This window comes from Streptomyces sp. NPDC041713, from assembly GCF_055591085.1.
Map to the genome: position 1 here is coordinate 57,672 of NZ_JBVIZY010000008.1, position 57,671 is coordinate 115,342.

The following is a 57,671-nucleotide window of genomic DNA, read 5'->3' on the forward strand; positions in this document are numbered from 1 at the left end:
GGGCAAGCGTCGCCACGCGCGCCCAAATGGCGGAGCACCAAGCCGAGTTGGCGGTTGCGCGGGGCAGGTACGAGGAGGCCCGCCGCCATCTGGAGGAGTCAGAGACCTGGACCACCGTCACCTACCCGGAGCCGCAGCACACCCTGCTCGCGGCCCGCCTGGCGATCGTCCTCACGGCAGCGGAGGGCCGCATACTCGACGTCCGCTCGCTGCTGCGGACGGCGATCGGCGAGGCCATCCCGTTCGGCCACCAGCGCTACGGCTGGCCGCTGTTGTACGAGGCCGCGGCGGCGGAGGCGCGGGCGCGCGGCCTCGCGGTGGCCGGGCCGGAACGCGACGAAGCGGTGGAGCGCATCCGTCGGGCGATGGAGGGCCAGCCCGACTTCGCCCCCGTGTGGGCGGCGCAGTCCTTGATGGTCCGGGCCGAACTGCTCACGGCGGAAGGCCTGGACGCCACCGACCTCTGGACGGAGTCGGTCACCGCGGCCGAGCAACTCGAAACTCCGGTGCTGCTGGCCACGGCCCGCCTGCGCCTCGCGGAAACCCTGCTCGGCCAGGGCGCCGCGGGCGCTCGCGAGAAGGCGGGCGAACTGCTGCGCCAGGCCGGGGAGGTGGCCCGCGAGGTGGGCGCGGCACCACTGGAGGCGGAGATCACCGCGCTGGCCGACCGAGCCCGCATCCCGTTGCGCCAGGCCGCCAGGGAGACACCCCCGCCCCCGGCGGAGGCGCTGGGCCTGACGAGTCGGGAGCGCGAGGTCCTGCGCCTGGTCGCGGCCGGCCGGAGCAACCGGCAGATCGCGCAGGAGCTGTTCATCTCACCGAAGACGGCGAGCGTGCACGTCTCCCACATCCTGCCGAAGCTGGGCGCGACGGGCCGGGGCGAGGCGGCGGCCATCGCGCACCGGTTGGGGATGCTGGACGAGTGAGCGGGGGTGGCGGGCGTGGGTGCGGGTGTGGCTGTGGGTGCGGGGGCAGCGAGGCGCGCCGCGCGGACCCGCCGTGACGTCGGTTCGACGGGCTGAGATCATCGCCCGCATGGACTCGCGGACGATCGGAATACCCGAGGTGGACGGCGCCGAGCAGGTGGCCGTGGTGATCGACGTGATGCGGGCGTTCACCACCGCCGCATGGGTTTTCCACCGCGGCGCGGAAAAGATCGTCCTCGCTGCGGACGTGGACGAGGCGCTGGCGATCAAGGCGAGTCACCCCGGCTGGCTCGCGCTCAAGGATGGTGCGCGGGTCAGTGGGTTCGATCTGGTCAATTCCCCCGGCCTGATCCGGGAGGCCGACCTCACCGGCCGCACCGTGATTCAGAAGACCACCGCCGGAACGGTCGGTGCTCTGGCGGTCGTCGAGGCGGAACTGGCGCTGTGTGCGAGCTTCGCCGTGGCCGACGCCACCGCCCGGGCCGTGAGGGAGGCCGGCGCCGAATCGGTGACGTTCGTGGCCACCGGCGAGGACGGCCACGCCGTCGAAGACCTGGCCTGCGCCGAGTACGTGGACAGGCTCAACGCGGGGGAGCGGCCGGACCCCGGACCGTACCTGCACCGGGCCCGCACCTCCTCGGCCGCGGACGACCTGCGCGGCGAACGCCGCGGGGGCGCTCACCGCGATGACGTGGAACTGTGCTTGGAGGTGGACCGGTTCGACTTCGCCATGAGGGTCGGACTGGAGGAGGGACTGGCGGTGCTGCGGCCGTTCCGGCCTTCCGCGTCACCGCGGGCTTCTTCCGGGTCGGTGTGGTGATTCCGGGACAGCACGCCGGGGTGCGGGTGGGCGCCGGGGCGCCGGGTGCCGGTCGTCCTCGTATCCGTGAAACCGTTCCGTGAAACCGTTCAAGGGAGCGGGTGCGCGGGCGCCGCGTTCTCCAGGTCGTCGATGCTGCCGGACATGATCGTGCGGACGTGTTCGGTGATGTGGTCGGCGGGCCAGTCCCACCAGGCCACGGCAAGGAGGCGGGCGATGTCCCGGTCCTCGTACCGCTTGCGGATGAGGCGGGCCGGGTTGCCGCCCACGATGCCGTAGTCGGGCACGTCCCCGGTGACGACGGCGCCGGAGGCGATGATCGCGCCGTGCCCGATGCGTACGCCCGGCATCACGGTCGTGCCGTGGCCGAACCAGACGTCGTTGCCCACCACCGTGTCCCCCCGGCTCGGCAGCCCGGCCAGCAGGTCGAAGTGGTCGGCCCACGAACCGCCCATGGTGGGGAAGGGGAACGTGGAGGGGCCGTCCATACGGTGGTTGGCGCCGTTCATGATGAACCGCGTGCCGGTCGCCAGCGCGCAGAACTTGCCGATGACCAGCTTCTCCGGACCGTAGTGGTAGAGGACGTTGCGGGTCTCGAACGCGGTGGGGTCGTCCGGGTCGTCGTAGTACGAGTACTCCCCGACCTCGATCAGCGGGGACTTCACCAGGGGTTTGAGCAGGACCACCCGCGGCTGCTCGGGCATGGGGTGGAGATTCGCGGGGTCAGCGGTGACGGACACGGGGCGCTCTCCTGGGAGTTGAGGGACGACGACGTCACGTCCATGATCGGCCAAGGGCTGGGCCGGTGCCTCACCGGGACGGCGGTTGCCGAGCGTGAACGCCCCCGCTCGAACCGGCGGTTCGGCGAGGCGGATCGTCGGCCGTCAAGGAGCGGATGCGCGGTATCGGCGACGGCAGAAGCCAGAGCAGGGACAGCGCTCCGCCCACGGCCCCGATGAGGAGGGTTGCGCGGAGGCCGATCACGGTGGCGAGGAGGCCGCCGACGACGGCGCCCACAGGTCGTAGACCGTAATTGATCGTGCTGTACGCACCGGCGACCCGACTGCGCATGCCGTCGGGGATCACGGCCGCCTGGAGGGAGTTGAGGTTGACGTCGAACAGCATGACGCCGACTCCGGAGAGGAACTCGGCCACGGCCAAGGCGCCGACGCGAGCCCAGAGGGGGCCGCCCGCGGCGGCGACGAGAGCGATCGGTGCGGGGAACAGCACGGCGCCCACGACGATGCTGCGGCCGACGCCGAATCTTCGCGACACCTTCGGAGCGAGCACCGCACCGAGGAGCGAGCCGGTGGCGCCGACCCCGAACGCCATCCCGATGACCCCCGCGGTGAGTCCGAGGCTCCGGCTGGCGAACAGCACGATCAATCCGCTGCCCGCGACGAAGGTGAAGAAGTTGACGGTTGCGGCGCACCCGAGGCTCGCCCGCAGCACCGGGTGACGGACGACGAACACCAGGCCCTCCCTGGCCCGCCTCAGCAGTGAGGATGCTGCCGCCCGGTCGTGGGCGGCCGACGACTCGTCGACCGAGATCCGCCCGACGAGAACCGCGGACGCCAGGAACGTCAGGGCGTCGACGACGACGGCGACGGGAGCGGTCAACGCTTGGACCAGAGCACCCCCGACGGCGGGCCCGGCGACGTACGACGCGGAACGGCTGGTGCTGAGCTTGCTGTTCGCGTCGACGTAGGACGACCGGGGCACGAGGCGGACGAAGAAGGGCGGATAGGCGGTGTTGAACAACACCCCGGCGGCGCCCGTCAGCAGAGCCACGACGTACAACTGACCGAGCGTCACCGCGCCCAGGAGATAGGCGGCCGGTACGGAGAGCAGCACCGCCGCCCGCACCAAGTCGGCGAGAACCATCAGGCGCCGCTTGTGGACGCGGTGGTCGACCCAGGCGCCGAGGACGATCGCCAGCAGGTTCGGGGTCCAGATGAGCGCTGTCAGCCACGCGACCTGAGAGGCCGAAGCGTGCAGCGCGCCCACGGCGATCAGCGGCAGGGCCAGTTCGGTGATGCGGTCGCCGAACTGCGAGACGGATTGGCCGGCCCAGAAACGGCGGAACCGCCGATCACGCCAGAGCGAGACGGATAAGGAGGGGTCTGCGGCGGCGCTCATGACGTCCTACCGGTCTGCTCCTCAGCTGACGTCCCGTCGGTCTGCTCCTCGGCCCCCTCGGGCAGGACGTAACGCAGCAGCCGGACGCCGCGGGCGTCGGCCGGACGTGCGGCCTCGTCGCGCGTCACGTAGGGGGCCAGAACACGCTCGATCCCGTCCTCGATGGCGGCGAGTTCGTCGGCGGTGACGACGACGCGAGTGTCGGCCAGACCGGCGAGCCGCCGCCACTCCGGTTCGAGCGTGGGCTCGACCTCGGCGGCCCACCGGTCCGGCAGGTCTCCGGAGCGCAGGAACATCTCCCGGGCCAGGACCCGCGCAGCCGACGTGACCTCCTCGTCGCCCGGATCCTCCGGGTCCGGATCCGCCGGCGTCTCGAACCGGAAACCCCGCGCCACCGCCTCCCACCGCCGCTGGCGACGGTCCGGCCCGGGCTCGGCATCGCGGACCAGCCCGAAGCTCGCCAGATGCCGCAGATGCCAACTGGTCACCGAGGGCGTCGCTCCCACGTGGGGCGCGAGGTGCGTCGCCGTCGCCGGACCGTGCCGCTGCAGCCGTTCGAGGATCGCCAGCCGCACGGGATGTGCGAGCGCCCGCATCGCCTTCGGATCGGTGATCTCGACATCGCCCAGATGGTTACCGGTCTCCATGACGTGAGAGGTTCCTCTCACATATTGTGAGAGTCAAGTCTCATACCGGCGACACCCCTCCGATACGGGTCCCGCCGGAAGAGGCGCCGGGGACGGAGGACTGCCGACGGCCTTGGAGCGCACCGGGGCCTACCGCCCCGACAACGCCTCAGCCGGCGGCGTGAAGCAGGCGGTGACCGTCTTCCCGTCCGACTGCTCGTGCGTGTGCCAGTCGGTGGCGAGGGCATCGACGAGCGCGAGCCCGCGTCCGCCGGGCGAGGTGGTGTCCAGGGCACGAGGCGTGGGCAGATCGGGATCCGAGTCGTGAACACTCACGTGCAGACACCGGCTGTCCCAGGTCAGGATCAGCTGCGCGTCGCTGTGCGCGTGCACGTGAGCGTTGGTGATCAGCTCCGACACGGTCAGCAGCACGTCGTCCACGGTCTCCGGGGCGTGCGCGGTCCACTCCAGGGAGCCCAGATGCTCGCGCACCCAGCGCCGCCCCTCCCGCGCCCCACTGGACACGGGAAACGACCGGGCCCAGCCCACGGCCCTCATCGACATGTCGGCCATACGCCTCCTTTCAACGCGTGGCCCTCCGAGTACCCCCATGCCCGCGAAACAAGGCACCGGGGTGACGTGCCCCCGCTGGGCAGACCGAGCCAGGTCGGTGCAACCGGGAGGGAACTTTCTTCGTCTGTATGGGCATGGTGGCGAGAACCCGGCAGCATCGGCATGCCGACTTCGCGGCTTCGACCGCCTTGGGTCTGCTTGACCTGCTACTCGTCGGCGCCGTCCTCTCGCTCGGGATGGACGGCATCTGGACCGCTGACTGGATGGGCTACCCGGGTCCGATGGATCCGCAGGGAGGTTCCTACCAGGGTGACGTCGTGTCGTTCTTGGCGTGGTCGTGTGCGATCACCGTGCTCCTCGCGGCCGCTTTGCGGGCGTGGGTATCCATGACGGTTCAGCTCCTATTGCTCGGTGGCGGTGCTCTGTTCGTCGCCTCGCTGCCGACCTATTGGAGCAGCTGACAGGCTCCGGACGTGCCTGGACGCCTCCCCGGTGCGGACGGTGTCCGCATGCGCGTATCCGTCGTCCTGCCGCGGACGACACCGGTCCAGAGGTCTCACCACCGGGCTCGGCCCCAGATCTGGCCCGGCCCCTACCGCCCCACCCCCCGCCCCGCAATCCTCCCGCCCCGGCGGCGGCGTCGTGTCGCCCGAGTCCGCCTCCGGGCCCGTCAGCACCCGTGCGTTCAGCCCGCACTCGATCTGTTTGACCGAGTGGAACACCACCAGGTCCTCGGGGCCTCCCTCGAAGCGGGGGCCGCCGCCGACCAGCATGCCGACGAGCATCGCGCCGTACACCTTGTGGCCGTCGATCACCGTGTCGATCGGCACGAAGACGGGTGCGCCCGAGTCGCCGGAGTGCACGATGTTCACGCCCTCCTTGCCCGCGAGGACGAGGCCCCTCGTGCACAGGTGGCCCGGCTCCTCGTCGCAGGACACGCCGCTGGTCAGGTTGTACACCTCGATGTCGCAGACCAGCTTGGTCACCTTGCCGCTGACACAGACCTTCTGGCCGACCACCGGGCCGTCCGCCTTTCCGAGGACGCGCCGCGCGACCGGCGTGCTCGGTGTGCCGCCGTCCGTCCAGAAGGTCGGAGCGTACTCCTGCAGCCTGTCGGAATCCCTTGCGTGGCGCCGAGCCTCGGAGGGACCGAGCCGTGGAGAGCCGGCCTCAGGGTGACGTAACGGGCCCGGGCGGAACGGGCCGGAAGGATGCGATGGTGCGCGACGAAGCTGTGGTCCTCAGCGCTGCCGTACGGAACGCGGGACGAGACGCCCGAGGCGAGCGCACGCTATGGAGCGGGGTATGTCTCGTACGACGCTGGAGGCATCGCGTACCAACAAACTCGGAGTCCCGTCGCTCACGGCGACCACTCGCACCATGTCTCGGCCCCCCCGGCCCCTGTACGCACAGCGGATCCCGTCCAGTGTCCCGGATTCCGCCGACGCCACGCACGCAAGAGCCCATCATCATCCAAATGAGTGAAGGGGGCTCTGGTGGGGCACGCCGTCGCGCAGGTCAGTCGTACGGCAGCAGCGAGCCGAGCGGTCCCAGGTCGAGGTTCAGGTCTTCGCGGCGGAGGCCGTGGCGCTCGCAGAGTTCCGTCATGCGCTCGTCCAGGAGCATGAGCGCGGTGCCGACCCGCTCCTCCTGCTCGGCGGTGAGATCGCCCGCGTCGAACCGGCGGACCGCCTGGCGCTCCATCAGCTGACGGAGCAGTTCGACGACGGTCAGGACGAGCGAGGCCAGGTCGCGCCCGACCTCTTCGGCATCGAGGTCCACGCGCGCGGTACGGGTCACAGCGGGCCCCCGTCCCCCCACGGCGCGGGGACACGCTCGCTCACCGACGCCAGCAGGGCGTGCAGCGAGATGCGTACGAGGGGAACCTCGGCGATGGCGATGACCAGGTCCCCGCTGACCACCACGCCGGTGCCGAGGACCCGGTCGAGGAGGTCGACCAGGGGGACGCCGATCGGCGCGCCACTGTCCGGTCCCTGCCAGGAGACGGGTTCGGCGGTGGTGTGCGGACTCATGCGCGGCTCCCCGCGGCGTCCCGTCGGACGGTCTCGTGCGGGCCTCGGTCGCGCGGCTCGGCGGTGGTCGTCAGGCGGTCGCCCGGACTGCCCGCGACCTCTGTGAAGGAGGCCGCGTCCACGAACGAATACGGCACCCACGGGCCCGTGATCTCGATCTCGACCTCGGAGTCCTGGAACTCGGGCGCCGCCCGCAACTGCTCGATCAGTGCCAGGAGTTCGGTGTCGCGGCCTTCCGGGACCAGGTAGGCGGCGTTCATGATCTGGGCACGGTCGCGGCCGGTGACCTCGGCGCTGTGCGGCCGCCTTCGTACGGTGGCGTCGGCGAGGGAGAGGACCGCGCGGTCGAGCAACTCGGCTGCCTGTACGGCCCGTTCCCTGCGCTGTTCCCGTGCCTGACCGCGGTCACGGAGACGGGTCAGGTAGGCGCGGCCGGTGGCCGGGCCCGGCGTCGAAGTCGGGGGCGCGGCGGATGTCGGTTCCGGTGAAGGGGCAGAGGTCGCGAGCAGGTTGACCTTCACCGCCCACTCCGCACGGCCCGCGATCCGGGCCAGACCGCGTTCGAAGCGGGGCGCGTGCGCGAGCAGAGCGGTACGGGCCCGTTCCTGCGAGTGGAAGAGTGTCGCCAGCGGAAGCGGGACCGCAGCTCCTCGCGCGGCGAACGCGGTGACCACCGCGTGGTGGGCGCGCACGCAGCGTTCCAGGGTCGCCGGCTCGGACAGCCGCCCGTGCAGGGATTCCTCCGAGTACGTGTCCGCCGGCACGTCCTGGACCACGGCCCACAGCGCACCCACCGGAATGAGACGCAGGGGACCGCCGCCCTCGTGGCCCGACAGCTCTGGGGGAAGGTCCGGGCCGCGGCCCCGGCGGACGGCGAACACGCACACGGCGTGCGGGGCGGTCGTCGTGTCGGCCATCAGCGGGGAGTCTCCTTCGTCCGTTCCTGTCGGGCGTCGCGGTCCTGTCGAGAGTCACGGTCCTGTCGAGAGTCACGGTCCTGTCGGGGTTCGTGGTCCTGACGCAGCTCGCGGTCCTTGCGGTCCGCGTGGTCGCCGGCCGGGTCCAGTTCGTCCAGCCGTTCGCGCAGACGGCGGTTCTCCTCGCGGAGGTCGTCGCGGGCGGCGCGCGACGAGAGCGCCGGGTCCGTCTCCCACCAATCGATGCCGGCCTTGCGCGCGGTGTCGACGGAGGCGATGAACAGCCGTACCCGGATGGTGAGCAGCTCGATGTCCAGCAGGTCGATCTTGATGTCACCGGCGATGACGATGCCCTTGTCAAGCACGCGTTCGAGGATGTCCGCGAGGCTGCCGTCGGCGGGACCCACCGCGTGCGGCGCCTGCGGGGTGCGCCAGGTGTCGAGATCGCTCATGACAGCCGGTCACCGCCTCCGGCGCGTACGGGGACGGTCCCGCTCGTCGTCGTCCTCGTCCTCGTAATCCTCGCCGTCCGCTTCTTCGTCTTCGTCTTCGTCCGCGTCCTCCGGATACTCCTCGTCCTCGGGCTCGTCGCTCTCGCCCTCCTCGGCGTCGCGGGCGTCGTCCCCTTCGCCGTCGTCCTCCGCGTAGTCGTCCTCGTCCTCACGGCCGCCGCCGCTGTCGCCGTCGTTGTTGTCGTTGTTGTCGTCGTCCTCCAGACCCTCCTCGTGGGACCGGACGACCTCGCCGTCGCGGATCTCCCCGCGCCAGCCCTCCACTTCCTCGTCCGCGTTCAACGTCACGTAACGGGCGAAGTGCTTGAGGTCGAGTCGAAGGCGACGGCCCTGAGCGCGCCACAGATTGCCGGTCTTCTCGAAGAAGCCGGCCGGGTAGTACTCGACGATCAGGACGATGCGGGTCAGCGTCGGGCCGAGTTCGTGGAAACTGACGGCACCACGAGTGCTGCCCTTGCTGCCCTCGGACGACCAGACGATCCTGTCGTCGGGCAGCTGCTCCTGCACCGTGGCCTTCCAACTCCGGTTGGAGGGGCCGACCTTCAGCTTCCAGTCGGAGCTGACCTCATCCGACGTGGAAACGCTCTTCACGCCCTTGGTGAAGCCGCTGAACTCCTCGAACTGCGTCCAGTGGTCGTACGCGGTGCGCAACGGGACACCCACGTCGACGGTTTCGACGATGCTGGTGACCTTGGCGTCACCACCTCCGCCGCCACCACCCGACGAGAACAGGTCCTTCGCCTTGCCGACGACGCTGTCCTTCACATCCTTGGCCTTCTCGGCCAACCCCGCCTTGATCGGCGACTCGCCCTTCGCCGCCCGGGCTCCCACACGCGACAGTGTGCCGCCGTTCTCGGCGGCGTCCTGCAGCTTGTCGGTGAGGCCGCCCAACGCGTCGCCCGCCCGGTCCGACAGATGCTGGGCCTGAGCGCCGAGGAAGTCCGTGAACTCGCTGCGGAGCCGGTCCATGCCGGATTCGCCACCACCTCCGCCCTGCCGGCCGCCGCCCTTCTTGCCGTTCCCGGCGCTGTGTTTCCGTTCGGCCATGGCCGGTCAGCTCCTCTGCCTCGAACGCGGCGTCGACTTCCCGGCTGCCTTCTTGCCGGCGCCGGTCTTCCTCGCGGTGGTCTTCTTTACGGTGGTCTTCTTCGCCTGGGTGGTCTTCTTGCTCGGTGCGGTCTTCCGCGTCGCGGTCTTCTTCGTGGCGCTCTTCTTGCTCGGAGCGGCCTTCTTGCTTGCCGCGGTCTTCTTTGCCGAAGCCGTCTTGTTCGCCGCGGTCGTCTTCGCGGTGGCCTTCTTGGCAGGGGCCTTTTTCGCCGGTGCGGCCTTCTTGGCCGCTGTCGCCTTCTTGGCCGGCGCCGCCTTCTTCGCGGGTGCCGCCTTCTTGGCCGGCGCGGCCTTCTTTGCCGGTGCGGCTTTCCTCGCCGGTGCGGCTTTTTTCGCCGTCGACTTGGAAGGGCCGGTCTTCTTCGCCGCAGCCGTCTTCTTCGCCGACGGCGAGGACTTCTTGGCCGGCGGGGCGGACTTCTTGGCCGGCGGAGAGGACCTCTTCGTGGCAGGGCGGCGCTCGGAGGCGGACCCACCGTCGCCGGAACCTCCGCGAGCCGCGCCCGACGGTTCCGCGTCACCCGCTCGACCGGACGGCGACGAGCGGCCGGACGCCTGCCGGCCCGACCTGCCCGTCCTGCCGGTCTTGCCCGACGCCGACTTCTTCGACGCGGTCCTCTTGGCCGCGCCCCGCTTCGTCGCGGAGCGGGCGGCCGAACGTTCCCGGCCCGTGTCCCGCCCCGTGTCCCGGCGCGACGACGCCTGACGGTCCGGCTCCCGACGCGAGCGCTCGCTGCGGTCACGGGTGCGGCCATGCCTGCGCGACGGCTGACGACCCCTCGACGAGGTCACGCCCTCCCCGGCGTCCTCATCCTCGTCCGCTTCGCCATCGTCTTCGTCGTCTTCGTCCTCTTCGTCTTCGTCTGCGTCCGAATCTTCCGGCCCGTAGTCGTCCTCGCCGTCGTCGTACCGGCCCTCCCGCTCGTCCTCGTCGCCGTAGTCCTCGTCCTCATCCTCGTCCTCGTACGCGTCCGGCTCGTCGTCCTCGTCCTCGTCCCGTCCGCCAGATCCCGAGCGCAAGGCCTGCGTGCGTTCGTGCAGCATGTCCGCGAAGGAAGCCAGCTGCCGGTCCGCGGCGGCGGACACGGCCGAGCGGCCCGCGCCCATCAGCTCGCCCCGCACCTGGTCGGTCAGTTCGGCGAACTGCGGTGTGTCGCGCAGCCGTTGCATGCCCTGGTTGAGCAGTTCCTGCGGGGAGAGGCTGAACTTCCGGCCCGCGAGGTACGTGCCCACGGCGAAGGCGAGCTTCGCCTTCTTCGTACGGCCGAGGAGGTAGCCGCCCGCCACAGCGGCGCCGAGAGCGATCTTGCTGGTTTCGTTCATGAGGAAGTCCCGTATGGATCGATGACGGACGACGTCGCGGGGACGTCAGGAGGCCGGTCGGTGAGGTCGCCGCTCCAACAGATCGAGCAGCTTCTCCTCCTCGCGTTCGAAGTGGTCGAGGTCGATCTCGCCCTCGTCCAACGCTTCGTTGAGGGCGGCGAGCCGGGCCCTGACGGCGTCCGGCGAGTACATCTCGTCCTCCGCCGCCTCGATCAGCCGGTCCGCGACCCAGCCGACGCCGCGTACGGGAGCCAGGGGAAGCAGGAGCAGGCCGCTGATGAGTCCCACGTCAGACAGCCGTGGGGACGGGGTCGGCGGGCACGAAGCTGTAGCAGGGCAACGGGCCGGTGAGGGTCAGCGTGATCCGTCCCCGATGCCGGTCGGCGAGCGCGTCGACGGCCCGCCGGAAGGCGGTCGCGGCGGTGTGCGGTACGAGGAAGGAGGCATTGAGCGCGCCTCCCGTGATGTCCCGCCCTTCGCTGAACTCGGCCGCCAGCGGGCGCAGTTCCGCCACGACGTCGGCGGCGGCCTGTTCGGCCCGCCGCTGCAGCCCCACGGCCACGGCCTCACCGAGGCGCACGTTGGCCTCGTATCCCGGCCGCCGCCGCGTGCTCTCCCGCAGGGCGCGCAGGCTCGCGTCCTCCCGCAGGAGGTCGGGCAGGGCATCGGGTACGTGAACGCCCTTGAGGTTCCACTCGGCCTTGCCGGCCAGCCGTTCCAGCCCGGCGAGGTGAGTCGGCCTTGCGGCATCCAGTCCGGCGAGGACGGTATCGGCGTCGGGAGCGATCACGCCGAAACGCATCGGCAGTACGGCGCCGTGGTCGGCGAGCACGCGGAGCACCTCCTGGTGAGCGCTCAGATCGCGGCGCCGGGCCCGCGGCCGGCCGCTCACGGGGCTGACGACGGCGGCAAGACCGTCCCGGCCCACCACGGACACCGAGGCCTTCGCGTCACCGACGGCACGGCACCGCTTCGCGTGCGCGGCCGTGTCGGGGCCGGCGATGGCGTACACGTACAGGCCGTACGGTGCGGGGGGAGCGGGCACGGTCAGTCCTCATCGTCGTCTTCGTCACGGCGTCGCGAACGCGGCCGCCGGCTGTCGGCGCGGTTGCCGGATCCGCTGCGGGAGTGGGCGGGCGTACGGGAAGGGGCGCGGCGGCGGGGGCCGGAGTCATCGCGATCCTGGCGCTCCCGACGTTGCTCGCGCTCGTAGTCACCGTCGACCTGGTCGTCATCGTCATCGTCGTCGGAGGGGCCGAGGCCCAGGGTGCCCTTGACCTTGTCGCCCACGGACCGTGCCGCGCTCTTGGCGCCGGCCTTGCCGAGCGCCCCGACGGGGCCACCCCCGCCGAACAGCTCGGGGACGGTCTTGCTGCGGGAGTCGTGTTCGAGGTCGAGGCGGTTGCACGCCTCGGCGAAGCGGAGATAGGTGTCGACGGACGCGATCACGATGCGGGCGTCGATCTTCAGGATCTCGATGCCGACCAGCGAGACGCGCACGAAGACGTCGATCACCATGCCGCGGTCGAGTATGAGCTCGAGGACGTCGTAGAGGGTGCCGGCGCGTGGTGCGCACGCGACGACGTCCTCGCTGTAGGTGGTGGTCATGGCGGGCCCTGCTCCTTTCGACGGCGCACGCGTCCTGGCGACGGCGCACGCGGTGACGCCTCAGCTGTCCGCCCAGCCGCGGCGGTAGCGGCGGACTCTGCGGTACTGCGTCAGGCGGCCGTGCGCGTCCAGATCCACCTCGTAGGTGGCCAGGAGGCTGGTGGTGTCCGGGATGCGCGGGACTTCGAGCACGTCCACGCACACCCGCCACCCGTCGCTCTCGGTCGGACAGACGGCGGACACCCCTTCGGCGGGGTGCCCGATGAGGTCGCTCAACGTCCGGCAGGCCTCGCGGACCAGTTCCCCCAGGTCCCCGGCACCGCGCTCGGCGGACCGGCGCGCGGGGGCCTGGCTGCGTCGTGAACGCTGCTCCGTCATGCGACCACTCTTGAACGGGCCGGGCGCGACGGCACGGCCTGATAGACCGAACAGGTAGCGGCCGCGCAGGCCGAGCGTCCCAGTCGGTCACAGGGGAGCCCGACCTCCACCTGCGCGGAGGGCTCCCCCTGCCGGGCGCAGTCGTCCAGCGCCGCCACGGATCGGCCACCGGCGCGGGCTGCCGCACCGGTGGCCAGGGCCAGGTGAACTCTTCAGTAGGAGGCGTTCTTCTTGCCTCGCAGGTGTGCGCTCTTGCGTCGCGCCGTGGCGACGACGCATGCGACAACGGTGCCGGTCAGTCCCCCGAAGAGCAGACCGCCGACGGGGTCGCCGTCGCCGGCCCACGAGGTGGCGACGGCGACGGCGCACCATGCCACGCCGACGGCCAGGGCGATGCGGTCACCATTGAGCGTGCGCCATGCGGACCGGCGGTGGGACCGCTTCGTCAGCCAGATCTCGACGAGGACGAAGACGGCGATGAGCGCGAGCCAGAGGAACGTCACGGTATGCACCCTTCTCCGCGGAGATCTCAGCCGCCGCAGCCGTCGCTGCCGGGTGGAAACTCCCCCCACGCCAAGATGATCTTGAAGGAGAGTGTCATATGCCGTGGCCGGTATGAACGGTGGTTATCGGATCTACATAAGAAGCAGGACCAAAGTCTCACCAAAGGGACTTTGGTCCTGGATCGGCGGGCCGACCTCACGATGGGGCGCGGTCCGAAGGTGGCCAGACGTAGGGCAGGTCGCCGGGGACGTCGGGGAAGAGTGGGGAGTAGATCTCCGGCGCCTTGCGCACCAGCGCCGAGCGGTGGCTGCGGTGGAAGGCCGGGTCCCCCAGCCAGGGAGGCAGCTCGCCGTCCTCGGTGAGCTCCTGCTGCGTGCGTACGGCGGCGCCGGGACGATGCCGGTCGAAGTCGGTGACCAGAGTGGCCGCACACGTGTCGCCGCGCCCCTCCGCCACCCAGACCGCGCACACGTCGAGGCCGTAGCGGACCAGCGCCTCCTCGTAGCCGGTCCACATGCGCACCGCCGGGTGATGCCGCCATCCGTAGCCGGGCACCGTCAGGCCGCGCAGCACCTGGAGGGCCTCGACCCGCTGTTTGCCCAGGCGGGCCCGGTCCAGGACGGAGGCGGATCGGGTGAAGTCGGCGTACGGGAGAAAGGTCTGCACGCCGCATGCCTACCGCGGCGGGCCGGATCCCACCCCTCCGTGCGTGCGGCGGGTCGGCCGCCCGACCAACGCCTCGTACCGGCCGGACATGGCCGCCGCGTGAGCGCGGAGCCCCGTGTCTGAGCCCCGCGCCCCGCGCCCCGCGTCCGAGCCCCGCGCTACCCTCACATCCGCGGATTCGGCGTCAGCAGCGCGAAGACCGCCCCGGCGGGGTCCGCGGCCCAGGCGATCCGCCCGACCTGCGGGACGTCCGCCGCCGGTACGACCACGCTTCCGTTGCCGTCCTGAATCGAGGCGACCGTGGCGTCGACGTCCGCCACACGGAAGTACGGCACCCACCTCGGCCTCCCGTCAGCACCCTCCTCCTGCGCGACGCCGCCGAAGGAGCCCTCCTCCTGGTCGCCGTCGGCGATGCTGAGCACTTGGTACCGCATGCCGGGCGCCTGCATCTCGGAGTGCCGCCACCCGAAGACGCCGGCGTAGAAGGAGATGTCCGCGTCGGAGTCCGGTACGTGCAGCTCCACCCACACCAGCGTGTTCTCCTCGGAGGCCACCTCAAGGCCGCCGGTCTTCGCGGGCTGCCAGATCGCGAACTCGGCGCCCTGCGGGTCGGTGAACTGTGCCAGCCGGCCCTCGCCCATCACGTCCATGGGCTCCAGCCGGACCGTCCCGCCCCCGTCGCGGACGGCCCGCGTGGTGGCATCGGCGTCCGGGCTCTGGAAGTGGACCATCCAGGCCGACCGCGCGCCCTCCTCGTTGAGTGGGCCGAGCGCGGCGACGGTCCTGCCGCCGATGCGGAAGAAGCCGTAGCCGCCCGCCTCGGGTCCGGCGGAGGCGAACTCCCAGCCGAAGACCCGGCCGTAGAACGCGGCGGCCGCGTCGGTGTCGGGGCTGCCGAGGTCGAGCCAGTTGGGCGATCCGGTGCGGAAGTCGGTGCCGAGCATGATGCCTCCTGGATGTGCGCGGGTCCGCGAGTGCCGCCCGCCACGATGCCGAGCCCCCGCCGACAATGACCCGTACAAGCCGTACGGGACCGCCCGATCCACCCGTACGGGGGAAGGGACGGCCGGTCCGGGTACGACGATGACCCCACCCAGGCCGAGAGGCGGGTCCGAGGTTCAGTCTTGAGTCTGCCGCCCGCGCCAGTCGAGGGCCGCGGCGGCGGCCAGGCGCTGCGCCGCCGGGACGTGCTGAAGCACACTGCGGATGGCCCGAAAGCGGCGCTCGGACAGAGCGTCCAGCATCTCGCGGGCGCGCGCGGTCAGCGTCAGCCCGATTTCCCGGCGATTGGTCGTGGCACGGTGGCGCACGAGGAGCCCTGCCGCCTCCAACCTGTCGCAGAGCCTGCTGACAGTGGGGGGAGCGGCGCCGACCTTCTCCGCCATTCTGGTGAGATTGATCCCCGGAGACCGATGGGTGATCAGCAGGGCCTGCAGCTGCAAACTCGACAGCCGCGGATCGGCTGTCCTGGCAGCCTCGCTCCAGGCCTCCACCAGGGCTTCTGCGTTTTCGGACACCTGCCGGGCAAGCGCATCCAGGGAATCGTCCGAAGCTCCCGCGCGGTCCATGTGGCCGTCACTCCCATTGAACAGGTGCCCATTCCCTTCAGGACGCTCTCACCCGCCTCACGCGGCGCTTCCTGGAACGGTCAACAGTCAACGTGCCCTGTCTGACGAAGTTATTCTCGTTGACACCCTCTTTCACGTGCAAACTTTTCCGGATCGGCAGGAAGGTGGGCCGAGGGCCCCAGTCGGCGTCCCGGTCTATGAAGTGAGAGGCCCCCGCGGTCCACCGGGCCTGCGGACGCAAGGTCAGGGTCACCCGTCACGCCGCCGCGATGGTTCAACCCCCGAGCCGGGGGATCCGGGCCTGGATGGTCTTTCCCGAGCCGGGGCCGGGGGTGATGGTCAGGCCGGTGGTGAGGCGGCGGACCATGTGCCAGCCGAAGCCGCCGCTGCCACCGTTCAGGTCCGGGGTCCGTTCACGCGGGCGTACCGGACTGGGGTCGCTGACCGCGACGGTCACCAGGTCTGCCGTGGCGGACAGTTCGAGGGTGTACCGCCCGCCGCCGTGCCGCAGCGCGTTGGTGGCGAGCTCGGAGACCACCAGTACGAGCGTGTCCGCCCTGGCGGGGTCCGGGGCCGGGGTGAGGCTGTCGGTGAAGGCGCGCGCGGCCTCGCGAGCCTGGCGGACGCTTTCGGTGCTGTGACCTCGCACCACGGTCGGCGAGGAGGATGTCGAAGGGGGCGTGATCTTCGTGTCGTGCATACGCGTTCACCCCACCTGTCATCGGTTGTGCCGCTTTGCAGTGCCGGGTCACATGCCCCCTCCGGCTGCGCACACACCTGGACCACACACCCGGGCGCAACTTTCCGGCACCCGTGGGCGGTAGAACACCATCATCGTGACACGCAGAAAATGTGTGACGGCGATGGTAGACATTCGTCATCGTGGTGGCTAACGTCTTGCCCATCGCCAGGAGATCGGTAAGGCGCGGCAGACATGAACTGCCGCGCATGCAGGACCAGTAGGTAGTGGCACGGCAGTGGAATGGCGGGGCCGAAAGGATCTCGGGGTCCCGCCACTGGCTGCCGGGCCGGGCGGCTCAGCGGGGCCGCCGGTACGCAGGAACCTGCTGGTAGTAACCAGCAAGTGCAGGATCGGGAAGAAGAGCAGGAAGAAGAGAAGGAAGCAGACGCCATCAGGATCGCCCGGGCGGGAACGTCGTCGGCCCGGGTGCCGCAGGCCCCAGAACGGAAGGTGGTCCCACGGTTACGCACAAGCGATCCCCGCATACATCCCCCTCTTCCGAGAGGGTGAGCGGAAAGAGAATGCTGGCGCAGCAGTAAGCCGGCAGATGGTGTTCAAATCCCGAGGGGCCTGGTGTCGTACGGCACCAGGCCCCTTGATACGTTCCCGCGAGAATTCCCTGCGCCATGCGCACCTCCGTGAACTCGTCAACCGGGACGCTCTGTTCGCCTGCACTTCCATGACCTGGACCCTGCCTATGCCGACTGCAGTGCGTCAGGGCTGAACGCCGAGTGGGGCCGAGGCCCGGGTGTACTCGAACACCCGGGCCACAGAGGGATGGAGCGGGCCGCGCAGGAGGAAGGCGGCGCCGTTGCGCAGGGTCTCCATACGGGCCTGAAGCAGCGCGCGGACGCCGACGCAGTCGCAGAAAGTCACCTCGGCCATGGTGATCAGAATCTGGTCGGGGTGAGCATCAAGGCAGGTGCGGACAGCTTCGTACAGGGCGCCGACGGTCCCCAGATCCATCTCGCCCGCCAAGCGAATCGTGTGCTGCCCTGCCACTTGCACCGTCTCGGCATGCAGTTCCACTGACGCGTGAAGAATGTGGATCACTTCTCCTTCTCGGTAAGGAGTCACGCCCTCCGGACTTCCGCGTATAGCCAGAAACGCCGGAGCCACACCTGTCGGGCGGTGGTCACCGCCGCACGGGTGAAGGGGTGGTCCTTTGAGCGAATCCGTGACAGCTGCGTTGACGGCGCGCAACGGCGGAGGCGGAGGCGGCTACGGCACGCTCTTGCCTTGTCCACGTCTGTCTCGGTCCGATGGCGGGGGTGAGCCATCCCACCGCGGGATCCTTCTGACGGGCCCGGCGGCCTGCGGGTGCGCGCGCACGAACGTGGGGCAGAGGGGGCAGGAAGTGAGGCGGAAGCGCATCGTCTCCCAGACCGCGGAACCACGGCCCGGCAAGAAGGGGGATGCCTGCCGGACCTCTACGTGTCCGGGATGCAGACCGCTTCCGCCTCACACGGAGCTAGAGATCAACTCCGTAATGGTCAAGCACCTTCACCAGTGCGGTCCAGAGAGCTTTCACTCCCAAGGCGACCGCGACCCGCGAAGCTGCCTTACGTAACCAACCAGATCTCACCTGGCCGGACTCCGTGGCGACCATTCCTGCACCTCATCTCATCGGGCCGGAACCTACGCGGACGACGTAGGCTCCCCCTAGCTGGGCCCACGTCATTCCACGCGTCCATAGGTCCCGGCCCTGCCTTGAGATGAGGCCCTTGCATCGTACCCGCGCGTGCGTGATCGGGTCGATGCCGGGCCACGCACACCAACGAGCCGATTTGGTGGGCTACTTCGCGCTTGCGCGGACGCTGAGCAGCGCAGGATCTGAAGGCCGTCTCTTCACGTCGTACATTGCGCTGCAGCACGAACTGTGCCGCTCGGGACCCAAGTTGGACGTCAGCCCGCCGTCAGCACCCGCTCCAGCCAGGAACGTCGGGCCTGCCACGCCGCCCGGCTGATCGTCGCGTCCGGGACCACCAGGTCGAACGTGTGGTAGCCGCCGGACCCCACATGGAGCTCGGCAGAGCCGCCGGCCCGCCAGATCCGGTCGGCGTAGGCGACGGCCTGGTCGCGCAGCGTCTCCGCGGAGCCGACGTCGATGAAGGCGGGCGGCAGTCCGGACAGATCCGTGGCGCGGGCAGGTGCGGCGTAGGGCGACACGTCCGGGCCTCCACGCTCGGAACCGAGCAGAGCCTGCCACCCGAAGCCGTTCCAGCCACGGTCCCAGACATCGACACCGTCCATCTGATGGGCCGAAGCACTGTGACTTCATCGGTATCGAGAAGACCGACCAGCACGCCGAAGTCGCGGCGGACCGGCTCACCGAGACCGTGCAGCAGAGCTCCTGAACGCCTACGGCTGGAGCGACATCATCGACATCGGCCCCTTCGCCGCGGCCTGCGGCCCGCGGCCTAGAGAGGCACGCCCACTTTCACACCGCCGTCGACCTCGCTCTCGGTGGCCGCTTCGGCGTAAAGATCATCCGCTGAGACGGATGTTCCGTAACTCCTCATTCCGGCGCCGAATCGCGAGCCGCAGCCGCATCCGCGCCGGTCGGCCCGGCGGTGGCGGGATCCGATGTCACGCGTGATCCGGGATGGCGCAGCGCGCACAAGAACGCGATGCCGAGCGCGATGGCCATCCCGTAGAAGACCCACTGGTTGGCCTGGGCGAAGTCCATCTGGATGTCGCCCATCGCTTCACGCATCCGTGTCGCCGCCGGTCCGTCCCCGGTCGGAGTGCGTCCGTCCGCGTTCCCGGAGACGGCCTCGGCCACCGAGCGCCCGGTGTTCCGGGCTTCGTCCGGCGACAGGCCCCGGCTCTCCATGGTGTCCGCCACGCGGTTGGTCGTCATGTGCGTGAGTATCGTGCCGAAGACGGCAAGGCCCACGCTCGCCGCGAAGTTGCGCACCGTCTGGGTGATGCCGGTGACTTCGCCGTACGAGGCGCCGATGGCCCTGTTGACCGCGTCTGTTGAGGCTGGGGCCAGCAGGAACCCGATGCCCGCGCCGGCCAGAGCCACGTAGGGCCACTGGTCGTGCATCGACAGATCGGTCAGCTTGCCGGCCCAGAGCGCGAAACCGACCGCCCCGAGGGCCGTGCCGATCTTCAGGGCCGGTCGGGCGCCCTTCTTGTCGAGAATTCGGCCGCCCCATTGGGAGGTGATGGCGAAGCCCACGAAGAAGTACAGCAAATACAGTGCCGCCTGGTTCGGCGAGGCGCTGAGCGAGACCTGGGCGTACACGGAGGCGAAGAAGAACAGCGGGACGAACGCGAGCATCGCGAAGAACAGGACGAGGTTGTCCACGGTGAACGCCTTGTCCCTGAACACCTGCATCCTGATCAGGGGTTGAGCCACCGTCAGCTCATAGCGGACGAACACCGCGAGCACCGCCAGGCCGCCGATGATGCAGACCCAGGTCAGCACACTGCTCCAGCCCCATGCCTGGGCCTGTTGCAGACCCAGCACACTCAGTCCCATGCCCACCGCGACCAGTACGGCTCCCCGGAAATCGAGCTTCTCCGGCCGCCGCACGTTGGGGACATGGGCCATGAAGGTGAGGATGAGCGCGATCACGGCGACCGGGACGTTGACCCAGAAGATCGAGCGCCACGTCCACCCGGTGAGCCACCCGCCCAGGAGGGGGCCGACGGCCGTGAGAGCGCCCGACAGGCCGAAGAACAGGGCGAGCGCCCGTCCGCGTTTCTCGACCGGGAAGACGTTGACCACGACGGCGAGCGCCGCGGGGAACATCAGAGCAGCTCCCAGCCCCTGGGTGGCGCGGAAGATGATCAGCCAGGTCTGCGCGAAATCGCCTTTGGGGACGCATCCGCAGAGGACCGATGAGATGACGAAGACGAGGGTGCCGATCAGCATGATCCGGCGGTTGCCGATGAGGTCGGCGAGCCGCCCGCCGAGGGCGAAGAAGGCCGCGAGGGCGAGCAAATACGCGTTGATGACCCACTGCATCCCGGAGGATGTGAGGCCGAGCTCCTCGATGATGTCCGGCGCGGCGATGGACACGATGGTTTGGTCGATGAATGTCATCGACACCGCGAACAGCATGGCCGCGAGCGCGAGAGTCTGGTTCGGCGCGCTCGCCGACGAGGGGCCGGCGGAGACCGTCCGGGACCTTTTGGTACCCATGTGATCAAGTCTGTACCCGACTGGCGGCGCACGCACGTCACGCAGGCACGCCCGCCTCTGCGCGGTGTGAGGCGCCAGGGAGATCACCGGCCCCTTGACGGACCCGGGCGGTCTCCAGAACCGAATCTCCTCCCGAGCGCCGGGCAGGCCCGCGGACGCGATACCCACGACGAGAACCGGCGCATGTTCCGCCGCCCGGCACGGGGCGCTAGCGGCTGTCTCGTCCGTCTTTCGCCGTGCCGCGCGTTGCCGTATAGCAGTGAGCCTGGCGTCTGCAGCTGCTGTTCGCCCTCACCATGGCCCATGAGGGGGACTGGCCACCGCCCCGGCCAAGAGGCGTCGATCTACGGGCGTTGCATCCGGTGAAGTGGAATCTGTGTTGGGCGGTGGGCCGGCAGGGCATCTGGCGCCCGCGGACCTGCTGCCGCCAGCCTCGTTCCCTGCCGGACAACGGCAAGTCATAGCCACCGTATGACAAGAGCGACCCGCCCGAGCAGAGGCCTGGATGATGCACGCCGGCCGCCACGCCCGCGACTGCGAACGGCTCGTCCAGCACTAGCCCGGCTTGCCTATGGCGCGGTCACCCGCGCCCGCCTCTGGCTCGCCCCGGGCAGCCCGTCATGGACCAACGACCATGCTGATGGAACGCCTCCGGCATAGCTCCTTCCCGGGGCCGAGGGGATACCAGTGCCGTGTGCCAGCTCTTCCAGTCAGAGGTTCCACGGGGAGTCCTCGGCGGTTAAGGGCGTGGGGTCGAAGTCTCCGACGGATTCCTCTTTTTGAAGCGTGCCGAGAGCTCTTCGGGGTCCACGTCGTTGTCGAGGTTGATCTCGAGTTCCGGAACTCGACGAGTGCGTACACCAAGGGTTCGACGTCGCGGTAGAGCGTGATGCAGCCGGAGCGGGCGCCCGGCTCCGAGCCCGAACAGTCCTGGCCGAACGGAACCGGGCTTCATGAGTACGCACCACTCCCCTTGCGCCGGGCGGCAGGTGTCCGGATCTCGGCCAGGCCCGCCAGTGTGTCAGCCAGTTGGGTGCGCGAGGCGATCCCGAGTTTGCTGTAGACGCGCTGCAGATGGTTGTCGACCGTACGGATTGAGAGCACGAGCCGACCCGCGATCTCCTGGCTGGTGAGCCCCTCCGCCGCCAGTTCGGCGACCTCGGACTCCCGGCGGGTGAGCGGGCGGGCCGTCCCGACGCCCAGCGCCGGGGTCAGCGCTCCACCGCAGCGGGCCAGGGAGCGTCCGGCCAGGACGGCCGCGGCGGCTGCGCCCCGCTGGTCCCCCTCCCGTTCGGCTGCCCGGGACGCCTCGCAGGCGGTCTCGGCCGCCAGCAGCTCCGCGCCCACCAGCAGACACTGGTCTGCCGCGGTGTGCAACGCGTCGGCCGATCCGGTCGCGTGCGCCCGCGCGCTGATCGCCCGGGCCCGCGCCAGGTCGCTGTCGCTTGTCCGCGCCAACTCCCCCAGCCGGTCCTGTGCCTGAGCCGCGCCGCCCAGCCGGGCGGCATCGCTGAGCAGCCAGCCCTCGTAGGAGTGCATGCCCACCTCGCCGGCTCGGTGGGCGGCGGAGGTCAGCAGGGCGCGGGCCTCCGGAAGGTGTCCGGTGGCCGCCTCGACCCAGGCGGCGGCGAGCTGGATCGACAGGTTCGACGCCTGTTGCAGATCCGGTGCGCTCCGGGCGCCCTCCAGCGTCGACCGTGCGTCCGCGACGGCGCCCGACTGGGCCTGGACCGCGGCGAGGCCTGCGCAACTCAGCGCCAGCGGACGGGGGTAGTCGTTCGTCCGGGCCAGCGAGACGGCCTCGGCGTACCAGTCCCGTGCCTGCTCCAGCCGCCCGGCCATCAGCTCGCAGCGCCCCATATGGGCCGCGATCCATGCTTGCAAATAGACGGCCTGGGCACCCACCGCGCGGGTGAAGGCGTCCTCGCCGATCGTCCGTGCCTCGTCCGGACGCCCGGCCTCGGTGAGTGCGACTATCCGGTAGATGGCGGGACCGCTGCAGTGCGAGGAGGGGTCGTAGCGCCCTTCCTCAGCCGCCGCGCCGGTCAGCTCCTCGTGGACCCGCCGGCTCAGCTCCGCGGCCTCCCGGGTCCGGCCCAGGTACGACAGAGCGAGGGACATCTGCAACTGGCCCCACATCCGCAGCCGCGGGACATGCACCTTCTCCGCGTCCTCCAGCAGATGCAGAACGGTGCGGATGTCCCCGCAGTACATGAGGTAACCCGCCTCGTTGATGCGTAGGACCCGTCGGCCGCTCGCGCCGAGCCCCGCTTCCGAGGCAGCGTTCACCTCCAGGGTCCGCCGGGTGTCCCCGAAGCCCCAGAACAGGTTCTGGGTCCGCTCCATGACCGCGGTCAGCAGCTCGGTCTCCCCGCCGGCCGACTGCTGCGCCCTGGACAGGCACTGTTCGGCGCGCTCCCAGTCGCCGGTGTGGTGGTAGGCCTCCCCGCGCATCAGCCACACGGCGAACGGTGCCTGGGAATCCGGGTGCCTGGACAACAGTTCCAGTACGGTCGGGAAGTCGCGTACGTGCCGTGCCATGGCCGCCGCGGACACCAGCAGCTCCGTGTCCACGGGCAGGTCGGCGGCAAGTTGCCAGGAGGCGAGGCGCAGCGCGTCCTCCCGGCGTCGCACGCCGTGTGAGCGCAGTCTCCGCACTTGCACGGTGTAGACCTCCCGGCGTCGGCGGGGCGAGATGTGGCGTCGCACGACCTCGCCGTACAGAGGATGGCCCAGGGTGCAGTATGTGCGTCTGCCGTTGGCGTGCACCTGGATCAGCCCCTGCTTCTCCAGCCATTCCACATCGCCGGCCCCGGAGCCCGCCGGGCGCAGCGCGGAGAGGGGGATCGGCTCGCAGAGCGCAACCAGTTCGAACAGTTCCTCGCGCGGGCCGGACAGGCCCTGGAGGCGCTGCCGGATGATGGCCGAGAGCCGGCGGGTGCCGGTGGGGCGGCCGTTCAGGCGCCATAGGCCGTCGCCCAGCTCAAGTGTGCCGTCGTCGACCGCCCCGCTGACGAGCTCGTAGAGAAACAGGGCGTTGCCCTGGGAGGAGGCGACCAGGGCATCCAGGGTGGCGTGTTCGAGGGGGTGGCCGAGGCAGCGGCGCAGGACATTGCGGACCTGGGCGCGGCTGAAGGGCCGTACCGCGATGCGGCGGGTCGATTCGCTGCGGTCGATCGCCTCGACGGCGTCGGAGGGGGGCGCGCCGTCGCGGACGGTGGCGATGAGGAACACCGCGCGGGCCCACAGCAGATGGCCGAGCAGCACCGCCGAGGCATTGTCCAGCAGGTGCAGGTCGTCGACGAAGAGGACCGCCCGCCGGTCCGGTGCACCCGGCCGGTGCTTCGGCTCCGGGCGCAGACCGAACGCCCGGGCTGCCGCGTGGAAGGCGGCGACGGGGTCGTGCGAGACGGCGTCGGCGGGCAGCAGATGTGCCAGTGCCCCGAGCGGCAGTGCGGCGACGGAGGGCGTGGCCACCGCCTTCTCGACCCGGTGACCTCTGCGCGCCGCCAGCCGCAGGCACTCGTCGGCGAGGCGGCTCTTGCCCACCCCCGCCTGGCCGTGGACGATGACGGCCGTGGTGGCCGGGTCGTCGAGAGCGGCGGTGAACGCGTCGAGCTCCTCCGCTCTGGCCGTGAAGGGCCAGCGTTCGCGGCCGGAGGATGACAGCTCCGGGGGGTTGCCGGAACCGGCCCCCGGCCGGCCGATGGGTGGGGAGGTGAACCGGTTGGACTTCACGTGCTACTCCATGTCGTCCGGGTACGAGACCCGGGATCACGACGGCCCGACTGCTACCAAACCTTCAAGAGCATGGCCGTTCCGTCCGTCGTGCACATGAGCACTCTTTACTCATTCGGTCCGCCCGCCCGCTGCTCATCACCGGACGATCGCTGCCCCTGCCGACCGGCGCCGGCTGCGGTTCACGCCCTCCCCGGCAGCACCGGCTGGCCCCGCAGCGCCTCCCTGAGCAGCCGTCGGCCCCGTATGCCCATCTTGGAGTAGACGCGCTGGAGGTGGTTGCCGACGGTGCGGACCGACAGCGCCAGCTGTTCGGCGATCTGCGCGTTGCCCAGCCCGCTGGCCGCCAGCAGAGCGATCTCCATCTCCCGGCCGGTCAGACTGTCGCGGACCGCGTGCGGGGTCAGGCCCGGGGTGCTGGCCCCGCAGAGCGCGGCAAGCCGTTCCGCCTCGGCCCGGCACCGTGCGGCCTTCCGGTGCGCTCCGGACGCGGTGTGTGTACCCGCCACCGCGGTCCAGGCCTCGGCTGCGACCAGCAGGGCGCCCATGAACTCCGCGTCCTCTGCGCACCGCTCCAATTCGTCCCCCGCGTCCGCGGCCAGCGCCCGGGCCGTGCGGGCCCGGAGGGCGATGAACGGGTTGGGGCAGCGGTCGGCGAGCTCGGTCAGCTCCGTCTGTGCTCCGTGGGCGTCCCCCAGCCGGGCGATGTCGAAGAGCAGGTGGGAAGCCAGCGTCAGCAGTCCTGTCCCGGCGGCCGACTGCGCCCCGGTGCGCAGCACGGCCCGCGCCTCGCCCAACCGTCCCAGAGCAGCGGTCCGCCAGGCCTCGACGAGCAGCCATTCGGGGCGCTGCCACCGGTCGGGCAGCATGCGCCGGGCCTCGACCCAGGCGTCGCCGGAGTCGTCGAGGTGGCCGGTCACGGCATCCACCAGCGCCCGCCCGGCCAGACCGGCCCAGAGCCCGGACAGGAATCCCTGATCCCGGGAGCACGACACCACGGAGGCGAACCAGTACCTGGCCCGGGTCATGCTGCCCTGCAGATAGCAGATCCAGCCCAGGTCGGTCGCCGATCGGATCTGCGCCGTCACCGCACGGGTGTCGACTGCGTGGTCGTATGCCTGGTGGGCCAGGCTTTCGGCCTCCTTCAGCCGGCCCGCCTCGGCCAGTGCCCGGGCGCCGGCGCTCTGCAGCAGCGCGGGATGGGCCACGCTGTCGGCGCGCGCGCACTCGGGCCGCTCGCGGCGCCGGTCCGCGGCGGCCAGCGCCTCGTCGGGGCGGCCCGCTTCGGACAGGCAGTAGACCCTCGGCACCGCGGCGATCAGAGCCGATCGATCACCGCCCTCGGCCGCGACGCTCTCCAATAGGGCACTGGCCCGGTCAATGTCGCCGACGAGCGTCCACAGCGAGGCCTCGTTGGCGCGGAGCACGGCCTGGATCGCGGGGTCGCGGGTGTTGCGGAGCTCGGCGGCATTGACCTCGAACGCCTCGCCGGTCCGCAACAGGCCCTGGGCCAGGTTCTGGGTGCGCAGCACCACCCCGAGCAGCCGCTCGTCGGGAGTGGTCGCCAGCTCCAGGCCGCGGGCCAGTGCCTGTTCGGCATCCTCGGGGTAGCCGCACGCATGCCGGAACTCTCCCAGCAGCAGATGGGACAGGGCATCCGGGCGGACCCTGACCAAGGCGCCGGCGAGGCGCAGTGCAGCCGGGAAGTCGTGTACCACGCGGGCGAGTTCGACAGCCGCGGTCAGCCGCTCGGGTGGCACCCCGGCCGCCGCGTCGAGCCGCCACAGCGTCGAGCGCAACAGCTCCGCGTCGGCCGGGCCGCCTGCCGCCTCGGTGCGTTCGGCCCGCGCCAGCATCGTCCGGCGCGACCGGTGCACGGGGACGGTCGTCCGCAGGACCTCGCCGTCCAGCGGGTCCGCCAGCTCCGCAACGGCTTCCCGCCCCCTGCCGTGGGTGCGGACCAACCCTGCCGCGCGCAGCGACTCCACGACGTCCCGCGGGAAGTGGATCACTGCGTCGGGTCCGCACAGGGCGAGGTCCTCCAGCACGGCGCGTCCCGGCTCGTCGATGGTCGAAAGCCGGTACCGGACGAGTTCCACCAGGCGGGGCGGTGGTGCGAGGGTGGCGACCAACCGCCACAGACCTGTCTCGCACACCAGCTCGCCACCCGTCAGAGCCCCCGTGACGAGCTCCTTGAGGTAAAGCGGCCGTCCCCCGCTGGCACCGTGCAGAAGCCGCGCCGTACGCCGCTCGACCGGGCCGCGCAGAACGTCTTCGAGCAGGGACTGCACGACCTTGCCGGACAACGGCCGGAGGTGCACCGGGTGCAGGTCTTCCGCGATCCGGCCGCCGGCGGTCCCCCGGCTGCCTTCGGCGCTCGTGGTTGCGATCAGCAGCAGTTCCCCGGATGCCAGAAGCGGTCGGAGAAGTTCGGCGGAGGCGTCGTCCAACAGGTGGACGTCGTCGATGAGGAGTACGGGCCGGTGCTGTTCCGGGTTCCCGGCAGGCCGAGGGGGCCCGACGTGCAGCGCGACCCGGTCCCGCGGGCGGGGGGACAGCAGCGGCGCCAGCGCTCCCAGCGGTACGGAGCGCGAGGCCCGGGTCGCCGCCGCGCGGACGACGGGGTGCCCGCGCCGTCCGGCCCATTCCCAGGCCTCGTGCGCGAGGCGGGTCTTGCCTGCGCCCGCCGGTCCGGAGACGACGATTCCGCGGGTGTGCGGAGCGCTGAGGAGCCCGGTGACTTCGCCCAGTTCGTCGGCCCTGCCGACGAGGGGCCACGGCGGTGCGAGGGGGAGTGTGGTCATGTGCTCCTCCAGGGAGCGACGGGTCGTGCGCCAGTTCGCCGCACGGCGTCGTCGCCCGGGGACGTGGGGGGCGTGGCAGTAGGAAAGGCATACGGGGTGGTAAGGGCGGCCAGAACGGGGAGGGGCCCGGGGGATGGCGCGGCGGTCCTCGGCCCGCAGGCGCGAGGGGGGATGTGGTGCAACCGCGGCGGGATCGGCCCGGGGCAGGCGTCCGGGCCAGTGGCCGGTGAAAGCAGCTAGACCCAGCCGATCGCGTACCGAAAGGCGATCGACTCCGGAATCGGAGCACGCCGGGGGCGAGTTGCGGCGAGGGGTCCCCGCGTGCCCGATGCCGGGAATCGTCCCGAGCACAAGGACATGATCAGCTCCTCTGCGCCATGGTGGCTCAGTGGTCCAGCCACTGGGTAGTCCGTGCAAGTCACGCACACATCCACGCGGAGCGTCAAGATTCCTGATCGTCGACGCTCTCTGTCTCAGGCGGAACGCAGGTGCCCCGGGACGCGGGACCGGGCGCCCCCAGCGCGGACCGCTGACGGCGGGGGGCGGTCCACGGAGCTGAAGGCCTACCGCATCAGCAGCTGCGGGCCGGAGCGGATGGGAACGGACGGCGTGGTCAATCGGGACGAGCGGCTGTAGGGGGATCAGTACGCGCGGCGCGGGAGCCGGACGGTCCCGGGCGGGCGCGACCGGGGCAGCCTGTCCGGGACGGAGGGTTCTGGCAGACGGGTGTACGTCGGAACGGGGGCGGGTCAGAAGGGTGAGGCGAAGCCTCGGAAGGTCTTCCCGGCACGCTCGGGGCCGACACCTGCCGTCGACATCCACCACGCCACTCCGACATGGCTGCGGCGAAATAGCCGCACGAAGCGAGGCCGTTGTAGGCGTTGAGGTTGGCGTTGCTGCCGTCCCGGCCCAGGTAGTTGGTTGCTGAGACTTCGTTCGTTGAGGGCGCTCGGCCTCCTCGTCGGCCGATGCCGCCCCTGGGTCGGACGTGAGTGGTCGGGGAGGGGACTTCGGAGTGATCAGGAGTTGAGTAGCGGTTGCTCTCGTGCCCGCTTTCCCGGCTATGTGAGCATCTTTCTCGTCAGATCAGATCAAACTGCGGTGAGAGATAAAGATCACCGTATAGTTCCCAAGGGGGGAATATGAGGACGAGTACTGCTTTCGCCGGTTTGGCGGCCACTGCTGCTCTGGTGGTCCTGGGTCATCCGGGCATCGCATCGGCTGCCGACAAGCCTGGGGGTGCCGAGGTCGAAACCGCGATCCGGCATGCCGTCAACGGCAAGGCGACGCCCGCCGATCTCGCCATCATCAAGAACGACCCGCAACTGGCCCGTACGGTGCCGGTGTCGGTCGAGGTGGGCAAGGCGGTTTACAAGAAGGCTGAAGCGCCGTCCGGCAAGGCCGGGGCCGGTTCCCGGTCGTCGGCCGCAGCCGGTCCGGCGGGGCTCTCCGCGTTCCAGGAGGTGTGCCGGAGCGTGGACCGTCCGCTCACGCTGAAGAGTTACCTGGGCGACACGCTCTACACATGGCACCACTCCTTCTCCTGGTGCACTGCGAACCAGGTCAACACGGTGGAGGCCACTCGCGTCATCACCGCGTCCCCGTACAACCGGAGTGACTACTTCACCGAGAAGTCGTCCGTTGCCTATCCGCAGGCGCTGGTGACCGATGTGACCTTTGCTCCGGTGGGTGGGCCCATCGGCTTCAACCCCACGGGTGCGGGTTCGCCCTACTACTCGCACATGGCCCGGTCGGTGAACCTCTGCATCGCGCAGTACAGCTGCTACGCCAGCAATCTGCCGCAGAGCAAGCTGACGATCGGTCGCGACACCGCGACAGTCGCCATCGAGAGCACCTTGTGAACAGAGGGCGCCGATGAACCGGGAGCCCCGGTGAGGAGGTGACGCTCGGCCGCACCGCCCCGGGGCGGTGCGGCCGCAGGCGCGCCGCAACGACGTCCTGCGGTGACATGGTGACCTTGCCACCAGGTCGGCACCGTCGTTGACGCCGATCTCCTTGATCTCGTCGAAGAGTTCGTCCGCCGCGTAGCGTGCGAGGACCTCGGACAGGCCGGTCTCCGCGCCCATGCCGGCCAGTGCCGGCAGGCCGTCCCTCTCCCGCTGGGCCGCCTGCTCGAACTGGGCGTCGCCCAGCTTCACGCCGCACTCCTCGTAGCGGCGGTCGCCATGCGGCCGGGACAAGGACAGAGCGTTGCGCCGGATGCCGGCCTCGCCGCGTGCGGCGAGGGCCGCCTCGACCCGGGCAAGGTCGTCATCGGCGACCACGATGTGGCCGCAGAACGAACACCCTTCGAGGCGCTGGGTCACAGGGCCCCTCGACGCCGGCCGGCAGATCGCGCCGGAGCCCCTTCGGGCTCATCCCGGCGACATCCCCGGGCGTCCGCGCGGGGCCGCGGCCATCGCCTCGGCGTTCAAACCCGCCCCCGGACGAAATGCGTAGTCACTACTCATGCCAGGCCTGGATGAGATCGACACGATGAGACATCACAGGGCAACGACCTGACGCCCCGAGGGTGCCGCGTGGCGCCCGGGAGCTCTGCCACAACACCACAGCACACGCAGTTTGGCCGGGGGAGCCGCAGATGAACGATCGGTTGAGCAAGGACATGGAGGCCGGGTGGACGGCACCGGGTTACCACCCGGTCCGGGAGCTCGGGACCGGGGGGACCGGCCGGGTGGTCCAGGCCGTGCACGAAGGGACGGGCCTTCCGGTTGCCATCAAGTACCTCAGTGCCGAGGCCCGCGACGACGGGCAACTGCTCGCCCGCTTCCGTGCGGAAGCACGGACGCTGGAGAGGTTGGACACCCCGCACGTAGTCGCCCTGTACGAGTACCTGGAGACGAACGAGGGCGTCGCCCTGGTGATGGAGCTGGTCGAGGGCGGGGAGCTGCGGGCCATGCTGCGGACGCATGCGCCGTTGCCCGCCGAGGCTGCCTTCGCGGTCCTCAAGGGGTCGCTGCTGGGACTGGCGGCGGCCCACGAACGGGGCCTGGTACACCGCGACTACAAGCCGGGGAACGTCCTCGTCACGAAGGACGGCATCTCCCGGCTGGTGGACTTCGGCATCGCAGTGCGGCAGGGGGACAGCGCGAACGCTGCCGGCACGCCCGCCTATATGCCGCCCGAGCAGTGGCAGGGACTGCCACCCTCCCCGCAGGCCGATGTGTACGCGGCGACGGCCACCTTCTTCGAATGCCTCACAGGAACACCGCCGTTCCTCAGTACGACGGTCTCCGAACTGGCGGTACAGCACATCGAGGCGCCGGTCCCCGTGGACCGGGTCCGGGAAGAGGTACGGGGTCTGGTCCTTCGGGGGTTGGCCAAGAATCCCGGTGAACGCCCCGCGTCGGCCGAGGAGTTCATCGCCGAGCTCGAACCTGTGGCGCGCTCGGTGTGCGGCGGTGACTGGGAGGAGCGAGGGCGCCGCGTCCTCGCCGCACTGGTCTCACTCCTCGCCCTGCTCCCGGAGCCCGGCACGGGCGGCTCTGAGGGCTCCGACAGCTCCGCCACGCTGCTCACTGGGCCCGAAGGCATCTCGGCCGTGACGGCGGGTGCCCGCCGGCGCAGAATGCCCGGTAAGCGGATACAGATAAGTCTCGCGGCCGGTTCCGCAGTCCTGGGTCTCGGCGCGGTCGCCTCGATGGCAGCCCAGGGCCATGACGGCGGGAGCCACCGCCCGCAGCCCGCCGAACAGGTCGCCGGGCCGGGGGACACGCAGCCCGCCGAGTCCCCTCCGGCATCCGGTTCCGCCTCGGGGCGGCCGACCAAGGGCACCGGCGGCCCGACCGCGGGCGCCACCACGTCGGGGGCCCTTGAGGAAGCGGTCACCGTCCAGGACGATCCGGGGGCCGCAGAAACCTCTTCCGCAACCATCACCGGTGCCCCGGCGGAGCCCAGGACCGGCCCGTCGGCCGATCCGCAGGGGGAATCCGAGGGCCCCGCACCGGAGTCGGAGAAGCCCACCACCGACAGTGTGCCCAAGGCCCGCGTCGGCTTCCTCGGGGTCACCGGCTTCACAGCGGGGGCCAACAACCGCGCCACCGCCACCATCAGCGTCACCACCGACAGCTCGGAACCGGTGAGGCTGACGGTGAACTGGTACGACGCGTACCAGGGCAGTGCGGCGGGGGCGCCCGGCGACCGGGACGGTGGTCCGCAGACCTTCGTGCTCCAGGGACGCACCAGGTACACGATCGCCGTCGAGCACTTCTTCGACGCTCTCAACTGCACGTCGTACCGCGGGGTTCTGGCCACCACATCGCCCGGTGCCCAGGCCGCCAGGCCGTACAGATCGGGCTGGACCCAGGCATGCCTGCCGCGGTGAACAGGCCCGAAGACGCCACTGTGGACCCGGCCGGACGGGGGAGCGGGGCCGGTGCGGTAGGTCCGGGGGCTCCGCAGCCGGGGGGCCGCGGCCGGCTCGACCCCCGACTGCAGATCTTTCCGCGGGACACGGCGCCGTTGGACCTGCTGGCGGACTCCTCGCTCGATGTCACGGTCGAACTGGAGACCCTGGCCCGGGAGCAGCCCTTCCCCCTCGCGAGGGCCCGTGCGGCGGAGATCCCAACGGTCGATCTGGCGAACGGGACGGTCGATCTGGCGGACGGACCGTCACCTGGTGTCCTTCACACGGATCACGGGGTTCTCTCCGCGACGCTGGTCGACACCGGGCCACCGACCGTCGGGGAGACCCGGACCGGATTCGGCCCGGGCGTCCCCGACGGCGCCGCCGTCCGGGAGCGACAGCGGCTCGCGGTCCGCGGCGCCCGTGGGCGCGGCCGCCGCCGGGCGGAACGCAGACCGCTGCTCCCCGGCCTGAGTTGGTATCTCGTCGCAGCCCTCGTCGCCGGTGCCGTCGTATGGCACTTCTGGCCGCGCCACCCGGCGGGCCTCTACGTCCGCGACGTGCGAGTGGCCGCCGACATCCGGAATCCGGGCTGCGACCAGACGGTGACCGTACACGGGACGATCCGCACCAACGGAGGTGGTGGAACGCTCACTTATCGGTGGAAGCGCAGTGACGGCAGCAAGTCGCTTCCGCTGCACGAGGCCGTACGGGAGGGGGAGAGGGCCGTCTCCGTGCAGACGACGTGGTCCTTCCACGGACACGGCCGGTTGCGTGCCCGTGCCCTTCTCGAAGTGACCTCCCCGCCCGGCCCCACGGCCTCGGTGGACCTCGACTACAGCTGCCACCGCCCCGCGCGGCGGGCCCGGACCGATGGCGGTGAGTAGGTGCCAGTCGCTCTCCTCCATCTGGCCTCCGACGCGACCGAGGACGTACGCGGTGTGCCTGGACAACGACTGGCCCAGCGGGGGCGACGCCTGCAGCAAGCACATCTCCGTGCCCGACGTGACGACGGTGGGACGGCACGTACGGGACCGCACGAAGTGGACCGACCTCATGACTCATGCACCTGACCACCCCGCCGACGACCCTCTCTGCCGGCCCCCGGCGCTCGGCTTCCGGGTCCTGGGACCGCTCGCCATCGTGGACGGCACCGACGAGGTCGTCCTCCAACCCTCCAAGCCCACCTCGCTACTGGCCACCCTCCTGCTGCATCCCAACAGTGTGGTGTCCACGGACCACCTTCGGCAGAGCATCTGGGGGGAGCGTCAGCCTTCCACGGCGAATGCGGCCCTGCACACCTGCACTCGGCGGCTGCGAAGGGTCTTCGTCCGCTACGGGATAGCCGACCACACCATCGAGTACGTCCCCGGCGGCTACCGCATCGCGGCCGTGCCGGAGAGCCTGGACCTGCTGCGGTTCCGTTCCCTGGTCCGCACGGCGCAGGCCCGGAAGGCATCGCCGGACGAGGTTGGTCTGTTGCGTGAGGCCCTCTCGCTGTGGCGCGGCCCGTTGCTGGCCAACGTCCCCTCGGACGCCCTGCACCGGGACGAGGTGCCGCAGCTCATGGAGGAGCGGTTGTCCGTCGTGGAGCGGCTGGCCGACCTCGAACTCTCCGCAGGACGCTGCCTGGAAGTGCTGCCCGACCTGCGGGCGGTGATCCGCTCCCACCCCGGCCGGGAACGCTTCTGGGAGCAGCTCATCGAGGCCCTGCACCGCAGCGGCAGGCAGGTGGACGCGCTGACCGAGTACCGCAGGGTCAAGGAATATCTGCGGGATGAACTCGGTGTCTATCCGGGCGCCCGCCTGCAGAGGCTGGAAATGGCCATCCTCCGCGGCCACGACCTCGGCCCCCCGGCCCTCTCCCGACATGTTCCGACCGCCTTGCCGGCGGATCCGGCGCCGGGCCGGTCCCGACGTTCGCCGTCGCTGCCGCTCGTCCCCTCCTTCCGCGGACGCGAGGCTGAAAGCAGCGCGATAGCAAGGGAACTGACGAGTACGCAGTCCGAACCGGCTCTTGTCGTGCTGTCGGGTGCGCCGGGAATCGGCAAGACCGCCCTCGCGCTCCACACGGCCCACCGGGTGCGCGAGACCTTTCCCGGCGGCCGCGTGCTGCTGCGGATGAGCCGGGACGACGGGGCACCGCTTCCGACGGTCGAGGCCGCGCACGCCTGGCGGGAGGCCCTGGCCGGCACAACCGGCCCTCGGCATCCAACGGGTGGAGAGGCCCACGAGTCGCTGCCACCGGTACCCGCGGGCATGCTGCTCCTTCTCGACGAGGTCGTACGCACGGAACAGGTGCTGCCGTTCCTTCCCACCGAACCCGGCAGCGCCGTCGTCGTGACAACCCGGTTGCGGCTGGCAGGCCTCGCGGCAGGACACGGCTGCCGGGTGCACCGTCTTGGCACTCTCGCGCCGGACGACTCCTTCGCCCTGGTGGCCGCGATGCTGGGCGGCACGCGGGCAGAACGGGAGCCGGGGGCCGTACGGGCACTCTCGGAGGTCTGTGGCCACTACCCCCTCGCTCTGCGGATCGCGGCGGCCTTCCTGCTCACCCGCCCGGAGCTGACGGTCGAGGAGGGCGCCGACTGGCTCCGGCAGGACCCGGTCTCCCGGCTCTCGCTGCCGGACGACGCCGCGCTGTCCGTACGGCATGTCTTCGGCGGTGCCCTGGCCCGCCTCGACCGGTGGTTCGCCGAGCAGTTCCTGCTGATCGCCCGGTCAGCGCGGCAGCGGTTCTCGGCCGACGACTGCGCTTCCGCACTGGGCGTCGCCAGCCGGACTGCCGGGGCTGTCCTGGAGCACCTGGCCGAGGCCGGGCTCCTCGAAGGCGGGCCGCGCCACTACACCATGCACGGTCTGCTCCGTGCCTTCGCCTGCCATCCGGAGGCCATCGGTCCGCCGGAGGCGAGAGATGTGTCCCCCGCCGGCTCGGACAGCGGACCGACCACTGCCTGGCCGGTCCACCCGCGCCGTCCCTGAATCGGGCGGATGAGATCCGCCCACGAGAGAAGTGTGACAATCCATGGCTTCAGCCTACGAAGCGGTCGCCGACACCCGGCCGCGGATCCAGCGGGACGTGCTCTACACCGAGACGCCGCGGGGCGTGCTGTTCCACAACGCCCAGGGCGGGTTCCATCTACAGGCCGCCTCTGCCTATCGGTTCACCTCCCTGATCGTGCCGTTCCTCGACGGTGAGAACCGCGTGGCGGACCTCTGCGCGGGGCTTCCCGAGGACCGTCGCGGCATGGTCGCCCGGCTGGTGAGGACGCTGTACGAGCACGGGTTCGCCCGCGACGTACCCCCGGGCGACGACACGTCTGCAGGGATGGACCCTGCGGTGGTCGGCCGCTTCGCTCCCCAGATCGCCTACATCGACCACTACGCGGACGGCGCGCACCGGCGCTTCCAGCAGTTCCGCAACACCGCGGTGGCCGTGCTGGGCGACGATCCGGTGGCCCGCTGGTGCGTGGTGAGCCTGCTGCGCAACGGATGCGCCACCGTCGGGGTGCTCCCGGACATCGACACCCCCGAGAACGCGTTCGCCGAAGTGCGGGCGGAGGCCGTGCGGCTGACCCGCGAAGCCTGCCCCGCCGAGCTGGCGACGATCGACACCTCAGGCGGCCCGCTTTCCTGGTCGGACCTCGACGGGTACGACACCGTCGTGGTGACCGGCGGTCCGAGCGGCCCGCACCGGATCCACGCCCTGCTGGAGGCCGGCGTACCGGAGGGGCGAACCCTGCTTCCCGCATGGACCTTCGGGGACCGGATCGTTGTGGGGCCCACGATGGGCCGGGGCACCGCGGGGTGCTGGGCGTGCGCGCTGCTGCGGCTCGGCGGCAACGGCGGGGCCAGGGAAGCCGCGGACGTCTGGAGCAGTGTCTGCCTGGGCCGGGAGACCGGGCCCGACCGGGCCGCTCCCAGCGGACCGCTCGCCGCCATGATCGGTAACCTGCTCGGCTACGAGATCTTCCGGGCCGCCAGCGGAGCGCTCCGGGCGGAGACGGCCGGTCAGGTTCTCATCCAGGACATGGCCTCCCTGGATGTGGTCTCCGAACCGCTGCTGCCGCATCCCCGGTGCCCCTTCTGCGCCTGCGCACCGGCGTCGCCCGACCTCTCGGCCTGGACACCCGGCGCACCGGACCCGGCCGTGGCCGCCGCGTCGGGGCCGGGATCCGCAGAGAAGGACAGCGGGGCAGAGACGGTGATGGAGGAACTGAACGCCCGAGCCGCGCTGGTGCAGCCGGGCACGGGGGTGTTCCGCTCCTTCGACGACGAGTCGCTGACCCAGACGCCGCTCAAGATCAGCACACTCCGGCTCTCGGTCGGCCACCGGTCCCTGCGCCGTATCGCCGCCTTCGACGTCCACCACGTCGCGGGCGCCCGGATGCGTGCGCTGCTCTCCGCGGCCGAGCTGTACGCCGACCATGTGGTCCCCACCCACGGAGTACTGACCCGGGCCGGGACGGAGGCGGAACAGGCGCCGCCGATCCGTGTCGAGGTCCCGGCGCTGGCCACCGCGCAGGGCGCCGCCACGTCGGCCGCTCCGGAGGTATCGGCGTGGATGCGGGCCACCTCGCTGGTCACCGAGCGGCCGGCGCTGCTGCCCACGGCCGCCGTGCACCCCTTCGGCCCGTACAACCGCGACGCGGTGTTCACCGCCACCCGGGCCGGGACCGGAGCGGGCACATCGCCCGCGGAAGCCGCCCGGCGGGGGCTGCTCTCGGCCCTGTCCCACGACGCTCTGCAACGGGCCGTCCGCGACGGCAGCGGGGTGCGCCGGGTCTCCTTCCGGCCGACCGAGGCGGACCCCGAACTCACCTTCCTGAGCCGGACGGCGGACAACCTCGGAGTCGAGGTAGAGCTGCTGGACCTCGGCGAGGCCGGCCGTTCCTCGGCGCACGTCTTGCTGGCACGGACCAGGAACGCCGACAACGGGCACTGGGAATGGGCCCTCGGGTCGGACTTCAGCCCGCATGCCGCGGCGGTCGGTGCCGTACGCGACCTCCTCGGGGGCGTGCAGCTGGCACGCGAACTGCCCGACGGGGAGCGAGTCGACACCGGTGATCCACTGATGGCCGCCTTCGACGCCGGCACGCTCGTCTGCGGGGGAGAACAGGAGGACCTGTCGGCGGCCGACGGTTCGTGGCGGAGGGTGCTGCGAGGACTGCACGGGAGCGGCCGCGACGCGTGGATCGTTCCGACCACGTCCGCCGACCTGAACGGGTGCCGGATCACCACCGTCCGGGTGCTGCTCAGCAGTGAGGACGGCCGTGACTGCTGACCTGCTGCCGCTCCGGACGGCAGCGTCCGAGGCGGGCCCGCCAGGCGGCCCGTGGGCTGGTATGTCCGCCCTGCTCGGCCCGAGTCTGACCGCACACGGCTTGGTCCCGGACGCTGCTGGTATCTGCCTGCTGGGCGTCCGGGACGAACTGTCCGTACCTGCTGACGAGTCAGCACCACCGGCCGGGGAGCGACCCGTCGCGATCCACCTCTACGGTCACCACGCCGTCGTGGGTCCACTGCCCCGTCCTGGCTCGGGCGGCCCCGGCTGTCCGCGCTGTCTGGCGCGCAGATGGCAGGCGGTGCGCTCGTTCTCCCTGCGGGACGCCCTGGAACAGGGCGGGGAAACAGCTGCTGCCGGCCCGTCCCCGTACCGTGTCCCGTTCGCCGCCGACACCCTCGCGGCGCTGATCGCGGCGCACCTGGAACGCAGGGGAGGGCCGGGCGAAAGCGCGCCGCCGGGGAGCGGGGACGGGGCGAGGGAGGGGAGCGCGGAGGGGGCCGGGAGCGCCGCCCTCTCGGAGATCTGCCTGGTCGACCTGGAGCGGCTGACCGTACGGAGCTACCCACTGGTGCCCGATCCGGAGTGCCCCGCGTGCGGACGCAGCGTCCCGGACACCGCGGAGGGGGCACGTCTGACGCTCAGTGCCGCGCCGAAGCACGCCCCCGGTTCCTTCCGGCTGCGGGGGATCGACGACTACGACCTGGATGCGGATGCCTTCGCCAACCCTGTCTGCGGGGCGCTCGGGCCCTCCGTCGTCCACGATGTCGCCTCCAGGACAACCTCGGCCACCGTCGGCTGCTTCACCCTGCGGTCCGGCAACTATCTGCGCGAGACGTTCTGGGGCGGGCACGCCGACAGCTTCCGCCGCAGCACACGGATCGGCGTCCTGGAAGGGCTGGAGCGCGCTGCCGGTATGCGGCCGCGGGCGAAGCGGACCGAGGTGGTCGCCTCGCTGAACGCCCTCGGCGACCGGGCACGGGTCGACCCGCGGGAGTGCGGTCTGTACTCCGACGCCTTCCACCGCGACAACCCGCAGGTGAAGCCGTTCTCACCCGACCGGGAGATCCCCTGGGTGTGGGGGTGGTCCCTGCGCGACGAACAACCGGTGCTCGTACCCGAAGTCCTGACGTACTATCACGCGCCGGGCGGCCTGGAGAACCGGTTCGTCCAGGAGAGCTCCAACGGCTGCGCTTCCGGCGGCTGCCTCGAAGAGGCCCTCTACTTCGGGCTGATGGAAGTCGTCGAGCGCGACGCGTTCCTCCTCTCCTGGTACGGGCAGGCGCGGCTTCCGGAGATAGATCCGCGGACCAGCGCCCGGCCCGCCACCCGTCGGATGGTGGACCGGCTGGCCATGTACGGCTACGAGGCCCGGTTCTTCGACACCAGGATCACCTTCCCGGTTCCGGTGGTCACCGCGGTCGCCGTCCGCCGGGACCGGGGCATGGGCACTCTGTGCTTCGGCGCCGGCGCGGGCCTCGACCCCGAGTCCGCACTCGACTCGGCCCTCTGCGAGATCGCCACCGACGCGGTCAACCTGGTCGACAGGACCCTGCAGAACGAGGCCCGGCTGCGCCGGATGGCCGCGGACTTCGACCGGGTCGAGGTCCTGCACGACCATCCATTGCTCTACGGGCTCCCGGAGATGGCGCGGTACACGGACTTCCTGCTGGCCGAGCCCGGCAGATCCCGCCGGCCGCGCCGGTCCATGGCGGACCTCTACGGCAACGGGTCCGTACCGCCGGTCTCCACGGACCTCCGGGACGACCTGCGGCAGTGCGTCTCCTGGGTGACCGGGGCGGGCTACGACGTCGTGGCCGTGGACCAGACACTCCCCGAGCAGCGGGATCTGGGACTGCACACGGTCGGCGTCATCGTTCCGGGCCTGATCCCCATCGACTTCGGCCGACGGCGGCAGCGCGCTCCCCATATGCCGCGGATGCGTACGGCCCTGCGGGAGGCGGGGCTGCGGGACCACGACCTCCCACCCGAGGAGGTCAACCCCGCTCCGCACCCCTTCCCATGAACCGGCGGTTCGCACGGCGCGTGCGCCGAGGGATCCACCGCCCACGAACGAGAAAGGAGGGACGTCATGGGATTCGCTCATGACTATCTGTCCGCTGTTCTTCAGCGCGCCAGAGTCCCCATGGAGCCCGCCCGGTTCGAGCCGGACTGGTCCGACCGACCGCGCAAGGGCAAGTTCTACCCGGGGGTGGATTCCTTCCCCCTGCCCGACGCGGGACCACTCACCGGTGCGACCCTGGAACAGGGCCTCTACCCGCCGCCCGCGATGCCGGAGAGCCGCTTCAGTCTGCCGCTCCTCGGCGACATGCTGCTCCATTCATACGGACTGATGGGCCGTCGGCTCGGGGTGCAGAGCAACTCGGACCTGCCCGCCCTGCCCTTCTACACGGAGGCCAACTGGTCCCGCGGTACCGCTTCCGGAGGAGCCCTGTACCCCGTCAGCACCTACTGGGTGTCGGGGCCCGGCGGCCCGATGACGCCCGGTGTGCACCACTACTCCACCACGCATCACGCCATGGAGCGGCTGCTGACCGGGGATGTGTCCGGGATCGTCCGGGACACACTGGGCGGGCTGGAAGCGGCCCAGCACACCGACCAGTTCCTCGTGCTCGGCGTCAAGTACTGGACCAACTCCTTCAAGTACAACAGCTTCTGCTACCACGTCGTCAGCATGGATGTCGGTGCCCTGCTGCAGACCTGGCGGCTCTGGGCGCGGGCCCGCGGGCTGCGCATCGAGCCCGCTCTGTGGTTCGACGAACGCGAGTTGGGGCGGCTGCTGGGATTTCCGGACGGCGAGGAAGGGGTCTTCGCGGTCATCCCGCTGACCTGGGAGGGCCCCGGAGCCACCGGCGGGGCGGAGCCGGTGCAACGGCACACCCCCACCGGGGCGCCGGCGGCGCGGCGTGCTGCTCCGGCAGCGAAGTCGCGCCGCGGCGACAACCGGCCTGCCGGGGCGACCGTCCGGTATCGGGACAGCGAGCGCTCCCGCCGGACTCAGCGGTTCGAAGCGGTCCAGCGGATGCACGAGGCGACCCTCGACGGTGCGGCGGACCGGCCGGAGCCCACCGCGCTCGCCCCCGCCGCGGCGACGAGTGCTGCCGCCGGAATGGGACGCAGGTCGCTGCCCGCGCCCCTGCCCGTCGGCATGGAGGTTCGGCAGGCACTGCGCGAACGCCGCAGCAGTTTCGGACGGTTCGACGCACGCCGGCCCATGAGGGCGGAAGAGCTGTCGACCGTGCTGTCCGCGCTCGCGGCGGTGTCGCTGGACAGCGACGCGACCGGTGCCGGCGGTCCGACCCTGCTGAAGGTCTACGCCTTCGTCAACCATGTGCGGGACATCGAGCCCGCCGTGTACGCCTACGACAGCGTGGACCGCGACCTCCGGATCATCCGCCCCGGAGACTCGGGCGACTTCCTCCAGCGCAACTACTTCCTCTCCAACTACAACCTGGAGCAGGCGGGCGCCGTCATCGTGCCCACCATCCGAGCGGAAGCAGTGCTGGACGCCGTAGGCGACCGCGGATACCGGCTGGTGAACGCAACGGTTGGGGCCCTGGCGCAGACCCTCTACACGGTCGCCGCCGCCCTGGGCCTGGGCGGCGGTGTGGCCCTGGGCTTCGACAACTGCTCCTACATCGAGGAGCTGCGGCTCTCCGGAACAGGGGAGGCACCGCTGCTGATCACGATGATCGGCCGCGAGGACCCGCGCGCTGCCGACGTCCGCTACGAGATCGCCTGAGCCGATGGACCGAAGAGGAACAGTGACACACGACGTTTCCGAGGCATCCCGGGAGCCGGTCGGCGCCGGGGGTCGCAGTGCTTCCTGGGCGCTGTCCCGCCACTGCATGTTGCGCCTGGCGGGGCTGCCCATCGAGATGGTGCAGGCCCTTCGCTGCCCTGACACCCGGCGCTGGGCGGACCTGGTGCTCGACGAGGAGGAGCGGCTGACCGCCGCTGGAGCGGACCTCAGCGAGCTGCTCCACCCCCTCGTCAACAGACACCCGGACGACCAGGCCCGCCGGGAGCTGCTGCGGTTGCGGCGGGACCTGTTCAACAACCGGATGCCGGCCACCCCGGACGCGGACCTGGCGCTTCTCACCTTGATCAGCGCGTCCGCGGCGGACGGGGTGGCGCTCTGGCTCGACGCGCGGCGAGCCCTGGACGAACTGCGAGCGGAGGGCGCCGGTCTGCTGGAGCGCGAACTGACCGCGACCCGGGCCGAACTGCGCGTGCTGGCGGGGGAGGAGCGACTTCGGCTCGGACTGCTGCTGGCGTCGCCGACCCTGGAGGCCCAGCTCGACCGTTTCGTCCGCAGCGATTCCGCGCGGCCGGACAAGCGCGGACGAAAGATCGAACGCTCTCTGCTGGCGTACCTCTACCGCACCGCGTGCAAGACCAGCCCCTTCAGCACCTTCACCGGAGTGGCATTGGGGGAGTTCGCCCCGCCCACCTCGGACGATGCCCTCGGCCTGGAGGTGCCGTCCACCTGGTCCAGCCATCCGCGGCTCAACACCGTTGTGCTGGGCCGCTTCGCCGACCGGATCGCCGCGGACCCCGTGCGGCGGGCGGATCTGCCGCTCGCACCGGCCTCCGGCTGGGTCCGCGACGACGACCGCGTGCGGTATGTCCGCCGCTGGGTGGCCGCGGGCGACGACACTGCGGCCGTCACCTTCGACGCGGTACGGGACCAACTGTTCTTCCTTCGCCGCAGCGGCACCCTGGAACGCATGCTCGCCCGGTTCGAGGAACGTCCCACGATGCGGTACCAGGAGCTCGTGCAGTGGCTCGGGACCGACGCGGGAGCGGAACCGGAGGAGTGCGAACGCTATCTCGCGGCCCTGCTGGACCTGGGCATGATGCAGGTGCCCGCCCTGCACACCGACGTCCACAGCCCGGATCCGCTGACGTCCTTCCGCGACGCCGTGAGTGCCCTGGACCGGCCCTGGGGTCGGCAACTCGCGGCCGCGCTCGATGTGCCGATCGCCTGCATCGACCGCTACCCGGCGGCCGACGCCGCGACCCGCCGGGCGCTGCTCTCCGACCTCAGGAGCGGACTGGAGGCCGCTCTGGAAGCCGCCGGGGAAGGCGGCGCAGAGCTCCCGCAAACCCTGCTGTACGAGGACGTACGGGTCGGCGACGAGCCGGTGCCGGTGGCCGGCAGCGCTTGGGAGAAGGCGGTCGCGGACCCGCTGCGCCGTCTGGAGGCGGCCATGCCTGCGTTCGACCTGACCCTGGCGCAGCGCATCACCTTCACCGGCTTCTTCGTCGCACGCTACGGCCGCGGCGGCCGGTGCGACGACCTGCTGAAGCTGGTCCACGACTTCCACGAGGACTTCTTCGACCAGTACCTCACCGTGGTCTCCCGCCGGAAGAGGCTCGACGACGACGGCAACCACCTGGCCGAGGAGAACTGGCTCGGGCTGCCCGCGATCACCGCCTTGGACCGGGCTCGTGAACGCTTCGTCGAGGGCATGCGCCGAGCGTGGGACGGTCGTGAGGACGGTGACGACGAGCTCCTCCTCGATGCGGCCCTGCTGGCTGAAGTGGCGGCTGAACTGGGCCCCCAGAAGGCGGAATTCACGGCACAGACACACTTCCTGCAACCCGCCGCGCGGGACGGGGAGCCGCTCCTGGTGCTCAACCAGTCCTTCGGGGCGCTGTCCTTCCCCTTCAGTCGCTTCACCCACTGCTTCGACCCGCCGGCCGGCGCCGGCAGCCCTGAGGACGCCGGGGCCCGGAGTCCGTCGCTGAGCGACGCACTGCGCCGTTCGGCTCGGGAACTCCAACCGGAGGGAACGGTGTTCGCCGAACTCACCGGCGGCCCCGTCAGCAGCAACCTCAATCTGCACGGGCGGCTGGCCGACTACGAGATCGTCTGCCCGGGCGAGACGAGTTCGGTGCCGGAGGAGAACCGCATCCACCTGGACGACCTCTGCCTCCGGCACGACGAGGAGTCGGACCGCCTCGTCCTGCACTCGACGAGGCTGCAACGGACGGTCGTGCCGCTGTACTTCGGGTACCTGGTGCCCATCGCGCTGCCCGAGATCCCGCGGACGCTGCTCCTGCTCTCGCCCACCTCCCGTGCCCGGTTCGACCTCTGGGACGGTGTGCCCGAGGGGAGGCCCGACCGGGGGGTGACCTTCCGGCCGCGGGTGCGCCACGACTCCATCGTGCTGAGCCGACGGAGCTGGACGGCGACGGTCCGGGACCTCCCCCTGCCGACCCCCCACACGGCGGAGGACGAGGCCTTCCTCGCCTGGAACCGCTGGCGTCGCGGTCACCGGATCCCCCGCCGGGTGTTCGCTTCCTTCACCCAGGGAGGGGCGAGCGGCTCCAAGCCCCAGTACGTCGACTTCGACAGCCCTCTGTCGCTGGGCGCCTTCCACAGCCTGGCCAAGGACCCGGGGGCCACCGTGGTGCTCAGGGAGATGCTCCCCGACGAGGACAACCTGCCCGCCCGCTCCGGACGCGGCCGCCATGTGGCCGAGATTGCCGTCGAGACCTTCACGACTCGGACTTCCTGACATGACAGCGACGCACCAGCCGCAGACCACGCGCACCGGCGAGCCCGGCGCCTGGCAGGCCTTCCACATCTTCTACGCCGCCAATCCGCAGCCCCTCCTCCTCCAATGCGTGAAACCCCTGGTGGACTCGCTCACGGCGGACCGGCTGCTCGCCGGCTACTTCTTCATCAACTACTGGCTGGAGGGACCGCACGTACGTCTGCGGCTCCGGCCGGTCAGCGAGGCGGCCGCCGACGAGGTGCGCGAGCGCACGGAGCGGGCCGTCGAGGGCTTCCTCCGGGCGCGTCCCGCGCTCTACGAGGTCGGCCCGGGTTTCCTCAACGAGCTGTACAACACCCTGTTCGACCTGGAGATCCCCGAGGACGACCGTCCCAGATTCCTCGGCGCCGACGGCCGGATGCAGCTGCGGCCCAACAACACCTGCCACCGCGAGGTGTACGAGCCCGAGTTCGACAAGTACGGCGGCCCGGCCGGGATCGAGCTCGCGGAGTGGCACTTCCGCCACTCCAGCGACCTGGTCATCGAAGCACTCCGCACCAAGAACCTCCATCTGCGGACCGTGCTGCTCGGCACATCGTCGCAGCTGATGATGGTCATGGCCGCCACCTTCGTGGACGGACCGGACGCGCTGGCGGACTACCTGGACCGCTACTACACCTTCTGGCACGAGGCGTTCCCCGACACCGGGTTCATCGGGACGCAGGAGTACGACCGCACCTACGACCGGATGGCCGAGCAGCTGCGCCACCGCTTCACGGTCATCCGCACCCGCATCGCCGACGGTGCCACCGCGGATCTGCCGTCCTTCCTGCGCGGCTGGGCAGCGCACTGCGCGGAGCTCCGCGAGCGGGCCACGGCTCTCGCGCTCCGCGGCGAGCTGGTCTTCGCCCCGCGCGACGGCGCCCCCGGCGGGACGATCACCGACCCGCGGGCCGCGCTGCCGCGGCTGCTGTCCCCGTACATGCATATGACGAACAACCGGCTCCATGTCACCATCCGCGACGAGGCGTACCTGGCGCACATCCTCGGCCGCTCGCTCCGGGAGACCCTGGAAGAGACCAGTGCCTCCGGTGGCGGCGATGGATGAGCCCGGGCCCGCCGGGGGCGTCGCGTACGCGGGCGGGCGGCCCGCCCTGCGGCCGGACATCCTGATCAGCCCGGCCCTGCGGCGTGGGGCGGTCCGGGTGCACATGCTCAAGGACCCGTGCAACGGGCGCGCCTTCCGCGTCGGCGTGAAGGAGCACTTCATCATCGCGCGGCTCGACGGGACGCGAAGTCTCGCGGAAATCGAGCAGGCTTACGCCCGGGAGTTCGGGTTCGCACTGTCGCAGGCCCACTGGCGGCGGATGCTCGGACTGCTCCACAGCCGCGGACTCCTGGTCGGTTCGCCGCCGGGGCGGCCGGGCAGCGGGACGGTGCGGCCCGCCGGGCGCCGAGGTGCGCACCGGCGCAACACCCTCCTGCGGGGCGACGTTCGTCTCGTCGCCGACCCGGTGGCCTGCGTGGAACGCCTGCGCCGGTTCACCGGCTTCGCCCGGACCCCGCTCTTCCTCGTCCTCGCACTGGTGCTGGTCTCCGCGATGGAGATCGGGATGGCCCTGCGGGGGAGCGAACTCGGCAGGGAAGGGCTGCGGGCCGTGCTGCACCTGCCGTCCCTCGTAGCGGTGGTGGTCCTGCTCTGGGTGAGCCTCGCCCTGCACGAACTCGCGCACGGTGTGGTGGCCGGCTGGTTCGGCGGATCCGTCTCGAAGGTCGGTCTGCGCTGGCGGCTTCCCATGATCATCATGTACTGCGAGGTCGAGAACTACATGTATCTCCCGCGCCGCCGTCACCAGGTGGCGACCGCCGCCGCCGGCGCCGCGGCGAACTTGCTCTTCCTGCTCCCCTTCTACCCGCTCTGGGCTCTCCTGCCGTCATGCCACCCCGTACGCGACGCCACCGCGGCCCTGCTCCTGGCCGGTACCGGCCAGGCGCTGCTGAATCTGGTCCCGTTGCCCCCGCTGGACGGTTACCAGATCCTCAGCCATGTCCTGGGGATGTCGGACTATGCGGCCGAGAGCCGCAAGTACCTGCAATTGCTGACGAAGCGTCAACAGATCGCCAGGTCGGCCCCATCCGGCTACCCCCGCCCTGTCCGGCTCGCCTATCTGGGCTACGCGATCGGCTCCGCGCTGCTGGTCCTCGGCGCCTGTACGGGAGGGGTGCTGCTGTGCCGGCACTTCCTGACCGACCGGTTCGGTGCGGCAGCCACGGTCGTGCCGACCGTGCTGCTCGCACTGATGGTGGCGGCCACGGTCGCACGGCCACGAGGAAGGACGGCAGAGCCCGGGTGAACCCGCAGCACCGCGCAGCAACGGAACGAATGGATGAGGTGAGCGGAGTGGACACCACTTCGGGACCGGCCCTGATGCTCGACGGCGTCAGCAAACGGTACGGGAAGGTGCAGGCCCTCGAACGGGTCTCACTGGAGGTCGAACGCGGCGAGTTCTTCGGCGTGCTCGGCCCCAACGGCGCAGGGAAGACCACCCTCGTCGAAATCATGGAGGGGCTGCGCATCGCGGACTCCGGCGAGATCTCGGTCCTGGGACGGAAGCCGTGGCCCCGCAACCCGGCCCTGCTGCCGCGGATCGGGGTCCAGACGCAGAAGTCCGCCTTCTTCCCCCGGCTGACGGCCCGGGAGCACCTGGTCACCGTCGCCGGGCTCTTCGGCTGCGAGGCCACCGCCGCTGACGGAGCGCTGTCCCTGGTCGGGCTGGAGAGCAAGGCCGAGGAACGGGTCGAGGACCTCTCCGGCGGCCAGCGCCAGCGGCTGGCCATCGCCTCCGCCCTCGTCCACGGGCCGGAGCTGGTGTTCCTCGACGAACCGACCGCCGCACTGGACCCGCAGGCGCGCCGCGCCCTGTGGGAAACCCTGCGCACGCTCAAGGCGATGGGCCGCACCATCGTCTACACCACCCACCACCTGGACGAGGCCGAGGCGTTGTGCGACCGGGTGGCCATCGTCGTCGACGGCTCGGTCGTCGCCCTCGGAGCCCCGCACGCCCTGGTGGGCGAGCACTCGGGCGCCACCAGCCTCCTGGTTCCGGCAGAGCGGCTCTCGGTGGAACGCGCGCAGGCCATTGCCGGTGTCGAGCAAGTCACCGTCGAGGGCGGCGCGGTGGTCCTGCGGACCCGCAGCACCGGCCCCGTTCTCGCGGAGATCGGCGAGATCGCAGGGCTGGACGGAATCCGGACCAGGTCCACGACGCTCGAGGACGTCTATCTGCAACTCACCGGAACGAGGGACCCCTCATGAGCGCCTACTCCGTCCTGACCCGGGCCACCTCCCGCGCCGCCTCACGCGACTGGACCGCGCGGTTCTTCACCTTCGTCTTCCCCCTCGTCTTCCTCTGCATCTTCGGGCTGCTCTACCGGGGGCAGGAGGTGTCGGGGAACGGCGGCGCGTACATCGACAACATCGCTTCCGGCGTTCTGTCGTGGGGCGTGGCCAACGCCGCTGTCTTCGGTGTGGGCTTCACTCTCATGCAGTGGCGCAACAATGACCTGCTGCGGCTGATCAGGATGTCACCGGCGCCGTTGAGCTCCGTGCTCGGTGCCCGCTACACCGTGGCACTCCAGGTCGCCGGCTGGCAGACCCTGCTGACCGTTGCCGTGGGCGTTCTGCTGGGCCTGCGCATCAACGGACCCTGGCCGCTGCTCGTCCCCGTGATGATTCTTGGTGTCACCGTTTTCCTCGCCATCGGTGCCGTGATCGGCTCACTCGCCAACACGCCCGAGGCGGTCGCGGCGGTCGCCAACTGCCTGATGGTGCCGATGGCCTTCCTCTCCGGATCGTTCCTGCCCCTGGAGTACCTGCCGCCATGGATGCGGACGGTGTCGCACATCCTGCCGTTGCGTCCCATGAACGACGCGGTGGCAGGTGCGCTCACCGGCCGCCACGACCTTGCGGGCATCGCCGTGTCCTGCGGTGCCCTGGCCGTCTTCGGGATCGTCTTCTCCGTGATCGCCGCCAAGACCTTCCGCTGGAGCAACTCAACATGAACACTGAATCGTCGACTCTCGCAGCCGATCCCCCGCTCTCGGCGAACGACGCGAGAACGCCACTGGAGACCGCCCGGCGCACCCTGCAACGGGCACTGGCCGACCGTTTCGCCGCCTCCCCGTCAGCCGGCCCGCCCGGCACACCAACGCCCCGGGTCGCGGCCCTGGGCGCGGCCGACGCGCTCGACACTGCGGCAGGGCAGGACATCGCGCTGCGCCGCGCGGCCAACGTTCATCTGACGGCCCAGGCCGTGCTCGTCGGCCCCTGGGGCGGTGGCGCGTCCGAGGCCTGCGGTCAGTGCCTGGCGATGCGCTGGCAGCGGCTGCGTTCCCGCTCTGAGCGGGACGCCCTGGAGACGGGCGGCAGGACCCGACTCGCCGCCCCACACGCCGCCGCGGCACAGGGACGGCAGCCGGCCCCCTGCACACCGCCGGCCGGCTGGCCGCTGTTCCCCGGATACCTCGTGGACGCGGTGTGGGACCTGTACGAGGCCGTCGTCCTGGCGCCGGCCACGCCGGCGGAGCAGGTCGCCGGGCACTGGGGACCGGGAGACCGGGGGCTGCCGCGGGTCTCCCGGATCGACCTGGAGACACTGCGGGTCCGGACCTTCCCCCTGCTGCCGGAACCCCTCTGCCCGGCCTGCGCTCCCCTGCACCCGGCGGCGGAGGCGACCGAACCCGTGCTGCGCTCCCGGCCCAAGCCCGCAGAAGACACCTACCGGTTGCGCCCGGTGACCGCCTACGAGCTGCCGAGCCTCGCGCTGGCCAACCCCGTCTGCGGCGCGCTCGGCGCCGGCACCTGGATCAATGTGACGTCACCGACCACCTCCCCGGTGGCGGGCAGCGTGTTCGTCCGCGGCTACGCGGGCCTCTCCGACGTGACGTGGAGCGGCCAGGCCAACTCCTTCGCCACCAGCAGGGGGTTGGCCTTCCTCGAAGGTCTCGAGCGGTACGCCGGTACCCATCGCCGCCGCAGGGGGCCGCTTCTGGTGGACTCCTACGACAACCTGGCGGACGAGGCCCTCGACCCGAGGAACTGCGGGGAGTACAGCGAGGAGACCTACCGGGACGACCCGATGGTCAGCCCCTTCGATCCCGCGGCAGCCATCCCGTGGGTGCAGGGGTACTCGCTGCGGGACGAACGGCCGATCCTGGTGCCTGCGCGGCTGGCCCACTACAGCGCCGGGCTCGCCGCCGACAACTTCGTCTTCGAGTGCTCCAACGGCTGCGCCATCGGCAGCTGTCTGGAGGAAGCCGTGCTGCACGGGCTCCTCGAACTCATCGAGCGGGACGCCTTCCTGCTCGCCTGGTACGGCCGGGCGGAACTTCCCCGGATCGACCTGGACACCCTGGACAGCACCGTCATCCGGGGCATGGTGGACCGTGCGGCGCTCCTCGGCTACGACATCCACGCGTTCGACAACCGGATCGACCTGCCCGTACCGGTGGTCACCGCCTTCGCCTCGCGCCGGGACGGCGGTCCCGGGAGGCTCTCCTTCGCCGCCGGCTCCGCGCTCGAACCCGAACTCGCCGTCGGCGCGGCCCTCTCCGAGGTCCTCACCTACATCCCGCACCTTCCGGGGCAGGTCCAGGAGGAGCACGACGCGCTCGAAGCGATGGCGAACGACTTCTCCCTCGTCCGGAACCTGAGCGACCACCCTCGGCTGTTCGGGCTGCCCGAGATGGCCGGACACGCTCCGGAGTACCTCACACCCGCGCGCACGCTGCCGATGGCGGAGCTCTACGGGACGGGACGGACGCGCGGCGGCACCGGCGGCCGGCCGGATCTGCTCGACGACGTACGGCACTGCCGCGACGCCCTGGTGGACGCGGGGTTCGACGTCGTCGTCGTCGACCAGACGACACCGGAGCAGGAGCGCATCGGGCTGCGGACCGTCTGCACGATCGTGCCCGGGCTGCTGCCCATCGACTTCGGATGGTCCCGGCAGCGTGCCCTGCGGACGCCGCGACTGCGTTCCGCCTTTCGCCGGGCGGGGTGGCGGGAAACCGATCTCTCCGACGCCGAGATCCGTCGTGTACCGCACCCCTTCCCCTGACCGGGAACGGATCACCGGGGGCGTACGCGGCGCCCCGTCCGGCGGAACATGCCGTACGGACGGGTGTGCCGCAACACGCCGGACGGGCGCCCGGCACCGGTTTCCCGGCCCCGGACGCCCGCGGCGTCACTGCTCAGGCGCTGCAGCTGGTGGTGCTGGTCGTGCTGCTGGTGGTGCTGGTGCTGCTGCAGCTGGTCGACCCGGCGAGGAGGACCTCGCTCTCGTCGGAGTAGTCCGAGATCTCGAAGGTCTCGGACTCCAGCTCGAGGATCTCCTGGGCGAGGGAAGCCAGTTCGCTCTTCGGTGCCATGTCGTCTCCATCGGTTGTGGACCGGCCGCAACGGTGTGCCGCCCGTCGTTGATTGACGACTCCATTCCAACGGGCCCCGCTGTCACGGACGCAGTCATTCCGCTGTCACACCTCTGTCCTCCACCACCCGATCGACACGGCATCGACAAGGGCCGTGGGAACGGACGCAGTTGATGCCGCATCAGAAAAATCGGTACGAGACCGTGCTGACATCCCTTCCAGACATTCTGTTGTCGGCGACCACCTTCTACCTCGACACGCACCGGCATCCCGAACTGTCGGGCTGCGAGGAGCGGACCGCGCGGGAGTTCGGTATGCGGTTGCGGTCAGAAGGCTATGAAGTGACCACGGGGATCGGCGGCCACGGAGTGGCTGGTGTCCTGCGCAACGGTGACGGCCCGGTGGTGCTGCTCCGCGCGGAACTCGACGCCCTGCCCGTCGAGGAGCGCACCGGGCTGGCGTATGCGAGCTCGGTGACCGTTCCCGGGCCCGACGGCGGGCGGATCCCGGTGATGCACGCCTGTGGGCACGATCTGCATCTGGCCGCCGCGGCCGGAGCGGCGGCCCTGCTGGCCCGGTCGGCGGGTCGGTGGCGTGGCACGCTGATGGTCGTGGGCCAGCCGGCGGAGGAGACCCTCAGCGGGGCGCGGGCCATGCTGGAGGACGGTCTGTACACCCGCTGCGCGGCTCCCGACGTGGTGCTCGCCCAGCACGCGGCGCCGTACCCCTCCGGCCTGGTGGCGCACGGGACCGGACCGCTGATGGCCGGCAGCGTGTCGCTGGAGATCGTCGTCCACGGCCGCGGAGGGCACGCGGCCACCGCCCATCTGGCAGTGGACCCGGTGCTCACCGCCGCGGCCGTCGTCCTGCGTCTGCAGGGTGTGGTCGCTCAGGAGACCGGCCCTGCCGAGCCCGTCACGCTCACCGTCGGGTCCCTGCATGCGGGAACCAGCGTGAACGTGGTGCCAGAGCGCGCGACCCTGGGGCTCACCGTCCGAGGATTCTCCGAAGCCGTGCTCGACCGCATGACGAACGCGGTCCGCAGGATCGTACGGGCGGAGTGCGCGGCCTCGGGCTGCGAGAACGACCCGGACATCCGCGTCGTCTCCCGGTCTCCGGTGAACGCCCCCGATCCATCGGCCTCCGCGGTCGTGCGAGCCGCCCACGAAGCCCACTTCGGCGTGCGACGGGTGGTCACTTCGCCGCCCTCGATGGCGACCGAGGACTTCCCGCTCTACGGGGACGCGGGGCACTCCCTGCATGGGAGGAGCGGGGTGACGAGCGCCTACTGGATGCTGGGTTGCGCCGCACCGCCGCCTGCCGCCGGTCCGGTTCCGGCGGAGCGGGACCGGGAGCACGGCCCGCCGCCCAATCACTCCCCGAGGTTCGCACCGTATGTGCGGACCGCGCTGCCGACCGGGATATCGGCCCTGACGGTGGCCGCCCTGGCTCATCTGGACGCGCGCCGACCGCCGTGCGGAGCGGGTCGACGGCACCCCGGAAGCGACCCGGGGCCGGTTCTGCGCGGCTGAGGACGCCGTGGCCCGCCGTGGTCGTCGGCCGAGCAGCCCCAGCCCGCCGGTGTTCTCCGCCACAGGCTGAACCTGGGCCCGTTGGTGGTGAGGGGGCGGCCTCAGGTGGTGCAGGTGCGGGTGCCGGCGCTCAACTAGGAAGCGAGGCGCCGCCATTGGGAGTGCGGATCCATTGACATGCGCCTGCCCGGCGTGGTGGTGTGGCTCAGCCACTCAGCCACTGACGGATCGCATCAGGGAAGGCCCATGAACACACTGCCCCGCGAGACCATCGTCGACGTCCTGGAGAGCCGTCTCCGGGAGGACATCTTCACGGGGAAGCACCCCATCGGCGGCTATCTGCCTCCTGAGCGGGAACTCGCCGACGGATACGGAGTCACCCGCACGAGCCTCAAGCACGCTTTCGGCCGCCTCTTGCAGGCGGGACTGCTGGAGACCCGGCACGGGGTCGGGACCCGAGTCCGTGACTACGCTCGGCTCGGCGGGGCGGATCTGCTGCCCATGCTCGTACGTCACAGCTCCGACTGGATCGAGGAAGTCTTCGAAGTGCGGCGCGGAGTCGGCACGCTCATCGCCGAGCGTGCCGCGGACCGAGCCACGGGGCGCGACCGCGATACGTTGGCCGATCTGCTCGATGCCGTGCGGGTGGCCGCAGATGTGGACGCCGTGCAGCTCGCCGACGCCGAGGTACACCGAGCACTGGCCCGAGCCACCGGCAACCGGGTGTACGTCCTGCTGACCAACACGCTGTTCAACGCGTACCTGCCCGTCCGATCGGCCCTGGCCGGCGCCTTCACCGATCCGGCCGCAGCGCACGATCGGCTGGCCCCTCTGGTGGGGGCTGTCCTTGCCGGGGACCGAGAAGGCGCGCGGGCGGCCGCCGACGCGTATCTCACCGCCACGGCGCGGATCATGCTGGAAGACCTCGCATGACGGCGCGCGGCACCTCGTTCACCGAGACGCTGCTCGGTACCGTCCGACTCGACGGGGAGGACCGTGACCGGCCGGTGCGACTGGACCTGACCGTCACATCCGACACTCTGGTACGGCTGGCCGCCACCACTCGTGCCTCCCTGTCCGGGCGGGTGAGGATCCAGGGACGGGCGGACGACGAGGGCGCCGAGGGCGAGCTGGAGATATCCCCGCTCGCTCGCCGCCGCATCCGCTACCGGCTCGGGTTCACCGTCGCGGGCCGCAAGCTCTCCCTGGACGGCTGGAAGTCCATCACCGCACTGCGGCCGCTGCGTTCCATGACCGTCATGCCCTTCACCCTTTACGAGGACGACGGTTCACGGGCCGGCGTCGGGACCCTGCGCTTCTCGGTCGCCACGGGGCTGCTTCCCTTCCTGCGGAGCGTCCGCTTCCCTAGGGCCGGGGCTCCCGCCCACCCGCACGCCCCGCGCTGGGCCGGCGAGCCGGGCCGCATAGAGGTCTGGTACACGTCCGTCAGCGACCCCGCGACCGGTGCAGGGCTGTGGCTGCACCACGAACTCGTCTCACCCGCCGACGGCTCCGCGGCCTACGTCCACGGCTGGATAGCCGCCTTTCCGGCCGCAGGTGCCGTGTCACACGCCAGGTTCGGACCGGAGCCGTGGCAGGGCACCACCGACGGTTTCATCTCTCATGACGTGGTCGCACGTGGAGGCCGACTGGCCGGTGAGGCGGGGGACTTCGCCTGGGACATCCGTGAACGTGCCGCGGACGGCGCGATGTTCACCTTCCCGCAGTGGTCGTGGCGACGGCAGGTGCTCCCGGCGGCACACATGCTGCCGGCCGCGCGCTCCACGTACGAAGGGACCGTCACCTATCCCGGCGGCACCATCGAACTCGCCGGTGCTCCCGGCGCGACCGCCCGGATCTATGGTCGCGGGAACGCACGCCGCTGGGCCTGGCTGCATGCCGAACTCGAAGGCGGCGGGGTGCTGGAGATCGTCGCCGCGGTGTCCACCCGGCCCGTCCTGCGCCGTCTGCCGCCTCTGGTGTTCCTACGGCTGCGCCAGGGCTCTCGGACCTGGCCTCGGCGTGCCGAGCGGTCGGCGTTCGGCTGGGTCGGCCTCGGCAGGTTCCGCGCCGACATCGGAACACCGGAGTGGACCGTGCGTGGGCGGGCCGGAACGCGACGCATCCGGGTGCGGGTCACGCAACCCCCGGACCGGACCCTGGCCCTTGAATACCAGGACCCGGACGGCAGTACGAACGTGTGCCGCAACAGCGAACGCGCCGACGCGGAGATCACCGTCGAACGCTGGTGGGGCAGGTGGCGCAACGAGCGGACATGGGTCCTGGCCGGAACAGCGCATGCCGAGGTGGGCGGCCGGTGATCGCCTCCGGAGTCGTGGCAGCGTTGCTGGGGACCGACGAGCGTGACGCGGGATGGGCGGACAAGGTGCCGCGCCGCCTGCACACCCTCCTGGCAGCGATGCCCGTGCCGGCCCGGGCCGGCCTACACGTGGGGGCCGCGGCGGTCGAGGCGTACGCCTTCGCCCGTACCGGTCGCAGCCTCGGCGCGCTGGATGCCGACAGCCGTGAGGACGTGATGCGCGCCCTGGTCGGCCGGCCGGCCGTCGCGGCATTGCTCGACCTCATCAAAGTACCCGTGCTGCTGGCCGCCGGTACCGAACGAATGCTGGGGCACACAGGGGATCCGGGGCCGCTCGACGCGGCCGGCGATCCACCGCTGAACTGCATACCGGCCACCGAGTGGCCCACGCGGACGACGGCGGACGTGGTCGTCATCGGCTCCGGAGCGGGCGGCGCCGTCGCCGCGCGCACGCTGGCCCGAGCCGGTTTGCGGACTGTCGTCGTGGAGGAGGGGGAGCACCACACCACCGCCTCGTTCGGACGACGCACACCACTCGACCGGTTCGGCGCTCTCTACCGCGACGGCGGCGCCACCGCCGCCTTCGGCCGTCCGCCCCTCCTGCTCCCCACCGGCCGAGCCGTCGGAGGAACCACGGTGGTGAACTCCGGTACGTGCTACCGCACTCCCGCCCACGTGGTCCAGCGATGGCAGCGCCGGTACGGCTGCTCTCTCGCCGAAGGTTTCGCCGAGCACCTCGACGAGGTCGAACGCACCCTCCGCGTCGCGACCCAGCCCCTCGACGTACTCGGCAACAACGGCCTGCTCGCGTTGGCCGGCGCGCGGGAGCTCGGGTGGAAGGCCGCTCCACTGCGCCGCAACGCGCCGGGGTGCAAGGGCTCCTGCCAGTGCGTCGTGGGCTGTCCGACCGGCGCCAAGCAGAGCGTGCAGCTCTCCGTGCTCCCTGACGCGTGTGCGGCGGGCGCACAGATCGTGACCAGTGCTCGCGTACGACGGATCCTCGTGGACCAGGACCGGCCTGGCGGCTGTGCGGCCGCCGGCGTGGTGGTGCGCCGGGCCGACGGCAGCGAACTGGAAATCCTCAGCCCTCTCGTGGTGGTGGCAGCCGGAACGCTGCAAAGCCCACCACTGCTGCGGCGATCGGGGCTGGGCTCCCATCCGGGCACCGGCGCCAACCTCAGCGTCCATCCGGCGACCAGTGTCGCGGGCAGGTTTCCGGGACAGGTGACCGCATGGCAGGGGGTGCTGCAGAGTGTCGGAGTCGAGGAACTGCACAGCAGTGGTGTCCTGATCGAGGCCACCGCGACCCCGCCGGGCATGAGCAGCTTCGTCCTTCCGGGCGTGGGCCGACAACTGAGGGGCGAACTGGAGGACGCCGGGCGGCTCGCCACGCTGGGAGCCATGATCGCGGACCGTGCTTCCGGAAGAGTCCTGGGCCGCGACCGCACCTTGATTCGCTACGACGTCCATCCCCGGGACGCGGGACGCCTGATGGCCGCCGTCCGGGCCATGGGCCAGGTACTGTTCGCCGCCGGCGCCGAGGAGGTACTGACGGGGATCGCGTCCGCGCCGCGCGTGCGGAACCTCGCCGCCCTCGACGAGGCGCTGGCGGGAGGAACGGTACGTGGGCTCCACCTGTCGGCCTTCCACCCCACCGGCACGGTCGCGGCGGGCGCGGACCCGGACCGTTTCCCCGCCGATGGCGTCGGCCGACTGCGCGGGGTTCGCGGGGTACTGATCGCCGACGGATCCGTTCTACCGAGTTGCCCGGAGGTGAACCCCCAGCTCAGCATCATGGCGGCCGCACTGGCCGTGACCGAGCGGTGGGTCCAGGAGTCGGGGGGCGAGGGGGCGGCCCGCGAGGTGGGGTGACGCGTTCCGTAGGGACCAGGTGGCGCTCACGATCAGCCGATCGGGGCCCGTTCGGACCGTTCCGCTCCCCGGAAGAGCAGCTGGTGCACGCTCGACCCGGCCCCCCGGGACGACTCCGCCCCGGGGCCGGGCACGGACGCAAGAGGAAAGTGACGTGGGATCCGTCAGCGGCGGTGTGTCGACTCTGCTCATCGACGGCCCAGCCGGGGTGGGCGATGCCGCTTCGCGACGGAGTGCCTGCGCCGTGCCGAGCAGAGTGGTTACGCCGCCGAGGACCACCTCGTATTCGTCGAGCCGACGCCGGTCGCAGAGGACGACAAGGCCACACTGCACTTGGAAGAGCACAACGGGCAGTTCACCCTTCACAGTTCACGAGAGTTCAGAGACTTCGGCGGCTCACGGAAACACCCCACTACCTCAGTCACTGAACGAGAGGGCGCCGGAGTGCGCCAGCAAGAGGCCGACGCGCCGCACGGCTGACGCCCACCTTCCTTCCCAGGACCCGCCGGTGACGGTCGTGTCGGGCGTCTGCTCGCCGCAACGGTCCCTGACCCTGCACCCTGTCGATCAAACTTGGATGACACACGCTCAGGGTTCGCCGGCACAGAACATCAGAGAGCCCGACCATCGTAGGACTCCGACCGTGCACTCTCGCTGTCCAGCCAGCAACTTCAAGCGGCTACCGCCGTTCTCCTTGACGGACGCGAACATCAGATCCGTGAAGGAGTGGCGCAATGGTGGCCCGCATGTCGGTGGCGCGCGCGCGATGGGTAGCGCTTGGGGCTGTGCTTCTAGTGGCCGGTGCGGCCTGGTTGATGCCGGTCTCGATCGCCGCGTTCGGCAGGGACGGGACGGTGATCGAGAACACGGAGGCGGTTCGAGCGCGGCACGCGGGAGAGCGCCTGGGGGCTTTGCCCGCTGATCTGGTCTTGACGGTCACCGGTCCAGGACGGAGCGGGCGGAAGGCGGTGCTGGCTGCTCAGGCCGTCTCGGCTGCCCTTTCCCACGAGTCCGGCGTGCGCGCCGTGTGGTCCGGCGAGAGCCGGGATCAGTCGTGGCTGCGTTCTCGTGACGGCGCTGACGTGTTGGTCCTGGCCAGGCTGAAGGGATCTGTACACGACCGGGAGAAGACGGCCGACCGTCTGGTGGAGCGGGCGCGAGCCGTGGTGCCCGCGTCCACGGTCCAGGCCGGCGGGCCGTCTTGGACGCTGGGCCGCGTGGACAGCCGTATCGAGCACGACTTGCTGCGTGTCGAACTGCTGGCCGCTCCCGTTGTGTTCGTGCTGCTGCTCGTCACCTATGGCTCGTTCGTGAGTGCTCTGATGCCGGTGGTGGTCGCCGGGGTCGCGGTGGCCTGCACCATTCCGTTGCTCGGTGGAATTGCGCGGTTCGTCGACATTTCGTCGTTCGCGGTGAACGCTGCTCTTGCTATCGGGTTCGGCCTTGCCGTCGACTACACGCTGTTTCTCCTCGCCCGGTACCGGGAAGAACTCGCCAACGGCTCGTCCCGTGTCGAGGCATTGGCCGTCGCTGTCCGGACCAGTGGACGCTCGCTGGTCTTCTCCGCCGCCGCGGTCACGGTGTGCCTGGCCGCAACGACTGTCATCCCGGTCCCTCTGGTCCGGGCGCTCGCCTTGGCGGGGGTGACGGTCACGCTCCTATCGGCCACTGCAGCGCTGCTGCTGACACCTGCCTGCGTGGTCCTGCTGGGGCCGCTTTGCGAGAGTGGTGACCCCTTCCGCCGCTGGCGGCGCACCAGGCTCGGCCAGGGCAGCCCTTTCTGGCGCCGGACGGCGCAGTTGGTGACCCGGCGGTGGGCTGTGGCCGGCGGGGTTGCCGTGGTGCTCCTGGCGATGCTGGCGTGGCCCTTCGTTCACGCTCGGCTGGGCATCATGGACTACCGCGTGATGCCCGCTTCTTCACCTGTGGCGTCCGCCGGCGAACGGGTCAGAGCCGAGTTCGTCGGCGCGCCGGAGCAGGTGGTCCCGGTGGTGTTGTCCGGGTCGGTGCCAGTGGAGAGGCTGGCCGGGTACCGGCACGCGCTGGCTGACGTTCCAGGCGTGGCCGACGTGCGGGTGGCGGCTGGTTCGCCCAGAGCGGGAACCGTCCTCGCCGCTGCGACAACCGTGCGGGCAGGAAGCAGCAGCGCCGCTGCTCTGGTCAAGGGAATCCGGGCGGTTCCTGCGCCGGGGCCGGTCATG

46 protein-coding genes and 2 pseudogenes (2 of these 48 cut by a window edge) are annotated in these 57,671 nt (G+C 70.9%); 21 read left to right on the top strand and 27 right to left on the bottom strand.

Translation table 11 applies throughout. The annotated features are described in order from the left end of the window. Together ACZ6CV_RS24130 and ACZ6CV_RS24135 are read left to right on the top strand one after the other, a co-directional pair. Positions 1–926 carry the final stretch of a helix-turn-helix transcriptional regulator gene (locus ACZ6CV_RS24130; protein ID WP_469252799.1) on the top strand. It extends 2,116 nt beyond the left edge of the window, so only the last 926 of its 3,042 coding nucleotides appear in the window; its start codon lies off the left edge, out of view; the stop codon is at positions 924–926. Positions 927–1,035: 109 nt separating this feature from the next. Beyond that, on the top strand, positions 1,036–1,746 hold the full coding sequence (locus tag ACZ6CV_RS24135) for a 2-phosphosulfolactate phosphatase (RefSeq protein ID WP_469252800.1): 711 nt from the start codon (positions 1,036–1,038) through the stop codon (positions 1,744–1,746). Between the two features lie 89 nt (positions 1,747–1,835). Here ACZ6CV_RS24135 and ACZ6CV_RS24140 read toward each other — a convergent pair whose 3' ends face one another. The 4 genes from ACZ6CV_RS24140 to ACZ6CV_RS24155 all read right to left on the bottom strand — a co-directional run bounded on the left by ACZ6CV_RS24140 (position 1,836) and on the right by ACZ6CV_RS24155 (position 5,084). Then, on the bottom strand, positions 1,836–2,450 hold the full coding sequence (locus ACZ6CV_RS24140; RefSeq protein WP_469253017.1) for a CatB-related O-acetyltransferase: 615 nt from the start codon (positions 2,448–2,450) through the stop codon (positions 1,836–1,838). Positions 2,451–2,556: 106 nt separating this feature from the next. Further along, the gene (locus ACZ6CV_RS24145; protein WP_469252801.1) at positions 2,557–3,885 is read right to left on the bottom strand and encodes an MFS transporter; all 1,329 of its coding nucleotides are present in this window, start codon (positions 3,883–3,885) and stop codon (positions 2,557–2,559) included. Continuing rightward, on the bottom strand, positions 3,882–4,532 hold the full coding sequence (locus ACZ6CV_RS24150; RefSeq protein WP_469252802.1) for an ArsR/SmtB family transcription factor: 651 nt from the start codon (positions 4,530–4,532) through the stop codon (positions 3,882–3,884). The genes ACZ6CV_RS24145 and ACZ6CV_RS24150 overlap by 4 nt, the downstream gene beginning before the upstream one ends. Positions 4,533–4,661: 129 nt before the next feature. Next, positions 4,662–5,084: an ATP-binding protein gene (locus ACZ6CV_RS24155; RefSeq protein WP_469252803.1), complete on the bottom strand. Its 423-nt coding sequence runs from the start codon at positions 5,082–5,084 to the stop codon at positions 4,662–4,664. Positions 5,085–5,212: 128 nt separating this feature from the next. On the opposite strand from ACZ6CV_RS24155, the gene ACZ6CV_RS24160 reads away from it, so the two are divergent. Continuing rightward, positions 5,213–5,545, top strand: a complete 333-nt coding sequence (locus ACZ6CV_RS24160; protein ID WP_469252804.1) for a hypothetical protein — start codon at positions 5,213–5,215, stop codon at positions 5,543–5,545. On the opposite strand, the gene ACZ6CV_RS24165 is transcribed toward ACZ6CV_RS24160, so the two are convergent. From ACZ6CV_RS24165 to ACZ6CV_RS24265, 21 genes and pseudogenes are all read right to left on the bottom strand, one after another. Next, complete coding sequence (locus tag ACZ6CV_RS24165; RefSeq protein WP_469252805.1) at positions 5,486–6,103, bottom strand: hypothetical protein; 618 nt, start codon at positions 6,101–6,103, stop codon at positions 5,486–5,488. The two genes, ACZ6CV_RS24160 and ACZ6CV_RS24165, sit on opposite strands and share 60 nt — an antisense overlap. 499 nt (positions 6,104–6,602) lie before the next feature. After that, a complete protein-coding gene (locus ACZ6CV_RS24170) occupies positions 6,603–6,884 on the bottom strand; it encodes a gas vesicle protein K (protein WP_355809676.1) in 282 nt (93 codons plus the stop codon). Next, positions 6,881–7,117 (bottom strand): gas vesicle protein, encoded by a 237-nt coding sequence (locus ACZ6CV_RS24175; protein WP_469252806.1) that lies wholly within the window; start codon positions 7,115–7,117, stop codon positions 6,881–6,883. The genes ACZ6CV_RS24170 and ACZ6CV_RS24175 overlap by 4 nt, the downstream gene beginning before the upstream one ends. Beyond that, a complete protein-coding gene (locus tag ACZ6CV_RS24180) occupies positions 7,114–8,034 on the bottom strand; it encodes a GvpL/GvpF family gas vesicle protein (protein WP_469252807.1) in 921 nt (306 codons plus the stop codon). The genes ACZ6CV_RS24175 and ACZ6CV_RS24180 overlap by 4 nt, the downstream gene beginning before the upstream one ends. Beyond that, entirely contained in the window at positions 8,034–8,486 is a 453-nt protein-coding gene (locus ACZ6CV_RS24185; protein WP_469252808.1) for a gas vesicle protein, read from the bottom strand. Before ACZ6CV_RS24185 ends, ACZ6CV_RS24180 begins: the two co-directional genes overlap by 1 nt. A gap of 9 nt (positions 8,487–8,495) precedes the next feature. Next, positions 8,496–9,593 carry an SRPBCC family protein gene (locus tag ACZ6CV_RS24190; protein WP_469252809.1) on the bottom strand — a complete coding sequence of 366 codons (1,098 nt, stop codon included), beginning with the start codon at positions 9,591–9,593 and terminating at the stop codon, positions 8,496–8,498. Positions 9,594–9,599: 6 nt separating this feature from the next. After that, a complete protein-coding gene (locus ACZ6CV_RS24195) occupies positions 9,600–10,976 on the bottom strand; it encodes a histone protein (protein ID WP_469252810.1) in 1,377 nt (458 codons plus the stop codon). A gap of 45 nt (positions 10,977–11,021) precedes the next feature. After that, on the bottom strand, positions 11,022–11,264 hold the full coding sequence (locus ACZ6CV_RS24200) for a gas vesicle protein GvpG (protein WP_355809663.1): 243 nt from the start codon (positions 11,262–11,264) through the stop codon (positions 11,022–11,024). A 1-nt stretch (position 11,265) separates the two neighbouring features. Then, positions 11,266–12,021, bottom strand: coding sequence for a GvpL/GvpF family gas vesicle protein (locus tag ACZ6CV_RS24205; protein WP_469252811.1), 756 nt, complete (start codon positions 12,019–12,021; stop codon positions 11,266–11,268). A 2-nt stretch (positions 12,022–12,023) separates the two neighbouring features. Continuing rightward, positions 12,024–12,584 (bottom strand): gas vesicle protein GvpJ, encoded by a 561-nt coding sequence (gene gvpJ, locus ACZ6CV_RS24210; protein WP_469252812.1) that lies wholly within the window; start codon positions 12,582–12,584, stop codon positions 12,024–12,026. 60 nt (positions 12,585–12,644) lie between these two features. After that, positions 12,645–12,962: a gas vesicle protein GvpO gene (locus ACZ6CV_RS24215; protein WP_362373612.1), complete on the bottom strand. Its 318-nt coding sequence runs from the start codon at positions 12,960–12,962 to the stop codon at positions 12,645–12,647. 212 nt (positions 12,963–13,174) lie between these two features. After that, the gene (locus ACZ6CV_RS24220; protein ID WP_469252813.1) at positions 13,175–13,465 is read right to left on the bottom strand and encodes a hypothetical protein; all 291 of its coding nucleotides are present in this window, start codon (positions 13,463–13,465) and stop codon (positions 13,175–13,177) included. Positions 13,466–13,661: 196 nt separating this feature from the next. Further along, positions 13,662–14,132, bottom strand: coding sequence for an MSMEG_6728 family protein (locus ACZ6CV_RS24225; protein WP_469252814.1), 471 nt, complete (start codon positions 14,130–14,132; stop codon positions 13,662–13,664). Positions 14,133–14,296: 164 nt separating this feature from the next. Further along, positions 14,297–15,076, bottom strand: a complete 780-nt coding sequence (locus ACZ6CV_RS24230) for a VOC family protein (RefSeq protein WP_469252815.1) — start codon at positions 15,074–15,076, stop codon at positions 14,297–14,299. 174 nt (positions 15,077–15,250) lie between these two features. Then, positions 15,251–15,700 carry a MarR family transcriptional regulator gene (locus ACZ6CV_RS24235; RefSeq protein WP_469252816.1) on the bottom strand — a complete coding sequence of 150 codons (450 nt, stop codon included), beginning with the start codon at positions 15,698–15,700 and terminating at the stop codon, positions 15,251–15,253. A 274-nt stretch (positions 15,701–15,974) separates the two neighbouring features. Next, positions 15,975–16,400 (bottom strand): ATP-binding protein, encoded by a 426-nt coding sequence (locus ACZ6CV_RS24240; protein WP_469252817.1) that lies wholly within the window; start codon positions 16,398–16,400, stop codon positions 15,975–15,977. Between the two features lie 756 nt (positions 16,401–17,156). Then, the gene (locus ACZ6CV_RS24245; protein WP_469252818.1) at positions 17,157–17,495 is read right to left on the bottom strand and encodes an STAS domain-containing protein; all 339 of its coding nucleotides are present in this window, start codon (positions 17,493–17,495) and stop codon (positions 17,157–17,159) included. Between the two features lie 852 nt (positions 17,496–18,347). Then, positions 18,348–18,707: pseudogene (locus ACZ6CV_RS24250) on the bottom strand (alpha/beta hydrolase); the annotation flags it as partial. A gap of 253 nt (positions 18,708–18,960) precedes the next feature. After that, a complete protein-coding gene (locus ACZ6CV_RS24255) occupies positions 18,961–20,598 on the bottom strand; it encodes an MFS transporter (protein ID WP_469253018.1) in 1,638 nt (545 codons plus the stop codon). Between the two features lie 951 nt (positions 20,599–21,549). Beyond that, entirely contained in the window at positions 21,550–24,336 is a 2,787-nt protein-coding gene (locus ACZ6CV_RS24260) for a LuxR C-terminal-related transcriptional regulator (RefSeq protein ID WP_469252819.1), read from the bottom strand. A gap of 182 nt (positions 24,337–24,518) precedes the next feature. Beyond that, entirely contained in the window at positions 24,519–27,140 is a 2,622-nt protein-coding gene (locus ACZ6CV_RS24265) for a helix-turn-helix transcriptional regulator (RefSeq protein WP_469252820.1), read from the bottom strand. Between the two features lie 1,142 nt (positions 27,141–28,282). Between ACZ6CV_RS24265 and ACZ6CV_RS24270 the strand changes: the two genes are divergently transcribed. Next, complete coding sequence (locus ACZ6CV_RS24270; RefSeq protein ID WP_469252821.1) at positions 28,283–29,002, top strand: hypothetical protein; 720 nt, start codon at positions 28,283–28,285, stop codon at positions 29,000–29,002. Between the two features lie 123 nt (positions 29,003–29,125). On the opposite strand, the pseudogene ACZ6CV_RS24275 reads toward ACZ6CV_RS24270, so the two are convergent. Next, a pseudogene (locus tag ACZ6CV_RS24275) lies at positions 29,126–29,494 on the bottom strand (ATP-binding protein); the annotation flags it as partial. A 248-nt stretch (positions 29,495–29,742) separates the two neighbouring features. Here ACZ6CV_RS24275 and ACZ6CV_RS24280 point away from each other — a divergent pair. From ACZ6CV_RS24280 to ACZ6CV_RS24335, 12 genes are all read left to right on the top strand, one after another. Then, on the top strand, positions 29,743–31,485 hold the full coding sequence (locus tag ACZ6CV_RS24280; protein ID WP_469252822.1) for a protein kinase domain-containing protein: 1,743 nt from the start codon (positions 29,743–29,745) through the stop codon (positions 31,483–31,485). 137 nt (positions 31,486–31,622) lie between these two features. Further along, on the top strand, positions 31,623–32,393 hold the full coding sequence (locus ACZ6CV_RS24285) for a hypothetical protein (protein WP_469252823.1): 771 nt from the start codon (positions 31,623–31,625) through the stop codon (positions 32,391–32,393). Between the two features lie 52 nt (positions 32,394–32,445). Then, entirely contained in the window at positions 32,446–34,488 is a 2,043-nt protein-coding gene (locus ACZ6CV_RS24290) for an AfsR/SARP family transcriptional regulator (protein ID WP_469252824.1), read from the top strand. Positions 34,489–34,531: 43 nt separating this feature from the next. Continuing rightward, positions 34,532–36,790: a TOMM precursor leader peptide-binding protein gene (locus ACZ6CV_RS24295; protein ID WP_469252825.1), complete on the top strand. Its 2,259-nt coding sequence runs from the start codon at positions 34,532–34,534 to the stop codon at positions 36,788–36,790. A 61-nt stretch (positions 36,791–36,851) separates the two neighbouring features. Beyond that, a complete protein-coding gene (locus tag ACZ6CV_RS24300; protein ID WP_469253019.1) occupies positions 36,852–38,816 on the top strand; it encodes a TOMM precursor leader peptide-binding protein in 1,965 nt (654 codons plus the stop codon). Positions 38,817–38,882: 66 nt separating this feature from the next. Beyond that, positions 38,883–40,553, top strand: a complete 1,671-nt coding sequence (locus tag ACZ6CV_RS24305) for a nitroreductase family protein (protein WP_469252826.1) — start codon at positions 38,883–38,885, stop codon at positions 40,551–40,553. Between the two features lie 106 nt (positions 40,554–40,659). Further along, the gene (locus ACZ6CV_RS24310) at positions 40,660–43,338 is read left to right on the top strand and encodes a lantibiotic dehydratase (protein ID WP_469253020.1); all 2,679 of its coding nucleotides are present in this window, start codon (positions 40,660–40,662) and stop codon (positions 43,336–43,338) included. 1 nt (position 43,339) lies between these two features. Continuing rightward, positions 43,340–44,425, top strand: coding sequence for a lantibiotic dehydratase C-terminal domain-containing protein (locus ACZ6CV_RS24315; protein ID WP_469252827.1), 1,086 nt, complete (start codon positions 43,340–43,342; stop codon positions 44,423–44,425). Next, positions 44,418–45,671 (top strand): site-2 protease family protein, encoded by a 1,254-nt coding sequence (locus tag ACZ6CV_RS24320; protein WP_469252828.1) that lies wholly within the window; start codon positions 44,418–44,420, stop codon positions 45,669–45,671. The genes ACZ6CV_RS24315 and ACZ6CV_RS24320 overlap by 8 nt, the downstream gene beginning before the upstream one ends. A 29-nt stretch (positions 45,672–45,700) precedes the next feature. Beyond that, the gene (locus ACZ6CV_RS24325; RefSeq protein ID WP_469252829.1) at positions 45,701–46,633 is read left to right on the top strand and encodes an ABC transporter ATP-binding protein; all 933 of its coding nucleotides are present in this window, start codon (positions 45,701–45,703) and stop codon (positions 46,631–46,633) included. Continuing rightward, positions 46,630–47,379 carry an ABC transporter permease gene (locus ACZ6CV_RS24330; protein ID WP_469252830.1) on the top strand — a complete coding sequence of 250 codons (750 nt, stop codon included), beginning with the start codon at positions 46,630–46,632 and terminating at the stop codon, positions 47,377–47,379. Before ACZ6CV_RS24325 ends, ACZ6CV_RS24330 begins: the two co-directional genes overlap by 4 nt. Then, positions 47,376–49,436 carry a TOMM precursor leader peptide-binding protein gene (locus tag ACZ6CV_RS24335; protein ID WP_469252831.1) on the top strand — a complete coding sequence of 687 codons (2,061 nt, stop codon included), beginning with the start codon at positions 47,376–47,378 and terminating at the stop codon, positions 49,434–49,436. Before ACZ6CV_RS24330 ends, ACZ6CV_RS24335 begins: the two co-directional genes overlap by 4 nt. A 133-nt stretch (positions 49,437–49,569) precedes the next feature. On the opposite strand, the gene ACZ6CV_RS24340 is transcribed toward ACZ6CV_RS24335, so the two are convergent. Further along, on the bottom strand, positions 49,570–49,746 hold the full coding sequence (locus ACZ6CV_RS24340) for a thiazolylpeptide-type bacteriocin (RefSeq protein ID WP_097215166.1): 177 nt from the start codon (positions 49,744–49,746) through the stop codon (positions 49,570–49,572). A 173-nt stretch (positions 49,747–49,919) separates the two neighbouring features. On the opposite strand from ACZ6CV_RS24340, the gene ACZ6CV_RS24345 reads away from it, so the two are divergent. From ACZ6CV_RS24345 to ACZ6CV_RS24365, 5 genes are all read left to right on the top strand, one after another. After that, positions 49,920–51,278 carry an amidohydrolase gene (locus ACZ6CV_RS24345; protein WP_469252832.1) on the top strand — a complete coding sequence of 453 codons (1,359 nt, stop codon included), beginning with the start codon at positions 49,920–49,922 and terminating at the stop codon, positions 51,276–51,278. A 246-nt stretch (positions 51,279–51,524) separates the two neighbouring features. Next, complete coding sequence (locus ACZ6CV_RS24350; RefSeq protein WP_469252833.1) at positions 51,525–52,211, top strand: FadR/GntR family transcriptional regulator; 687 nt, start codon at positions 51,525–51,527, stop codon at positions 52,209–52,211. Next, complete coding sequence (locus ACZ6CV_RS24355; RefSeq protein WP_469252834.1) at positions 52,208–53,599, top strand: hypothetical protein; 1,392 nt, start codon at positions 52,208–52,210, stop codon at positions 53,597–53,599. The genes ACZ6CV_RS24350 and ACZ6CV_RS24355 overlap by 4 nt, the downstream gene beginning before the upstream one ends. Then, a complete protein-coding gene (locus ACZ6CV_RS24360; RefSeq protein WP_469252835.1) occupies positions 53,596–55,470 on the top strand; it encodes a GMC family oxidoreductase in 1,875 nt (624 codons plus the stop codon). The genes ACZ6CV_RS24355 and ACZ6CV_RS24360 overlap by 4 nt, the downstream gene beginning before the upstream one ends. A gap of 734 nt (positions 55,471–56,204) precedes the next feature. Further along, on the top strand, positions 56,205–57,671 hold the 5' portion of the coding sequence (locus ACZ6CV_RS24365) for an MMPL family transporter (protein WP_469252836.1). The gene runs 639 nt beyond the window's last position; 1,467 of the gene's 2,106 nt are visible here — the first part of the coding sequence; the start codon lies at positions 56,205–56,207; its stop codon lies beyond the right edge, outside the window.

What these genes read in the sequence shown, in the direction of transcription:
- ACZ6CV_RS24135 (WP_469252800.1), top strand. Translation starts at nt 1,036, where the DNA reads ATGGACTCGCGGACGATCGGAATACCCGAGGTGGACGGCGCCGAGCAG.
- ACZ6CV_RS24140 (WP_469253017.1), bottom strand. Translation starts at nt 2,450, where the DNA reads ATGCCCGAGCAGCCGCGGGTGGTCCTGCTCAAACCCCTGGTGAAGTCC.
- ACZ6CV_RS24145 (WP_469252801.1), bottom strand. Translation starts at nt 3,885, where the DNA reads ATGAGCGCCGCCGCAGACCCCTCCTTATCCGTCTCGCTCTGGCGTGAT.
- ACZ6CV_RS24150 (WP_469252802.1), bottom strand. Translation starts at nt 4,532, where the DNA reads ATGGAGACCGGTAACCATCTGGGCGATGTCGAGATCACCGATCCGAAG.
- ACZ6CV_RS24155 (WP_469252803.1), bottom strand. Translation starts at nt 5,084, where the DNA reads ATGGCCGACATGTCGATGAGGGCCGTGGGCTGGGCCCGGTCGTTTCCC.
- ACZ6CV_RS24160 (WP_469252804.1), top strand. Translation starts at nt 5,213, where the DNA reads ATGGGCATGGTGGCGAGAACCCGGCAGCATCGGCATGCCGACTTCGCG.
- ACZ6CV_RS24175 (WP_469252806.1), bottom strand. Translation starts at nt 7,117, where the DNA reads ATGAGTCCGCACACCACCGCCGAACCCGTCTCCTGGCAGGGACCGGAC.
- ACZ6CV_RS24180 (WP_469252807.1), bottom strand. Translation starts at nt 8,034, where the DNA reads ATGGCCGACACGACGACCGCCCCGCACGCCGTGTGCGTGTTCGCCGTC.
- ACZ6CV_RS24185 (WP_469252808.1), bottom strand. Translation starts at nt 8,486, where the DNA reads ATGAGCGATCTCGACACCTGGCGCACCCCGCAGGCGCCGCACGCGGTG.
- ACZ6CV_RS24190 (WP_469252809.1), bottom strand. Translation starts at nt 9,593, where the DNA reads ATGGCCGAACGGAAACACAGCGCCGGGAACGGCAAGAAGGGCGGCGGC.
- ACZ6CV_RS24195 (WP_469252810.1), bottom strand. Translation starts at nt 10,976, where the DNA reads ATGAACGAAACCAGCAAGATCGCTCTCGGCGCCGCTGTGGCGGGCGGC.
- gvpJ (WP_469252812.1), bottom strand. Translation starts at nt 12,584, where the DNA reads ATGACCACCACCTACAGCGAGGACGTCGTCGCGTGCGCACCACGCGCC.
- ACZ6CV_RS24215 (WP_362373612.1), bottom strand. Translation starts at nt 12,962, where the DNA reads ATGACGGAGCAGCGTTCACGACGCAGCCAGGCCCCCGCGCGCCGGTCC.
- ACZ6CV_RS24230 (WP_469252815.1), bottom strand. Translation starts at nt 15,076, where the DNA reads ATGCTCGGCACCGACTTCCGCACCGGATCGCCCAACTGGCTCGACCTC.
- ACZ6CV_RS24235 (WP_469252816.1), bottom strand. Translation starts at nt 15,700, where the DNA reads ATGGACCGCGCGGGAGCTTCGGACGATTCCCTGGATGCGCTTGCCCGG.
- ACZ6CV_RS24240 (WP_469252817.1), bottom strand. Translation starts at nt 16,400, where the DNA reads ATGCACGACACGAAGATCACGCCCCCTTCGACATCCTCCTCGCCGACC.
- ACZ6CV_RS24255 (WP_469253018.1), bottom strand. Translation starts at nt 20,598, where the DNA reads ATGGGTACCAAAAGGTCCCGGACGGTCTCCGCCGGCCCCTCGTCGGCG.
- ACZ6CV_RS24265 (WP_469252820.1), bottom strand. Translation starts at nt 27,140, where the DNA reads ATGACCACACTCCCCCTCGCACCGCCGTGGCCCCTCGTCGGCAGGGCC.
- ACZ6CV_RS24270 (WP_469252821.1), top strand. Translation starts at nt 28,283, where the DNA reads ATGAGGACGAGTACTGCTTTCGCCGGTTTGGCGGCCACTGCTGCTCTG.
- ACZ6CV_RS24280 (WP_469252822.1), top strand. Translation starts at nt 29,743, where the DNA reads ATGAACGATCGGTTGAGCAAGGACATGGAGGCCGGGTGGACGGCACCG.
- ACZ6CV_RS24295 (WP_469252825.1), top strand. Translation starts at nt 34,532, where the DNA reads ATGGCTTCAGCCTACGAAGCGGTCGCCGACACCCGGCCGCGGATCCAG.
- ACZ6CV_RS24300 (WP_469253019.1), top strand. Translation starts at nt 36,852, where the DNA reads ATGTCCGCCCTGCTCGGCCCGAGTCTGACCGCACACGGCTTGGTCCCG.
- ACZ6CV_RS24305 (WP_469252826.1), top strand. Translation starts at nt 38,883, where the DNA reads ATGGGATTCGCTCATGACTATCTGTCCGCTGTTCTTCAGCGCGCCAGA.
- ACZ6CV_RS24310 (WP_469253020.1), top strand. Translation starts at nt 40,660, where the DNA reads ATGTTGCGCCTGGCGGGGCTGCCCATCGAGATGGTGCAGGCCCTTCGC.
- ACZ6CV_RS24315 (WP_469252827.1), top strand. Translation starts at nt 43,340, where the DNA reads ATGACAGCGACGCACCAGCCGCAGACCACGCGCACCGGCGAGCCCGGC.
- ACZ6CV_RS24320 (WP_469252828.1), top strand. Translation starts at nt 44,418, where the DNA reads ATGGATGAGCCCGGGCCCGCCGGGGGCGTCGCGTACGCGGGCGGGCGG.
- ACZ6CV_RS24325 (WP_469252829.1), top strand. Translation starts at nt 45,701, where the DNA reads ATGGATGAGGTGAGCGGAGTGGACACCACTTCGGGACCGGCCCTGATG.
- ACZ6CV_RS24330 (WP_469252830.1), top strand. Translation starts at nt 46,630, where the DNA reads ATGAGCGCCTACTCCGTCCTGACCCGGGCCACCTCCCGCGCCGCCTCA.
- ACZ6CV_RS24335 (WP_469252831.1), top strand. Translation starts at nt 47,376, where the DNA reads ATGAACACTGAATCGTCGACTCTCGCAGCCGATCCCCCGCTCTCGGCG.
- ACZ6CV_RS24340 (WP_097215166.1), bottom strand. Translation starts at nt 49,746, where the DNA reads ATGGCACCGAAGAGCGAACTGGCTTCCCTCGCCCAGGAGATCCTCGAG.
- ACZ6CV_RS24345 (WP_469252832.1), top strand. Translation starts at nt 49,920, where the DNA reads ATGCCGCATCAGAAAAATCGGTACGAGACCGTGCTGACATCCCTTCCA.
- ACZ6CV_RS24350 (WP_469252833.1), top strand. Translation starts at nt 51,525, where the DNA reads ATGAACACACTGCCCCGCGAGACCATCGTCGACGTCCTGGAGAGCCGT.
- ACZ6CV_RS24355 (WP_469252834.1), top strand. Translation starts at nt 52,208, where the DNA reads ATGACGGCGCGCGGCACCTCGTTCACCGAGACGCTGCTCGGTACCGTC.